This window comes from Acinetobacter sp. UBA801, from assembly GCA_002296655.1.
Classification (GTDB): domain Bacteria; phylum Pseudomonadota; class Gammaproteobacteria; order Pseudomonadales; family Moraxellaceae; genus Acinetobacter.
Genome location: DBIN01000016.1, coordinates 1 through 57,671, shown reverse-complemented (window position 1 = coordinate 57,671; position 57,671 = coordinate 1). Strand labels below are relative to the sequence as shown.

The 57,671-nt window shown below is 40.0% G+C and carries 58 protein-coding genes, 1 other RNA gene and 3 pseudogenes (1 of these 62 running past the window's edge); 31 read left to right on the top strand and 31 right to left on the bottom strand.

The genetic code is table 11. The features are described from left to right. Positions 1-1,418, bottom strand: the 5' portion of a protein-coding gene (locus B2W49_RS02320) for a CTP synthase (RefSeq protein ID WP_291334182.1). It extends 223 nt beyond the left edge of the window; only the first 1,418 of its 1,641 coding nucleotides appear in the window; it begins with the start codon at positions 1,416-1,418; the stop codon falls past the left edge of the window. A gap of 226 nt (positions 1,419-1,644) precedes the next feature. On the opposite strand from B2W49_RS02320, the gene B2W49_RS02315 reads away from it, so the two are divergent. Continuing rightward, entirely contained in the window at positions 1,645-2,058 is a 414-nt protein-coding gene (locus B2W49_RS02315) for an internalin (protein ID WP_291334181.1), read from the top strand. Positions 2,059-2,260: 202 nt separating this feature from the next. On the opposite strand, the gene B2W49_RS02310 is transcribed toward B2W49_RS02315, so the two are convergent. The 3 genes from B2W49_RS02310 to B2W49_RS02300 all read right to left on the bottom strand — a co-directional run bounded on the left by B2W49_RS02310 (position 2,261) and on the right by B2W49_RS02300 (position 5,992). Beyond that, positions 2,261-3,367, bottom strand: a complete 1,107-nt coding sequence (locus tag B2W49_RS02310) for a YheT family hydrolase (RefSeq protein WP_291334180.1) — start codon at positions 3,365-3,367, stop codon at positions 2,261-2,263. 90 nt (positions 3,368-3,457) lie between these two features. Then, positions 3,458-3,871: a nuclear transport factor 2 family protein gene (locus B2W49_RS02305; RefSeq protein ID WP_291334179.1), complete on the bottom strand. Its 414-nt coding sequence runs from the start codon at positions 3,869-3,871 to the stop codon at positions 3,458-3,460. 96 nt (positions 3,872-3,967) lie between these two features. Continuing rightward, positions 3,968-5,992 (bottom strand): NADPH-dependent 2,4-dienoyl-CoA reductase, encoded by a 2,025-nt coding sequence (locus B2W49_RS02300; protein WP_291334178.1) that lies wholly within the window; start codon positions 5,990-5,992, stop codon positions 3,968-3,970. Between the two features lie 132 nt (positions 5,993-6,124). Between B2W49_RS02300 and B2W49_RS02295 the strand changes: the two genes are divergently transcribed. Further along, positions 6,125-6,676 (top strand): PadR family transcriptional regulator, encoded by a 552-nt coding sequence (locus B2W49_RS02295; protein ID WP_291334177.1) that lies wholly within the window; start codon positions 6,125-6,127, stop codon positions 6,674-6,676. A gap of 125 nt (positions 6,677-6,801) precedes the next feature. Beyond that, complete coding sequence (locus B2W49_RS02290) at positions 6,802-7,728, top strand: alpha/beta fold hydrolase (RefSeq protein ID WP_291334176.1); 927 nt, start codon at positions 6,802-6,804, stop codon at positions 7,726-7,728. 64 nt (positions 7,729-7,792) lie between these two features. On the opposite strand, the pseudogene B2W49_RS02285 reads toward B2W49_RS02290, so the two are convergent. Next, positions 7,793-9,032: pseudogene (locus B2W49_RS02285) on the bottom strand (acyl-CoA dehydrogenase). A 266-nt stretch (positions 9,033-9,298) separates the two neighbouring features. On the opposite strand from B2W49_RS02285, the gene B2W49_RS02280 reads away from it, so the two are divergent. From B2W49_RS02280 to B2W49_RS02265, 4 genes are all read left to right on the top strand, one after another. Then, positions 9,299-10,000, top strand: coding sequence for an SIR2 family NAD-dependent protein deacylase (locus B2W49_RS02280; RefSeq protein ID WP_291334175.1), 702 nt, complete (start codon positions 9,299-9,301; stop codon positions 9,998-10,000). Between the two features lie 162 nt (positions 10,001-10,162). Beyond that, the gene (gene trmA / locus B2W49_RS02275) at positions 10,163-11,245 is read left to right on the top strand and encodes a tRNA (uridine(54)-C5)-methyltransferase TrmA (RefSeq protein WP_291334174.1); all 1,083 of its coding nucleotides are present in this window, start codon (positions 10,163-10,165) and stop codon (positions 11,243-11,245) included. Between the two features lie 241 nt (positions 11,246-11,486). Continuing rightward, positions 11,487-11,711 carry a hypothetical protein gene (locus tag B2W49_RS02270; RefSeq protein WP_004973321.1) on the top strand — a complete coding sequence of 75 codons (225 nt, stop codon included), beginning with the start codon at positions 11,487-11,489 and terminating at the stop codon, positions 11,709-11,711. A 231-nt stretch (positions 11,712-11,942) separates the two neighbouring features. Next, entirely contained in the window at positions 11,943-12,191 is a 249-nt protein-coding gene (locus tag B2W49_RS02265; protein WP_291334173.1) for a hypothetical protein, read from the top strand. 30 nt (positions 12,192-12,221) lie between these two features. Here the strand turns inward: B2W49_RS02265 and B2W49_RS02260 are convergent, their stop codons facing one another. Continuing rightward, the gene (locus B2W49_RS02260; RefSeq protein ID WP_291334172.1) at positions 12,222-12,740 is read right to left on the bottom strand and encodes a phosphodiester glycosidase family protein; all 519 of its coding nucleotides are present in this window, start codon (positions 12,738-12,740) and stop codon (positions 12,222-12,224) included. Positions 12,741-12,875: 135 nt separating this feature from the next. On the opposite strand from B2W49_RS02260, the gene B2W49_RS02255 reads away from it, so the two are divergent. Next, positions 12,876-13,409, top strand: coding sequence for a lecithin retinol acyltransferase family protein (locus B2W49_RS02255; RefSeq protein WP_291334171.1), 534 nt, complete (start codon positions 12,876-12,878; stop codon positions 13,407-13,409). A 130-nt stretch (positions 13,410-13,539) separates the two neighbouring features. On the opposite strand, the gene B2W49_RS02250 is transcribed toward B2W49_RS02255, so the two are convergent. Next, positions 13,540-15,264, bottom strand: coding sequence for a glutamine--tRNA ligase/YqeY domain fusion protein (locus B2W49_RS02250; RefSeq protein WP_291334170.1), 1,725 nt, complete (start codon positions 15,262-15,264; stop codon positions 13,540-13,542). Between the two features lie 206 nt (positions 15,265-15,470). On the opposite strand from B2W49_RS02250, the gene B2W49_RS02245 reads away from it, so the two are divergent. The 3 genes from B2W49_RS02245 to B2W49_RS02235 all read left to right on the top strand — a co-directional run bounded on the left by B2W49_RS02245 (position 15,471) and on the right by B2W49_RS02235 (position 17,369). Next, entirely contained in the window at positions 15,471-15,980 is a 510-nt protein-coding gene (locus B2W49_RS02245; RefSeq protein WP_291334169.1) for a peptidylprolyl isomerase, read from the top strand. Between the two features lie 114 nt (positions 15,981-16,094). After that, entirely contained in the window at positions 16,095-16,817 is a 723-nt protein-coding gene (locus tag B2W49_RS02240) for a UDP-2,3-diacylglucosamine diphosphatase (protein ID WP_291334168.1), read from the top strand. A 90-nt stretch (positions 16,818-16,907) separates the two neighbouring features. After that, positions 16,908-17,369 (top strand): super-infection exclusion protein B, encoded by a 462-nt coding sequence (locus B2W49_RS02235; protein ID WP_291334167.1) that lies wholly within the window; start codon positions 16,908-16,910, stop codon positions 17,367-17,369. A 35-nt stretch (positions 17,370-17,404) separates the two neighbouring features. Here B2W49_RS02235 and B2W49_RS02230 read toward each other — a convergent pair. After that, positions 17,405-17,580: pseudogene (locus tag B2W49_RS02230) on the bottom strand (2-dehydro-3-deoxyglucarate aldolase); the annotation flags it as partial. A 121-nt stretch (positions 17,581-17,701) separates the two neighbouring features. Between B2W49_RS02230 and nfsB the strand changes: the two are divergent. Continuing rightward, a complete protein-coding gene (nfsB, locus tag B2W49_RS02225; RefSeq protein ID WP_291334166.1) occupies positions 17,702-18,355 on the top strand; it encodes an oxygen-insensitive NAD(P)H nitroreductase in 654 nt (217 codons plus the stop codon). Positions 18,356-18,473: 118 nt separating this feature from the next. Beyond that, the gene (locus tag B2W49_RS02220) at positions 18,474-18,698 is read left to right on the top strand and encodes a hypothetical protein (RefSeq protein ID WP_291334165.1); all 225 of its coding nucleotides are present in this window, start codon (positions 18,474-18,476) and stop codon (positions 18,696-18,698) included. On the opposite strand, the gene B2W49_RS02215 is transcribed toward B2W49_RS02220, so the two are convergent. The 4 genes from B2W49_RS02215 to B2W49_RS02200 form a co-directional block, all read right to left on the bottom strand. Continuing rightward, positions 18,661-19,521 (bottom strand): DMT family transporter, encoded by an 861-nt coding sequence (locus tag B2W49_RS02215; protein WP_291334164.1) that lies wholly within the window; start codon positions 19,519-19,521, stop codon positions 18,661-18,663. The genes B2W49_RS02220 and B2W49_RS02215 overlap by 38 nt on opposite strands. A gap of 115 nt (positions 19,522-19,636) precedes the next feature. Further along, positions 19,637-20,674: a class II fructose-bisphosphate aldolase gene (gene fba, locus B2W49_RS02210; RefSeq protein WP_291334163.1), complete on the bottom strand. Its 1,038-nt coding sequence runs from the start codon at positions 20,672-20,674 to the stop codon at positions 19,637-19,639. 138 nt (positions 20,675-20,812) lie between these two features. Continuing rightward, positions 20,813-21,085: a hypothetical protein gene (locus B2W49_RS02205; protein ID WP_291334162.1), complete on the bottom strand. Its 273-nt coding sequence runs from the start codon at positions 21,083-21,085 to the stop codon at positions 20,813-20,815. A gap of 138 nt (positions 21,086-21,223) precedes the next feature. Continuing rightward, the gene (locus tag B2W49_RS02200; protein WP_291334161.1) at positions 21,224-22,411 is read right to left on the bottom strand and encodes a phosphoglycerate kinase; all 1,188 of its coding nucleotides are present in this window, start codon (positions 22,409-22,411) and stop codon (positions 21,224-21,226) included. 139 nt (positions 22,412-22,550) lie between these two features. Between B2W49_RS02200 and B2W49_RS02195 the strand changes: the two genes are divergently transcribed. The 3 genes from B2W49_RS02195 to B2W49_RS02185 all read left to right on the top strand — a co-directional run bounded on the left by B2W49_RS02195 (position 22,551) and on the right by B2W49_RS02185 (position 24,808). After that, complete coding sequence (locus tag B2W49_RS02195; protein ID WP_096900874.1) at positions 22,551-22,934, top strand: DUF2237 family protein; 384 nt, start codon at positions 22,551-22,553, stop codon at positions 22,932-22,934. Positions 22,935-22,941: 7 nt separating this feature from the next. Beyond that, positions 22,942-23,535: a Maf family protein gene (locus B2W49_RS02190; RefSeq protein WP_291334200.1), complete on the top strand. Its 594-nt coding sequence runs from the start codon at positions 22,942-22,944 to the stop codon at positions 23,533-23,535. A 106-nt stretch (positions 23,536-23,641) separates the two neighbouring features. Then, entirely contained in the window at positions 23,642-24,808 is a 1,167-nt protein-coding gene (locus B2W49_RS02185) for a cupin domain-containing protein (RefSeq protein WP_291334160.1), read from the top strand. A 32-nt stretch (positions 24,809-24,840) separates the two neighbouring features. Here B2W49_RS02185 and B2W49_RS02180 read toward each other — a convergent pair whose 3' ends face one another. Then, positions 24,841-25,719: a sensor histidine kinase gene (locus B2W49_RS02180; RefSeq protein WP_414630570.1), complete on the bottom strand. Its 879-nt coding sequence runs from the start codon at positions 25,717-25,719 to the stop codon at positions 24,841-24,843. Between the two features lie 111 nt (positions 25,720-25,830). Between B2W49_RS02180 and B2W49_RS02175 the strand changes: the two genes are divergently transcribed. Further along, positions 25,831-26,763 (top strand): IS5 family transposase, encoded by a 933-nt coding sequence (locus B2W49_RS02175; protein WP_005103080.1) that lies wholly within the window; start codon positions 25,831-25,833, stop codon positions 26,761-26,763. 72 nt (positions 26,764-26,835) lie between these two features. Here the strand turns inward: B2W49_RS02175 and B2W49_RS02170 are convergent, their stop codons facing one another. Continuing rightward, on the bottom strand, positions 26,836-27,081 hold the full coding sequence (locus tag B2W49_RS02170; RefSeq protein WP_004976684.1) for a hypothetical protein: 246 nt from the start codon (positions 27,079-27,081) through the stop codon (positions 26,836-26,838). 285 nt (positions 27,082-27,366) lie between these two features. Between B2W49_RS02170 and B2W49_RS02165 the strand changes: the two genes are divergently transcribed. The 4 genes from B2W49_RS02165 (at position 27,367) to B2W49_RS02150 (ending at position 30,429) form a co-directional block, all read left to right on the top strand. Beyond that, a complete protein-coding gene (locus B2W49_RS02165) occupies positions 27,367-28,041 on the top strand; it encodes an HAD-IA family hydrolase (protein WP_291334151.1) in 675 nt (224 codons plus the stop codon). Then, positions 28,034-28,474, top strand: coding sequence for an RNA-binding S4 domain-containing protein (locus tag B2W49_RS02160; RefSeq protein ID WP_291334149.1), 441 nt, complete (start codon positions 28,034-28,036; stop codon positions 28,472-28,474). Before B2W49_RS02165 ends, B2W49_RS02160 begins: the two co-directional genes overlap by 8 nt. 144 nt (positions 28,475-28,618) lie before the next feature. After that, on the top strand, positions 28,619-29,665 hold the full coding sequence (recA, locus tag B2W49_RS02155) for a recombinase RecA (protein WP_291334148.1): 1,047 nt from the start codon (positions 28,619-28,621) through the stop codon (positions 29,663-29,665). A gap of 80 nt (positions 29,666-29,745) precedes the next feature. Next, complete coding sequence (locus B2W49_RS02150; RefSeq protein ID WP_291334146.1) at positions 29,746-30,429, top strand: regulatory protein RecX; 684 nt, start codon at positions 29,746-29,748, stop codon at positions 30,427-30,429. Between the two features lie 54 nt (positions 30,430-30,483). Here the strand turns inward: B2W49_RS02150 and ffs are convergent. Then, positions 30,484-30,580, bottom strand: an RNA gene (ffs, locus tag B2W49_RS02145) — signal recognition particle sRNA small type. 341 nt (positions 30,581-30,921) lie between these two features. Here ffs and B2W49_RS02140 point away from each other — a divergent pair. Beyond that, entirely contained in the window at positions 30,922-31,767 is an 846-nt protein-coding gene (locus tag B2W49_RS02140; RefSeq protein WP_291334199.1) for a YbgF trimerization domain-containing protein, read from the top strand. Between the two features lie 59 nt (positions 31,768-31,826). On the opposite strand, the gene lpxA is transcribed toward B2W49_RS02140, so the two are convergent. The 12 genes from lpxA to rimO form a co-directional block, all read right to left on the bottom strand. Beyond that, positions 31,827-32,615 carry an acyl-ACP--UDP-N-acetylglucosamine O-acyltransferase gene (gene lpxA, locus B2W49_RS02135; protein ID WP_291334144.1) on the bottom strand — a complete coding sequence of 263 codons (789 nt, stop codon included), beginning with the start codon at positions 32,613-32,615 and terminating at the stop codon, positions 31,827-31,829. A 2-nt stretch (positions 32,616-32,617) separates the two neighbouring features. Further along, entirely contained in the window at positions 32,618-33,100 is a 483-nt protein-coding gene (fabZ, locus tag B2W49_RS02130) for a 3-hydroxyacyl-ACP dehydratase FabZ (protein WP_414630569.1), read from the bottom strand. A 2-nt stretch (positions 33,101-33,102) separates the two neighbouring features. Next, complete coding sequence (gene lpxD, locus B2W49_RS02125; RefSeq protein WP_291334140.1) at positions 33,103-34,176, bottom strand: UDP-3-O-(3-hydroxymyristoyl)glucosamine N-acyltransferase; 1,074 nt, start codon at positions 34,174-34,176, stop codon at positions 33,103-33,105. Positions 34,177-34,179: 3 nt separating this feature from the next. Beyond that, the gene (locus B2W49_RS02120) at positions 34,180-34,680 is read right to left on the bottom strand and encodes an OmpH family outer membrane protein (RefSeq protein ID WP_291334138.1); all 501 of its coding nucleotides are present in this window, start codon (positions 34,678-34,680) and stop codon (positions 34,180-34,182) included. Between the two features lie 41 nt (positions 34,681-34,721). After that, positions 34,722-37,118 carry an outer membrane protein assembly factor BamA gene (gene bamA / locus B2W49_RS02115; protein ID WP_414630571.1) on the bottom strand — a complete coding sequence of 799 codons (2,397 nt, stop codon included), beginning with the start codon at positions 37,116-37,118 and terminating at the stop codon, positions 34,722-34,724. A 186-nt stretch (positions 37,119-37,304) separates the two neighbouring features. After that, complete coding sequence (rseP, locus tag B2W49_RS02110) at positions 37,305-38,660, bottom strand: RIP metalloprotease RseP (protein WP_291334133.1); 1,356 nt, start codon at positions 38,658-38,660, stop codon at positions 37,305-37,307. 3 nt (positions 38,661-38,663) lie between these two features. Continuing rightward, complete coding sequence (gene ispC / locus B2W49_RS02105; protein ID WP_291334132.1) at positions 38,664-39,860, bottom strand: 1-deoxy-D-xylulose-5-phosphate reductoisomerase; 1,197 nt, start codon at positions 39,858-39,860, stop codon at positions 38,664-38,666. Then, a complete protein-coding gene (locus B2W49_RS02100; RefSeq protein WP_291334130.1) occupies positions 39,861-40,685 on the bottom strand; it encodes a phosphatidate cytidylyltransferase in 825 nt (274 codons plus the stop codon). It abuts the gene before it with no gap. Positions 40,686-40,688: 3 nt separating this feature from the next. Beyond that, complete coding sequence (gene uppS, locus B2W49_RS02095; RefSeq protein ID WP_291334128.1) at positions 40,689-41,441, bottom strand: polyprenyl diphosphate synthase; 753 nt, start codon at positions 41,439-41,441, stop codon at positions 40,689-40,691. 3 nt (positions 41,442-41,444) lie between these two features. Further along, entirely contained in the window at positions 41,445-41,999 is a 555-nt protein-coding gene (frr, locus tag B2W49_RS02090; RefSeq protein ID WP_004976711.1) for a ribosome recycling factor, read from the bottom strand. A gap of 88 nt (positions 42,000-42,087) precedes the next feature. Beyond that, on the bottom strand, positions 42,088-42,816 hold the full coding sequence (gene pyrH, locus B2W49_RS02085) for a UMP kinase (RefSeq protein WP_019836498.1): 729 nt from the start codon (positions 42,814-42,816) through the stop codon (positions 42,088-42,090). Positions 42,817-42,900: 84 nt separating this feature from the next. After that, positions 42,901-44,244, bottom strand: coding sequence for a 30S ribosomal protein S12 methylthiotransferase RimO (rimO, locus tag B2W49_RS02080; RefSeq protein ID WP_291334122.1), 1,344 nt, complete (start codon positions 44,242-44,244; stop codon positions 42,901-42,903). Positions 44,245-44,595: 351 nt separating this feature from the next. Between rimO and glnL the strand changes: the two genes are divergently transcribed. Both glnL and glnG read left to right on the top strand, forming a co-directional pair. Next, complete coding sequence (gene glnL, locus B2W49_RS02075) at positions 44,596-45,705, top strand: nitrogen regulation protein NR(II) (protein ID WP_291334120.1); 1,110 nt, start codon at positions 44,596-44,598, stop codon at positions 45,703-45,705. Further along, positions 45,692-47,170, top strand: coding sequence for a nitrogen regulation protein NR(I) (gene glnG, locus B2W49_RS02070; protein ID WP_291334118.1), 1,479 nt, complete (start codon positions 45,692-45,694; stop codon positions 47,168-47,170). The genes glnL and glnG overlap by 14 nt, the downstream gene beginning before the upstream one ends. Positions 47,171-47,280: 110 nt before the next feature. Here glnG and B2W49_RS02065 read toward each other — a convergent pair whose 3' ends face one another. Beyond that, positions 47,281-47,610: a hypothetical protein gene (locus tag B2W49_RS02065; RefSeq protein WP_291334116.1), complete on the bottom strand. Its 330-nt coding sequence runs from the start codon at positions 47,608-47,610 to the stop codon at positions 47,281-47,283. A 120-nt stretch (positions 47,611-47,730) separates the two neighbouring features. Between B2W49_RS02065 and B2W49_RS02060 the strand changes: the two genes are divergently transcribed. Both B2W49_RS02060 and B2W49_RS02055 read left to right on the top strand, forming a co-directional pair. Further along, positions 47,731-48,177 carry an HD domain-containing protein gene (locus B2W49_RS02060; protein WP_291334114.1) on the top strand — a complete coding sequence of 149 codons (447 nt, stop codon included), beginning with the start codon at positions 47,731-47,733 and terminating at the stop codon, positions 48,175-48,177. A gap of 56 nt (positions 48,178-48,233) precedes the next feature. Continuing rightward, complete coding sequence (locus tag B2W49_RS02055) at positions 48,234-49,133, top strand: LysR substrate-binding domain-containing protein (RefSeq protein ID WP_291334112.1); 900 nt, start codon at positions 48,234-48,236, stop codon at positions 49,131-49,133. A 226-nt stretch (positions 49,134-49,359) separates the two neighbouring features. Here the strand turns inward: B2W49_RS02055 and map are convergent, their stop codons facing one another. Further along, complete coding sequence (map, locus tag B2W49_RS02050) at positions 49,360-50,154, bottom strand: type I methionyl aminopeptidase (protein ID WP_291334110.1); 795 nt, start codon at positions 50,152-50,154, stop codon at positions 49,360-49,362. Between the two features lie 353 nt (positions 50,155-50,507). On the opposite strand from map, the pseudogene brnQ reads away from it, so the two are divergent. Together brnQ and B2W49_RS02040 are read left to right on the top strand one after the other, a co-directional pair. Further along, positions 50,508-51,801, top strand: a pseudogene (brnQ, locus tag B2W49_RS02045) (branched-chain amino acid transport system II carrier protein). Between the two features lie 572 nt (positions 51,802-52,373). Beyond that, entirely contained in the window at positions 52,374-52,610 is a 237-nt protein-coding gene (locus B2W49_RS02040) for a hypothetical protein (protein ID WP_291334108.1), read from the top strand. 173 nt (positions 52,611-52,783) lie between these two features. Here B2W49_RS02040 and B2W49_RS02035 read toward each other — a convergent pair whose 3' ends face one another. Further along, a complete protein-coding gene (locus B2W49_RS02035) occupies positions 52,784-53,236 on the bottom strand; it encodes a hypothetical protein (protein ID WP_291334107.1) in 453 nt (150 codons plus the stop codon). 141 nt (positions 53,237-53,377) lie between these two features. Between B2W49_RS02035 and B2W49_RS02030 the strand changes: the two genes are divergently transcribed. Continuing rightward, positions 53,378-54,238, top strand: a complete 861-nt coding sequence (locus tag B2W49_RS02030) for an alpha/beta fold hydrolase (protein WP_291334105.1) — start codon at positions 53,378-53,380, stop codon at positions 54,236-54,238. A 276-nt stretch (positions 54,239-54,514) separates the two neighbouring features. On the opposite strand, the gene B2W49_RS02025 is transcribed toward B2W49_RS02030, so the two are convergent. Then, positions 54,515-56,038 carry a TerC family protein gene (locus B2W49_RS02025; RefSeq protein ID WP_291334103.1) on the bottom strand — a complete coding sequence of 508 codons (1,524 nt, stop codon included), beginning with the start codon at positions 56,036-56,038 and terminating at the stop codon, positions 54,515-54,517. A 779-nt stretch (positions 56,039-56,817) separates the two neighbouring features. Between B2W49_RS02025 and B2W49_RS02020 the strand changes: the two genes are divergently transcribed. Both B2W49_RS02020 and B2W49_RS02015 read left to right on the top strand, forming a co-directional pair. Then, positions 56,818-57,282 carry a MarR family winged helix-turn-helix transcriptional regulator gene (locus B2W49_RS02020; protein WP_291334101.1) on the top strand — a complete coding sequence of 155 codons (465 nt, stop codon included), beginning with the start codon at positions 56,818-56,820 and terminating at the stop codon, positions 57,280-57,282. A gap of 219 nt (positions 57,283-57,501) precedes the next feature. Beyond that, positions 57,502-57,671 (top strand): transposase (locus B2W49_RS02015; RefSeq protein WP_291334198.1); only part of this gene is annotated, 170 nt, incomplete at its 3' end.

Genomic DNA, 57,671 nt, shown 5'->3' with positions numbered 1-57,671 from the left:
TAGCGATGGCGATGGCGCTCTACAATTTCTGCAGAACCATACACTTCACGAGTTTTCGTACCTTCAACCAATTCAGATTTTTGTGCACCTAAACGCATAGTGCCGCCCAAGTCAGAATCGACTGAACGCTGTTGAACTTCGCCTCGCTCATCTAACCACTCAGTAATCAAACCAATAAGGGGTGATTTAGTCGAACGGTTAAACTCTGTTGAACTTGCATCAGCAATACCTGCCACATTACGTGCATATTCAATCACAGCCAACTGCATACCCAAACAGATTCCTAAGAATGGTACACCGTTTTCACGCGCATATTTAATCGCTTGCATTTTGCCTTCAGTACCGCGCTCACCAAAGCCGCCCGGTACTAAAATTGCATCGGCATCTTTAAGTACGGTATTAACGTCTTGGCTTTCAAGCTCTTCTGCATTGACATAGTCAATTTCAACTTTGACACGGTTTTGAATGCCCGCATGCAACAATGCTTCGTTTACAGATTTATAGGCATCTGGTAGTTCAACATATTTACCCACCATCGCCACACGAACGCTGTATTCTGGGTTCAATAATGCATCGACTACGTTATCCCAATCAGATAAATCTGCTTCTGGAAGATCATTGAAGCCAAAACGTTCACAAATTAAATCATCAACATCTTGCTCATAAAATGTACGTGGAATTTGGTAGATAGTTTTTGCATCTTTACATACCACAACCGCGCGTGCTTCTACGTTGGTAAATAACGCAATTTTACGGGTTGTGTCTGCATCAACATCGTGTTCGGTACGGCAGATGAGAATATCTGGCTGAATACCGATAGATAACAATTCTTTAACTGAGTGTTGAGTTGGCTTGGTTTTTAACTCTGCCGCAGATTTGATATATGGCAATAAAGTTAAGTGCATGAGCATGGTGCGCTTATGCCCTAATTCCACCATTAATTGGCGTACAGATTCCATGAATGGGAGAGATTCAATGTCACCTACTGTACCGCCAATTTCTACGATTGCGACATCATAGCCTTCGCCAGCGCGAAGTACACGTTCTTTAATATTATCGGTAATGTGTGGAATCACCTGAACAGTACCGCCCAAGTAATCACCACGGCGCTCTTTATTTAGAACGTCTTGATACACGCGACCAGATGTAAAGTTATTTAACTTGGTCATTTTCGCACGACGCAAGAAACGTTCGTAATAACCCAAATCTAAGTCAGTTTCGGCACCATCCTCTGTGACAAAAACTTCACCATGTTGGAAAGGACTCATTGTCCCTGGATCGACATTAATGTATGGATCCATTTTGACCATGGTTACTTTCAAACCACGGGCTTCTAAAAGTGCAGCAACTGAAGCAGCTGAAATACCTTTACCTAGTGATGAAACTACACCACCAGTCACGAAAATAAAATGGGTCATTGGGTTTCTCGTACAATCGAGCCTAAACAGGCCTGCAATGTTGCGCAATTTTACTTTACTCTGCACCAATAAAGCAAAGTCATTCCGCATCAATTCATAGAACAATAAACAATTGGCTATTCTATCAGCATTTCCTATAAAAAATTAGAACTTCTTGAGAGGATTTTCATCTGTCATTTTATTGCTATAATACGTCCGTCTATCCAATCTTTTATTTTGTGCAATTATGAATAAGAAACTTTTAATTTGTGGTGCAATTGCAACGGCGTTGTTAGTGACTGCATGTGTAAAAAAAGAACAGCCAAAGCAAGATGAGCAAGAACAAGTAGAAGTTCAAACTGAACAAACTACTGAAACTGCTCAATTTGAACCACTAGAACCTGTGGAAAATATTGAAGATACTGAACCAGAAATGCCTGCACATGTAGAAGTAGAACGTACTGAAACAGCGAACACCACGACTGACATCCGTCGTGAAACACCTACACAACCTACTGCTGTGACTGCACCGAAAGCGGCAGCTCCTATTGCAGAAGATAAACCGACTCAAGCACGTCCAAGCAACAACACAGGCGCTCAATCTGAAGATGATGCTGTTGCGGCTGCAATTGCTGCTGCAACCCCAGCACTTGAGAACTAAGTGCTGACATAAAACTTAGCTTTAAGTTAAAGTCAGTTTTAACCGGTCAGTTCTGATCTTGGATTTGAATTGACGTTAAAAAACCCAGTCATTGAGTACTGGGTTTTTTAATTTGGATAAATCGTCAGTGGGATAATTCGTAAATACATTTGCAATACAGCTACCTATTTCTATATTTCTATATAGGTTTGTGGGATTCACTTTAATTTGCCTGCTGCAACTGCGATTGCACTTTAAAATAATTAGAAATCAAACGTGATGCCCAAGATTTAGTAAAACCGACACCTTCATAAAAACCACAATGGCTGCCTTTACGGGTCGTCACCACCATAATATTTGGCATTTTTCGTATTGTTTCTTTATAAGGATCAAGGTTTTTGATATGACATACAGGATCATCTTCTGCATTTAAAACCATAAGTGGAATTTTGACATTCTCAAACACATAAATTGGGTTAATAGCTTTTGTGTAGCTGTCATAATCTTCAAAACCCGCCAATTCAAAATATGCCTTTTCAAACTCTGCTAGAGTGGCCGCACTTAACACTTGGGATAAAGATCTTACATTTTGCCAAATGTCCTGATGGGGCTGAATAAAAAACTGGAATAATTTTTTGGTCATCACTTTACTATAAAAAGGATGCACATGCTGAAAGCCTAATTCAGTGTTATAGCCTGGGCACAGTGCAAATGCGGCTTTAATTGGGGTTTGCTCACCCTCTTCTCCCAAATAGCGCACTAATAATCCTGTCCCTGCTGAAGAACCAACAGCATATAATTCAGATTGAGGGAATTGCTGCTGAATAAACTTAATTTGTTCACGTAAATCATGCGTTGAACCAAACAGATTCATTTGTGGTACAGGCATAGGTAAATTGCCATGTCCACGACGTAAACATAAGGCAATACGCCACTGTGTCTGTTGATGTAAATCACGCACCAACTCACGCATACTTTCCAAAGAACCTGTAATGGTGTGCATTAAAACAATTGTAGGGGTATCTGCAGGCAAGTCATAACCCACCCAAGCCACTGCGGTAATACCGCCATCTTGCATGGTGAGTTGATCAACCTGATCATACTGCTGACGAATGGTTTTCTTTTTAATTAAATCAAAATATAAAAGATGCGCATGCGTATTAGACAACCACGGCGTTGGGCGGTATTTTTCTTTGAGCTGTGGCAAATAATCCAATACCCGACGGATTTCCCCATGCGGGTGATAATACAGCGTCGGTAAATCTGCGCCTGTGACCTGATCTAAAACCGCTTGTGTAATTTGCGCTATTTTTTGTAATGTAGACATCATTTTACTCCCAAGCAATCCATGAACTTTAAAGCATGCCTACCCAAAACTGATTTCTATAAAACAACCACATCACCATACACACGCTTTATTTTATTTTTCAGTTGGCATAAAGGCAGCCATACGTTGTCCCATTTGTACAGCCAATGCCTCTAAACTACTCTTCGGGCGAATCATCACTTCAAAGTCCACAATTTGTCCTTGTGTATTGAATTGAATCATATCAATTCCTTTAAGTTTTTTATCTCCCACATTGGCGGAAAACTCAAGTACAACATTGCAACCCTCTTCCGTATAAAACTCACGGTGATAAGTAAAGTTTTCAAAGACCTGAATTACATTGGTCAAAATAAAAAATACCACCTGCTTGCCCACATAAGGTTGATATGCCACAGGTGAGCGAAACACCACATCATTTGCCAATAATTCACTTAGCATAGACATATCGCTGTTTTGCAGCATTGTATGCCAACGCTGAACTGCTGATTTTGTTGTTTCTAAGGTCATGTTCAGTTCCTTTTTTTATTTTTTTCAAGAAGCAGGCAAAGCGCTTCTAAAACACTTAGCCTATGTCTAAAAACTATAATTTTAATGTCTGAAGATTTAGATTGTTGCTGCCAATTCAGCACCCTGACGGATTGCACGTTTGGCATCTAACTCGCCTGCTTCTTTCGCCCCACCAATTAAATGCACATTCTTACCTGCTGTCTGTAATTGCTCATACATGGCTGTGTAAGATTCCTGCCCAGCACAAATCACCACATGATCAACCTCTAGCACTGTGCTTTGACCGTTGACGGTAATGTGCAAGCCTTGATCATCAATCAGGTCATAACTTGCCCCTGCAATCATTTTAACGTCACGGTTTTTTAAACCTGTGCGATGAATCCAGCCTGTTGTTTTACCCAAGCCTGCTCCCACGGACGATGCTTTACGTTGCAATAAATAAATTTTACGTGGCGATTTTTCAACTTTTGCAGCTTTTAAACCACCTACATTCGTATAATTGGTATCGATACCCCATTCATCATAGAATTTTTCAGGATTTAGGCTGCCACTTTCTCCTTCATGGCTTAAATATTCTGCAGTATCAAACCCAATACCGCCTGCCCCAATAATCGCAACACGTTGTCCCACAGGCTTGCGCTCTTTTAATACTTCAATATAACTCAGCACTTTAGGTTGATCGATACCTGCGATGTCCAGTTTACGCGGGGTTACACCTGTTGCCACAACCACATCATCAAAGTCAGCGTTGAGCAATTGTTCAAAACTAGCCGTATGATTCAGCACCAACTTAATATTCGGTTGCAGCTCAATTTGGCGCTTAAAATAGCGCAAAGTTTCGTAAAACTCTTCTTTACCAGGAATAGTTTTGGCGATATTAAACTGCCCACCAATTTGATTCGAGGCTTCAAAAATCGTCACCTGATGCCCACGTTCTGCAGCATAGGTTGCAAAGCTTAAACCTGCAGGCCCTGCACCAATCACCGCAATATTTTTAGCCTGTGCTGCTTCTTTAAAAATGAGTTCTGTTTCATGACAAGCACGTGGATTAACCAAACATGAAGCAATTTTCATTGAGAAAATATGGTCTAAACAAGCTTGGTTACAACCAATACAGGTATTGATTTCATCACTGCGACCTTGCTCGGCTTTTTGCACAAAGAAAGCATCTGCCAACAATGGTCGTGCCATCGACACCATATCGGCATGGCCTGCAGCCAAAACATGCTCTGCCATTTCAGGGGTATTAATACGGTTTGAAGTAATTAGAGGTACTTTGACCAAACCTTTTAATTTTTCTGTCACCCATGTAAAAGCTGCGCGAGGGACTTTGGTAGCAATGGTTGGAATGCGTGCTTCATGCCATCCAATCCCTGTATTGATGATGGTTGCACCTGCTTTTTCAATCGCTTGTGCCAACTGCACAACTTCTTCAAAGCTTGAACCGCCTTCGACTAAATCGAGCATCGACAAGCGGTAAATAATAATAAAGTTTTCACCGACTTCTGCACGGGTGCGCTTCACAATTTCAATTGGGAAACGAATACGGTTTTCATAGCTGCCGCCCCATTCATCATCGCGATGGTTGGTACGTGCAGCAATAAATTCGTTAATTAAATAACCTTCCGAACCCATGATTTCGACACCATCATAGCCTGCGTATTGTGCCAATTTGGCACAATTCACAAAGTCGGCAATGGTTTGCTGTACTTCTGCCGATGTTAGTGCATGTGGTTTACTTGGGTTAATCGGTGCCTGAATTGCTGACGGTGCGACAATATCGGGCTGATAGGAATAACGTCCCGTATGTAAAATCTGTAAAGCAATTTTGCCGCCTGCATCATGCACAGCCTGAGTCACCACTTTATGTTTTTCTGCTTCTTGACGAGTATCAAGTTTATTGCCGCCCGCAAAGGTTAAGCCTGCATCATTCGGTGAAATACCACCTGTTACAATCAGCCCAACGCCACCTTTGGCACGCTCTGCATAAAAAGCCGCCATACGTTCGTATCCACCCGGTGCTTCTTCTAGTCCAACGTGCATTGAACCCATTAAGACCCGATTTTTTAAAGTGGTAAAGCCTAAATCTAAAGGCGCAAGTAAATGTGGATAGTCAGACATAGAATCTCCCTGCTGGCAAAAATGCTGGCTGTTTTATGCTTAATGCAACTTGTTGCATACTTTTATATTCTAGATTTGATTTTTATGCAACATGTTGCATAATGAAAGCTGAAAAATAATGTTGCTCTGTTTATGTCGCTCGCTCACGTTTTATTGACCAGTCTGATTGAAAAACCCAGTAACGGTATTGAATTGGCACGTCGTTTTGACCGCTCTATGGGGTTTTTCTGGAATGCGACCCATCAACAAATTTACCGTGAACTGAATAGCATGCTAAAAAAAGGCTGGATTTCAACCTTAGAAGATGAAGATTCCAGCAGTCGCAGCAAAACCTATCAGGTAGAAGCGTTGGGACGGCATGAACTGGCAAACTGGATGGTTGAGCAAAGCCCGCCTGCGCAATTACGCGAAGAACTTATGGTACGTTTACGTGCCGAAGCCCAACTTGGCGGCAACAGTGTCTTGCCAGAACTGGAACGACATTTGTTGCTCCATAAAACCAAGTTAGACACCTATCAACAGATTTTTGCCAAAGACTTTAGCCAAGCAACTGCGAACAACCGTACCCTGTATATTCATAAAATGATTTTGCAGCTAGGGATAGATCAGGAAATTGGCTGGATTGAATGGCTAGAAAATGTGATTCCTGAACTGAAAAAGTTTGATGCCGAAGCCTCATCTTAAAAGTATATTTTTAAGTAATAGCAACCACATCAATGTGAAATCAGGGTTGCTCACCATACAGAAATGATCAGGCTATGCTATAAAGAATAACGCATCTTTAATTACAACCATGCAAGGAAATGCTGATGCCTTTTTACCGCATGCCCGATGGCGAAGCTCTATTTGTACGTGAATTTGGTCAAGGTGAGCCTGTGGTTGTGCTTTCAGGTTTAGGCATGCACAGTTGGCAATGGTTGCCATTTCTGTATCAACATAAAAAGCAGTATCGTTTTATTATTCCAGACTGGCGTGGTTTTGGGGGTTCAAACCTGTGTGCCGTTCCAGAACTGGATGCTATTTCGAGCCATTGGCAAGATTTAAACAGTCTGCTTCAACAACAGAACCTGCAACAATTTAAACTGATTGGCTATTCCATGGGGGCAACCACTGCCATGCATGGCATGCAATATGGACAATTGGCTACGTATTTAAGTAGTTATTTACAAATTGACCAAGCACCAAAAATTGGAGTGGATCAAAACTGGCCTTATGGCTTATTTGGCAATCAACATCAACAATTTAAACAGTTATTGATTCATCTGTCCGAGTTTTTACATGATCACGCGCAATATACTGATATTCAACAAATGGATGTGTTGCAGCGTAAAAACTTAGTCGAACTTTGGCTAGAATTTATAGAATTACAAGCCAGCAATAAAATCAGTCCGTTTTTATTTAAACTGGCCGTCAAACGTCCTGCTTTGCAACGCTATATTTTACCTACGCAACGCCTAGATTATTTACGCTGGTATATCGACAATTATTTACACCATCAGGAAGATTATCGCGAGGCTCTGACTCAGCTGAATTGCCCGACAGTCTTTTTTACAGGTGCGCAATCGACCTTGTATGCGGCAGAAGGACAACGCCAAGTAGTAGAAGCCATGCCAAATGCGAAACAAGTGATATTTCACCAATCTGGACATACCCCGTTACTGACTGAACCCCTGAAGTTTAGTCAGGAAATTAGCCAATTTTTAAAACTAAACAGCTCTAAACAACTAAAGTGCTAAAACAAAACGGTGGAAAATGTAGTTTGCAGCCTCTTCCACCATAACATCATCATTAGACCCACGTTTAATTGCCAAAAGCTGCGATACCCGTTTGCGCACGACCTAAAATTAGCGCATGCACATCATGTGTCCCTTCATAGGTGTTCACGACTTCCAAATTGACCAAATGTCGTGCCACACTATATTCATCGCTAATGCCATTACCACCAAGCATATCGCGCGCCATACGGGCAACCTCTAAGGCCTTGCCACAGTTGTTGCGTTTAATCAAAGAAGTACCTTCGAGTGAAGCAATGCCCTCATCTTTCATACGACCAAAACGTAAAGCAATTTGTAAACCCAGCGCGATTTCGGTTTGCATATCGGCAAGTTTCTTTTGAATGAGCTGATTGGCCGCCAAAGGACGTCCGAACTGAATCCGATCCATCGTATATTGATGCGCAGTATGCCAACAAAATTCAGCCGCCCCCATAGCACCCCATGCAATGCCATAGCGCACTGTTTAAACAAGTGAATGGCCCTTTTAAACCATGCACGTCAGGTAACATATTTTCTTCAGGCACAAAAACATTGTCCATGACAATTTCACCTGTGATTGAAGCGCGTAAACCGACCTTACCCTGAATGATTGGTGCAGAAAGTCCATCCCAACCTTTTTCTAATATAAAACCCCGAATATCACCCACTCGCCCATCTGCCAAAACTTCTTTTGCCCACACCACAAATACATCGGCAATTGGACTATTGGTAATCCACATTTTGGCACCTTGTAGACGATAACCACCTGCAACTTTGTGCGCTCTACTATTCATAGTGCCAGGGTCGGAGCCAAAATCAGGTTCAGTCAGACCAAAACAACCTATCCATTCACCCGAAGCGAGTTTGGGTAAATATTTTTGTTTTTGCGCCTCACTGCCAAACTCATAGATCGGCACCATCACCAATGAGCCTTGCACACTCGCCATAGAACGATAGCCCGAATCGACCCGCTCAATTTCACGTGAAATTAGGCCATAACTCACATAATTTAAACCTGCACCACCATATTGTTCAGGTATCGTTGGACCTAATAAACCAAGCTCACCCATTTCACTGAAGATACTGCGATCTACCGTTTCATGTCTGAACTGATCACGTACACGTGGCTGTAATTTTTCCTAACAATAAGCATAGGCACTATCGCGAATCATACGTTCAGTTTCAGTCATTTGTTGTTCAAGCAAAAAAGGATCTTGCCAGTCAAATTTCACTTTTTTACTGTGCGTTGCAGGCGTGTGATTTGATGATGGATTGTGTTGTGACATGGCATCCTCTGCGCATTATTATATTAAAGTCAGGTTTATCTATATTTGAATTTGCAGCATCGTGTTACTTTACTTGATCTTCTATCATTAAAATGAAATAACCATCAACAAAAAGTGAACATTTTTCAATTATTAAGCAAAGTTATAGATAATTTTGAGTTTTCACATATTTAGATACTAAAAATTCTGAAAAAATGAGATGTAGATTTGTGTTTCTATTTTCGGCACTTATACTCAAATCTAACCATCCATCATGAGAATAAAACATGCGTAAATTAGTAGTTTTTTCGGGTGCAGGTATGAGTGCAGAAAGCGGAATCAACACCTTTAGAGATAGTGATGGCTTATGGGAAAAACATCGTGTAGAAGATGTCGCAAGTCCTGAAGCATGGGCAAGAAATCCTGAATTAGTGCAGTGCTTTTATAATGAACGCCGAAAAAACATTCTGAGTGCGCAACCTAACTTAGCGCATTGCTTAATTGCTGAACTTGAAGATGATTTTGATGTGCAAGTGATCACCCAAAATATTGATGATTTGCATGAACGTGCAGGCAGTTCTGAAGTTTTACATTTACACGGCAATATTCGTTTAGCTAAAAGCTCAGGGCCTAATGCACAATACACCACTGAATTTTTTCCAATTGAAGGTGACTCGCTGAACTTGCAACAGGATCTTTGCCCTCAAGGCTATCCTTTACGTCCGCATGTGGTTTGGTTTGGCGAAGCAGTTCCTGCCTACGAAGAAGCACTGGATTTGATTCAAGATGCCGATATTTTTATTGTGATTGGGACAAGTTTGGTGGTGTACCCTGTTGCTGGATTAGTACACGAAATTCCTGCAAATTGTCAGGCTTATTATATTGACCCAAAAGCCGCACAAGTCCAACTTCCTGCTCAATTTCAACGCATTTCTAAAACTGCCACTGAGGGCATGCAGCAATTGTTCGATCAATTACATAAAATTTAAAGTAATTTCAGCATCTTGATTTAGCCACTTTCAAGATGTCATGAATATGCTTAGGCTATTTTGACATCTTGCAGGATTGCATCATTTTCATAATAGTTTTAGGTATCTCTTTAAAACTTTGTTACCATCGCTCTTTCTCTGTGTTTGTGATGTTTACTGCATATGACCTCATCTTATCAGCAACAACTTGATGCGAAAGTTGCCCGTATTTCTGCCCAATTTGCCGAATATAATCCGCCTACCTTGCAAGTATTTGCCTCACCAGAACACAACTACCGTATGCGGGCAGAGTTCCGGATTTGGCATATTGAAGATGATCTTTTTTATGCCATGTTTGAACGCAGTGAAGATAAGCAGAAAAAAGTTATTCGTGTAGATGAGTTTCCCATTGCAGACCGCAGCATTAATTTATTAATGCCAAAGCTGTTAGCCGGCTTGAAAGCCAATCCCGTATTATCGGCTCGTTTATTTGAAGTACATTTTTTAGCGACTTTAAGTGGCGAAATGTTGGTTTCGCTACTTTATCATCGCAAACTTGAGCCTGATTGGGAGCCTGCAGCCCAAGCCTTGAGCAAAGCATTAAACATTAAACTGATTGGACGCAGCCGTGGGCAAAAATTTGTGCTTTGCGATGAGTATGTAGTTGAACAATTACAAGTTTTTGATCGTACTTATACCTATAAGCAAATTGAAAGCAGCTTTACTCAGCCAAATGCGCAAGTGTGCCAAAAAATGCTGGAATGGGCATGTTCTGTTGCCGAACATTCTGAGCAAGATTTATTAGAACTTTATTGTGGCAATGGTAACTTTACCCTGCCACTATCAACCCGTTTCCGTCGTGTACTTGCCACAGAACTGGCTAAATCTTCGGTCTATGCAGCGCAGTGGAATATTGAACAAAACCAGATTGAGAATATTCAAGTGGCACGCTTATCGGCTGAAGAATTTACACAGGCTTATAACGGTGAGCGTGAATTCCGCCGCTTGCAAGAAGCAAACATTGATCTCTCAAGTTATGATTTTGATACAGTCTTTGTCGATCCGCCACGTGCAGGAATTGACGATGACACCTTAAAACTCCTACAACGTTTCAAGCGTATTATTTATATTTCGTGCAACCCTGACACCTTGCATGACAATTTAAAAACTTTATGTCAAAGCCATAAACTGACGCAATTTGCACTGTTTGATCAATTCCCATACACCCATCATGTTGAGTCAGGTGTTTTACTGGAAAAGATTTAAACAATTTGTTGCATTAATCTTCAATATTTACAAGTACTCTTTTTAAGCACTTGTAAATATTGTTATATAAATGAATAATTTAAAGCATTACAAGCCCTTTAACTGTCATAATTTCGTTAAAAAAATGCAATATTATCGAAAATTCTGCAACTCGATTGCTGCTTTTATCACTTAGGTCGACTTGATTTATTTTTTATATTGGCTATATTTCGATCTATGTTAGGTTGTGAATGAAGGCTCTATGAGTTTTTGGCAAAAGTTGTTCTCTACAGAACAGCAAAACGAGCATAAAAATCAAATTGCTTGTGTTGAAAATGATTGCTCTTGCAAGACAAATGAACAACTTCTCGAGGCTTTAACCAAAGCCACAGATGAAGATGTTATTATCGGGATTAAGAAGGTTCTCGCTTCGCGAGGTTATAGCCGCAAAGAGTTAAATGAACTCCAGCATCTACCATTCCAGTAATGGAATATGATAAAAAAGGCATTTAGTTGAACTAAGTGCCTTTTTTAATTGTTACAAATATCTTGGCACTTAAAACAATAAATTTTATAAATCTTAATACGTGCTTGGGCTTGCACAAAAATTCTAATCTTTTCAAACGCAGTCAATCATATCTTCACAATCATGCGCTAGTATTTCTAAAAACAATCATCTCACTACCATATTTTAATTATTCAAACAGAGAAAATGACAATGAAAAAAACTAACATTAGCTGTCTTGCCCTACTCAGCCTGAGTTTAACAGCCTGTAGCCCAATGCCGAAAGAATGTGCCGAAACTTGGGAAAAAATGGAAAGTTTTGCTAAAAGCATGGGTATTTCAGACGAACAGCTCAAACAACAAAAAAAGCAATTTGAAAATGAAGTCAAACAAATGAAAAGCGAAGAAGCAGCCAAAATCTGCACGATGCAAGGAACAGCCCTAGGTTTTATTGGACAATAAATTCAGCCAAGCCATAACCAAGTTCCAATGTTAGAGTTTACAACCTTGATGATCTATATAAGCTAAAATTGGCCCTAAATTGCTGTGTGTACGAGTATGACGTTGTAATTGCGGAATATATGCCGTAGAAATCAAGCCATCTAAATATAAAGCATTTGATGTTTTCAGCTCATCTTTAAAAAAGGTGGCGAATTGATGAAAAGTTACAGGTGTGTTACTAATCACAAAGTACAAAACTTGGTCTTTTAACCCAATCCCATTTCTAATTTTATAAGAGGAACTGTCCGCTAAAAAGCGTGAATTGAACTGATGATTAATAACTACATTGGGGCTGACTGCGTGGCATACTGCGCTTTGAGCGACTGATTGACATATTGTTGGGTTGTACTTAAAAACACCCATTGATGATTCCACGCCAGTACACCATTGGGTTGAAAAAAAAATTCCCCCAGCCCTGTTATTAACCGTCCATACGCGAATTTCTGCCTGTGCAGCAGGCGTCCAGAATAAATCACTAAACAATAAATACTTTGACAGAGAACAAAACATTATCATCTCCACACGTGCTATGTTACAAATTGTGCATATAACTGAATGGGTTATCGCATATTTGCGTCAGACGCAGTACACTATAAAACCTGATTTCTTTTCTCTACTCATGTTACTTTATTGGTCAAGCGTACGATGCTCAAGCAGAAAACACGATTTCCTTTAGGGGCACATTTAATTGTCAAACACTTCGGCTATAGCCATCATGGTATTTATGCTGGGCGCGGTCGCGTGATTCACTATTCGGGTTTTGCACATCTTTTCAAAAAACACCCGATTGAAATGACCAGTATTGAAAAGTTTAGTCACGGCAAAAATATTATTGTGCAGTCTTATCATGCACCAAAATATAAAGGACGCAAAGTGGTGTGCCGTATGCGTTCTCGAATGCACGAAAACAATTATCATCTGATTATGAATAACTGTGAGCATTTATGCACTTGGGCAATTACAGGTGTTGAAAGCAGCCCGCAAGTATTTAAGATGGTGGATCGTTTAACCACCATTGGTTATGTCAGTTCATTGATGAGTTATATGAACAGTATGATGCTGACACTGACGACCACTTGCTTTGCTTTGGTGCTTTATATTAAGAAGAAATTACGTGATAAAGCCAAAATGCAATTACCGCAAATCCTAATGAAGCAGGAACAGCATAAAAACCGCTAATTGCTAAAATTTTAGCGACACTGTATATCTCACAAGACATTCAATAAATCTTCAATAGATAAACTAAAAAGCCCAACCTGAATTGATCGAGTTGGGCTTTTGATTTGTAAGTTAAAACTTAGATAAAATTTTACTTACCTGGCTTAAAGCTGTCTTTTAAGTCTAAAATGCGGTTAAACACCGGTGTTTCTGCACTATGATCGTACTGATCTGCAACAAAATAACCTTCACGCTCAAATTGGAAACGGTCTTCAGGTTGTGCTTGCGCCAATGCAGGCTCAATCACCGCTTGTACAATTTTCAATGAATCAGGGTTCAAGTTCGCTAAGAAATCATCACCCACTTCAGGGTCCGACTCTGTGAATAAGCGATCATATAAGCGAACTTCTGCCGCTACCCCTTTACTTGCAGAGACCCAGTGAATTACGCCTTTTACTTTACGACCTTCTGGGTTTTTTCCCAAAGTTTCAGGGTCAATTGAACATTTCAGCTCAATGACTTCGCCGTTGGCATCTTTAAGCACTTCATCACACTTGATTACATAAGCATGACGTAAACGCACTTCTCCTTCAGGCACTAAACGCTTAAAGCCTTTAGGCGGCACTTCTTCGAAGTCTTTACGGTCAATGTAAATTTCAGAAGTCAGCGGAATGATACGCTCGCCCATATCTACATTTGGATGACGTGCATGGACCAAATCTAATGCTTCTGGCAAGTTGGTCAAAGTCACTTTAAGCGGATTTAACACCGCCATACCACGTGCTGCAGTATTTTCCAATGACTGACGGATGCAATACTCAAGCATTGCCACATCCACAATACCGTCTGACTTAGACACACCTACACGCTTACAGAAATCACGTAAACCTTCTGGTGTAAAGCCACGACGACGCATACCCACCACTGTTGGCATACGTGGGTCATCCCAACCATTCACAAAACCGCCTTCAACCAATTTACGCAATTTACGCTTAGATGTGATGGTGTAATCAATATTCAAACGGCTAGATTCATATTGATGTGGTACAGCCTCAGATTTCACTTTTTCTACCACCCAATCATAGAATGGACGATGGTCTTGGAATTCTAATGTACATAGTGAATGGGTGATGCCTTCAATCGCATCGGACAATGGATGCGCATAGTCATACATTGGATACATTTTCCATTTATCGCCCGTTTGGTGATGCGATGAATGTAAAACGCGATACAAAATCGGGTCACGCATGTGTACGTTTGGCGATGCCATATCAATTTTAGCCCGTAAAACTGCCTGACCTTCGCCTAATTCGCCATTGCGCATTTTTTCAAATAAAGCCAAGTTTTCTGCCACTGGCGTATCACGATATGGCGAATTTTTGCCTGGCTCTACAAAAGAACCACGGTTGAGCTTAATTTCATCAGGGGTTTGCAAATCGACATAAGCATCGCCTTGTTCGATCAGCTGTACAGCCCAAGTATATAATTGATCAAAATAGCTTGAAGCATAGCGCGGTTCACCATTCCACTCAAAACCCAGCCATTTCACGTCATTGGCAATACCATCGACATATTCTTGTTCTTCTGCATCTGGGTTGGTGTCATCAAAACGTAAGTTACACACCCCTTGATATTCTTGTGCGATACCAAAGTTCAAGCAAATTGCTTTCACGTGACCAATATGCAAATAACCATTCGGCTCAGGTGGAAAACGTGTCACTACCTGCTTTATGCGGCCAGCCGCAATATCCTCGGTAATGACTTGACGTATAAAGTCCAAGCCTGGCTGTTGTTCTTGCTGCACAGCATCGACAGACGCATTTGAACTTGGTGTCGGGGTGTTTGGCAGAGATGCAACAACATCATTTGGCTTCATAGCAATACAATCACTTCTAAAATAAAATTGGATAAACGAGGTTACAGAAACTTCAAAAGAGAAGCATACATCACCCATTAGAACGCTTTTCCTTGTTTTTAACAAAGAAAATAACGTTTTTACTTGCCTTGTAGTTTACAGTTTGCTTATGCTTCTCTCAACCAAAAAACCCATGGCATTCGTGTCCATGTTTAGGAGATTACACAATGAGTTTTCCTCAAGTCGAATTAAACACCAATAAAGGTCGTATTGTTTTAGAATTGAACGCTGAAAAAGCACCAATTACAGTTGCTAACTTCTTAGAATACGTTCGTGATGGTTTTTATGACGGCGTAATTTTCCACCGTGTTATTGATGGTTTCATGATCCAAGGCGGTGGCATGGATGAAAACTTCAAAGAAAAAGCAACACGTGATGCGATTGAAAACGAAGCAGACAACGGCTTAAGCAACGATGTTGGTACGATTGCAATGGCGCGTACCCAAGCACCTCACTCAGCTTCTGCACAGTTCTTCATTAACGTAAAAAATAACTCTTTCTTGAACCACACTGGCAAAACAGCACAAGGTTGGGGATATGCCGTGTTTGGTAAAGTTGTTGAAGGTATGGACGTTGTAGAGGCTATTAAAGGCGTGCGTACTGGCAACCGTGGTTATCACGCAGATGTTCCACTAGAAAATGTGGTAATTGAATCTGCAAAAATCATTGCTGAATAAGAATCCCCCCAACCTCCCTTACACACATTTTAAAGCAGTGCTTTATAATTCATTCAGGGAGGAGAAATCCCTCTTTTTAAAAGAGGGATTTAGGGAAATTCCAGGGAATAATCCGTGACCTATCTGTTTATCGCAGATTTACACTTGTCACCAGATCACCCTCGACTTGTACGGGGGTTTTTAGATTTGCTAGATGCTTATCAAAATAAACACACCCAACTGTATATTTTAGGCGACTGGTTTAATGCGTGGATTGGCGATGATTACACAGCGCCATGGCTCGATGAAGTTGTTGTACATTTAAAGCAGTTTAGCAAAGCTGCCGGTAATCATATTTACTTTATTGTCGGCAATCGTGATTTCGCTTTAGGTCAGAAATTTCTAGATCAGTTTTCAGGGCAACTCCTACCCGATGTGTACACGCTGCATATTGGCTCGCAACGAGTACGTTTAGAACATGGCGATGCCCTGTGTACCGATGATGTGTCATATCAGAAATTCCGTAAAATCATTCGAAACCCCATCATTTTAGGCACTTTAAAGAAAACACCACTGGCTTTTCGACAAAAACTTGCACAAGGTTTCCGAAAAAAAAGCCAGCAAGCCAATCAAGTTAAAAGTTATGACGTCATGGACGTGAATGCCGACGCAATTGCACAAGCCTTGCAACATGCCGATGTGTTAATTCATGGGCATACGCATCGTCCAAATATTCACAATGAACACGGCAAGCCAAGAATTGTATTAGGCGATTGGCGTAAAGATACGGCACAGATTTTAGAAATTATCCCAGAACAAAACAATGTGGAATTAAAATTAAAGACATGGAGTTACTAGGATAAAAGTTGAGGACATTAACTTCTAAGACTTGATAAAAACGTTTTTAATATATTAATATTTCAACAACTTTATTTTAAAATTTATAATATGAAATTCAATGTTCAAAAAATAAATGCTGTTTTTTCCATTTTTATGCTTTTAATATTTTTTGTATCTGCTATTAATTTAGATGAACACTTATCGTCTTTTGTTCAAAAAAATTTCACTTATCTATTGATTATTTTCTTACTTAGTATCTCACTCATGCTATATGATTTATTATCCAATATCAAAGCGAAGAAGGATCAGGAGTTTTCTTTTTCAAACAAAAATAAAGAATTAATCAATAAACTATCAAAGCTTTCTTATGAAGAAAAAAACATCTTATCTTTATTTATGAATGACAAAGTTCAAGAAAAAGCATTAAATCCAAATGATCAAGCAGTAGTTTGGCTAGAAACAATTAAATTTATTTTTAATACAGGGAAAATCGAAGGGAATAAAAAGATTTTTAGGATAGAACCCACTTTATCAAAACATCTTCTACAAAATCCGAATAGCTTATATTGAAGAAAAGCCCAAGAAATATTGGGCTTTTCTTTATTTTAGTACCCGCCTTCAGACTGAATGACTTCCGCATCCCCTTTATATTTAGCCAGTAATTCACGCAATCAATTCATCAATACACTGGTGTCCACTCCAACTGCTACGAATTCTGTGCCTAAATCCAAATATTTTTGAGTCACTTCATGCTGGTCGATAACATTTCTGCTGCTTTGCCTGGTGCTCATTTCGTCTTAACCATATAAATAGCACATGGGTTCATTTAGCAAGCATAGCAAGGCATGTTAAGCTTTTGGCGCACACCTACCCCAAATATAGCCTTTAAATGGAGATGATTTATGGATTTGCTTAACGTTGCACAAACTCGTTATACGACAAAAGCCTATGATGGGAGTCGCACTATTCCTACCGCACAATTTGAGCGTTTATTAGAAATTCTGCGTTTAGCACCATCTTCCATAAATATTCAACCGTGGCATTTTTTTATTGCAGATCACCCTGAAGCCAAACAACGTATTGCTAAAGCCTTAGTCGGTAAATACGCCTATAACGCACCTAAAGTTTTAGATGCTTCGCATACCATTTTATTTTGCACCAAAGCTGACATTAGCGAATTACATTTAGAAAACCTACTTAATCAGGATGCTGCCAGTGGACGCTTTAAAGATGAAGCCGCTAAACAAGGTCAGAAAGACAGCCGCACAGGTTATGTCGATTACTACCGCAATGAAAAAGGCGATATTCAGCGTTGGGCTGAAAATCAAACTTTTATTGCACTTGGGCAAATGCTGTTGGCTGCAGGAATTGAAAGAATTGACACAACGCCAATTGGCGGTTTTGATGAAGCAATTTTAACCCAAGAACTGCAACTGACTGAGCAAGGACTGATTCCTTCGGTTTTATTATGTTTAGGCTATCGTAATGAACAAGATTTTAATTCCAAACTGCCAAAATCACGCCTTGATAAACGCGAGATTTTCACACATCTGTAAAACAAACATGCGATAACACTAGGGACAAAATTTGTCCCTTTTTTTTGGTCTAAATTTTGCTTAGTCTATATTTGCAATCTTTACTCAATCTCTAGCAAAAATAAAAATGAGGTGTATGATGCTCAATTTACTTACTATGCCACTAAAACTAGAATGCCGACGTTGTAAAAAACTGTATTTATATCAAGCTAAACCAACTTATCCGAACATGCGCTGCCCGATTTGCGATAGAACCACAATGCTGCATGGTCTTGCAGAAACTGCAGATGTATTGCGGCATCCTTTTCGCTTTGTATTGAGTTATCTTAAACCGTCATGGCATAAGCGAGGCAAAGCACACTAAGTAATGCCAAGCCTAACCCAATTGTGGTCGTGCTTTTCAGCTTTTCTTTAAAGAACAATACACCGCTGATCACGCCAAATAGCACCACTAAAATATTCATCCCTGCAAATACCACAGCAGGGCTGTCTTTGAGCAGCATGTGAGCTTTGACATACAAGGCAATATTGGCGAAATTCAGTGTACCCAAAATTAAACCTGCACTGATATTTTGCATACTGCCCATGCTTTTATCGCGAATTAAGATATATACCATTGCTAAAACAAAAGCACATACAAACATCAAATTCAGCGCAACCGCAAATTGCAGACCTAAACCTGTAGTGTATTTAAGTAAAACATCAATCAGCGCATAACCCAGCCAAACACAGCCCAAATATATGATGCCTTGTTGCGCTTTAGCAGACTGCCCTGCAGCACGATGCGAATACAAAATACATAAGACCGCGACAATGCCAAGTGCGATTCCCACAATTTTTAATTGGCTAAAATTTTCCTGAAAAATAAAATAAGCAGCAGCCAAAGACAAAACCACTGACAAACGCTGTGCAATTTCAGTTTTTAAAATACCTGCGCTGTCCAACGATTTTGCTAACGCTAAAAAGACACTGGGCAACAACACCCCTAAACTGAGAATAAGCCACCACGGCGTGCGTTGGAGAGAGATCGTGCTCAAGTTGGGTTTAAACCAATAAAAACACAATACACTGGCACTGACATAATTCCAGGTGATCATCTGCATAGGGTTAAAACCCTGCAATTTGCAGACTTTTAATAAAATAGAGACCAGCACACTACAAAAGGCTGCGGCTACAATCAGTTCCATGACATGCTCGAAGATTGCTATTCAATCATTATTTTTGTTGTTGATTGGGGGACGGATTCATCAATAAAAAGCCCACAAGGACTGTGGGCTTTCTAATTCTTCATTAAATTAACAATTATTTGTAACGTTCAACCATTTTCTCTAAAGAAATTGGGCGAATTTTGTCTGCATTGCCTGCAGTACCAAATGCTTCATAACGGTCGATACAAATTTGTTTCATTGCATCTACAGTTTTTGCGAAGAATTTACGAGGGTCAAACTCGCTTGGTTGTTCTGCCATCATACGGCGCATTGCACCTGTAGAAGCTAAACGTAAATCTGTGTCGATGTTAATTTTACGCACACCATGTTTGATGGCTTCAACCAATTGCTCAACAGGTACACCATAAGTTTCTTTGATGTCGCCGCCGTATTGGTTAATCACTGCCAACCATTCTTGTGGTACTGAGCTAGAGCCGTGCATCACAAGATGTGTATTTGGCAATGCTGCATGAATTTCTTTAATGCGGTCAATTGCCAGAATATCGCCTGTAGGTGGACGAGTAAACTTGTACGCACCGTGAGAAGTACCCACTGCAATTGCCAAAGCATCCACATTGGTATCTGCAACGAAGCTTCGTGCTTCTTCGACTGAAGTTAACAATTGAGAGTGGTCAAGCACACCTTCAGCGCCTACACCATCTTCTTCACCTGCCATGCCTGTTTCAAGACTACCTAAACAGCCAATCTCACCTTCAACCGATACACCGCACGCATGTGCCATTTGTACAGTACGACGCGTCACTTCTACGTTGTATTCATACGACGTTGGTGTTTTACCGTCTTCACCTAAAGAACCATCCATCATTACTGATGAAAAGCCTAGTTGGATAGAACGCTGACATACGTCAGGGCTTGTACCGTGGTCTTGGTGCATAACCACTGGAATATGTGGCCACTCTTCAATTGCAGCCAAAATCAGGTGACGCAAGAATGGCGCACCTGCGTATTTACGCGCACCTGCCGAAGCCTGAACAATTACAGGTGAATTGGTTGCATCTGCGGCTAACATAATTGCGCGCATTTGTTCTAAGTTGTTGACGTTAAACGCTGGTACGCCGTAAGAATGTTCACCGGCATGATCCAAGAGCTGGCGCAATGAAATAAGAGCCATAATTTCCTCCCAAATAATGTTGGCTATTCTACCCTGTGATTTGTTTCAATTCAGCAACAAATCGCCTTTTTCAAAAAAAAGTCCCTGCAAAAGCAGGGACTTTTAAACAAATTACAACAATTCTTTATTTTTCAGCACTTATTGCGCTTCAGAAGCAGCAACTTCTGTGTCTGCAGTCGCAACATCAGCAGGTGCATTTGCAACATCTTCAGGGATATCGGTGTTACCTTCATCCATGATTGGTTGGTCAATTGCGTCGATTGCAGCTTGTTGTTCTGGTGTAATTTGAGCGTTATCTACAACTGCAGAAGATGCATCAGTTTCAGTCGCAGGTGCGCTTTCTTTTTTTGCACAAGCAGTCAAGGCTAAAGATGCAGCGATTAAAGCAGCAAGTGTTAGTTTTTGAATCATCGTCATATCCTACAGTTAGGTCATTCATTTACTACACTTTATTGCATATTTATGACATTTTGATGACTACAGCATGACATAAATACAAAAAAGTTGACCGAATTCAACTTTTTTATATTATTGATAAATTATCAAGATTTAAGCGCGTTCTAATAAAACCGCAACTGCAGGTAAGGTTTTACCTTCGACAAATTCAAGGAATGCTCCACCACCTGTAGAGATATAACCAATTTTGTCTGCAACTTCATACTTGTCAATTGCAGCTAAAGTGTCACCACCACCTGCAATAGAGAAACCTGCAGATTCTGCAATTGCCAATGAAAGTGCTTTCGTACCTTCACCAAATTGATCAACTTCAAATACACCCACTGGGCCATTCCAAAGAATTGTTTTTGAAGTTTTTAAAATTTCAGCAAATGCTTTTGCAGTTTCTGGGCCTACATCTAAAATCATGTCGTTGTCTGCAACATCTTCAACTTTTTTCACAGTTGCTTTCGCTGCTGCCAATGAACCCAAGAAATCTTCAAAGTTAATTTCAGCGGCATCTGCAACCACAACATCGGTTGGTAGTGGTACAGACACTTTTGCAGCAATTGCTTTGGCAGTGTCAATCAAATCATTTTCACATAATGATTTGCCTACGTTATAGCCTGCTGCGGCAAGGAAAGTATTGGCAATACCACCGCCTACAATGAGTTGATCGCAAATATCAGACAATGAAGTCAATACATCTAATTTAGTTGATACTTTAGAACCTGCAACAATTGCTACCATTGGTTTTTCAGGTGTCTTTAAGGCACGACCCAAGGCATCTAATTCCGCTGCCAATAATGGGCCTGCTGCTGCAACTGGTGCTAAACGCGCAACGCCTTCGGTTGATGCTTCTGCACGGTGTGCCGTACCAAAAGCATCCATCACAAATACGTCGCACAACGCTGCATATTTCGCGGCAAGTTCTGGATTATTTTTCTTTTCGCCATAGTTAAAACGGCAGTTTTCCAATAAAACCACTTGACCAGGAGCAACGTCTACACCCTCTAAATAGTCAGTGATCAATTGGACATCTTGACCCAAAGCTTGGGTTAAATACGCAGCCACAGGTGCTAAAGATTGTTCAGCTTTTGGCTCACCTTCAACAGGACGACCTAAGTGAGAATACACCATCACTGCCGCACCTTTGGCAACAGCAGCTTGAATCGTTGGCAATGCCGCACGTAAACGTGCATCGCTGGTGATCACACCATTTTTAACAGGGACGTTTAAATCTTCACGAATAAGGACACGCTTACCTGCTAAATCGAGGTCAGTCATACGCTGAAAGTTCATGTATAGCTCACTTTATTGATATCAAAACGCCACGATTTTAAATGATTATGCAGAAAAAGGTTAGCAACTTTTGTAGAATTGCTGTTTAAAGCAAAAGTTTTGATTATGATAGAGAAAAGTCACCATCTTTATCGCACTTATGTCTATTCATCCCGATCCAAATATCAATCGTTTAAATGTTTTGGGCGAACCTCTCGCCAGTTGTTGCTTTGATCCTATTACGGGTTATTTTCGTAACGGTTTTTGTCATACCGCCCCAACCGATTTAGGTCAGCACACCGTTTGTGCGCAAATGACTTCGGAATTTCTAAACTTTTCGCAAAAAATTGGCAATGATTTAATTACGCCAGTGCCAGAAGTTGGGTTTAACGGTTTACAACCAGGTGATTTCTGGTGTATTTGCGTCACTCGTTGGGTTGAAGCCTATCAGGCAGGTCAAGCGCCACCGATTAAAATTCAAGCCTGTCATCAATCTGTATTGTCTTACGTACCCTTAGATATATTGATGGACTATGCGGTGTGATGATCTGATGCAACATCCTCAAATTATTTTAGCGTCTGGCAGTCAAACCCGTCAGCAATTGATGAATCGCCTGAATTTGGCTTATAAGTCAATCTCACCTGATATTGATGAATCTACTCAGGGTGAATTGCACGCAGATGATTTGGCGCGACGTTTAGCTTTTGAAAAGGCACACTGTATTGCGCTGCAATATCCTAATGCGATTGTGATTGGTTCAGATCAAGTCGCATGGCGTGAACTGCAGCCAGATATTTTTATAGGTAAACCGCTCACTTCAGAAAAAGCCATACAACAATTACAAGCCAATTCAGGTCGAACGGTTTATTTCAGCACTGCACTGAGTGTGCAGCAGCAATCTACAGGCTTTGAACAAACGGTTGTAGAACACTACACAGTTAAATTCCGCAGCTTAACCGACAATGAAATTGCACGCTATGTTGCAAAGGAACAACCGCTACATTGTGCAGGCAGTTTTATGTGCGAAGGTTTGGGCATTAGTCTGTTTGAAGCAATGCAGGGCAACGACCAAACTACTTTGATGGGACTACCCATGATTCAGCTGTGTCGTATTTTAAGAAGGCTGAATATTCAAGTCCCCTAATGTTAACTCATTTGAATCTGCATATCAGCTAGAAATCATCTTGCCCTTTGTAGCGACAAATTAGACAATATTGAGATTATTGATAAAACTTACTTAGGCTATTTTTATGTCGCAACCTTTAGATGTTTTAGGCGGAATTACCGCAGAACAATTCCTAAGTGAATATTGGCAAAAAAAACCATTATTGGTACGCAACGCACTCCCAGAAATTGCACACCTACTCGAACCTAGCGATGTCATGGAGCTGGCACTGGAAGAAGATGTCACTGCCCGTTTAATTAAACAAAAAGATCGTGATCCGAATCAATGGACTGTGAAATCATCACCGCTTATTAAGGCAGATTTTCAAAAAATGCCAAAGTTATGGACGCTGTTGGTACAAGCCGTGGATCATTACTCTTTTGATCTCGCTGAACTTTGGAAAAAATTTCCTTTTATTCCGCAATGGCGACGTGATGACATTATGGTGTCTTATGCGCCTAAAGGTGGTTCTGTAGGTCAGCATTTTGATTTTTATGATGTGTTTTTACTACAAGGCTATGGACATCGCCGTTGGCAGCTTGGGCAAATGTGTGATGCAGAAACTGAGTTTGTAGCAGGACAACCGCTCAAATTATTGCCTGAAATGCAGGTTAATTTTGATGAAGTACTTGCACCGGGTGATTTACTTTATGTTCCACCAGGATTGGCGCATTATGGTGTGGCAGAAGATGATTGTCTGACGTTCTCGTTCGGTTTCCGTATGCCAAATATTAGTGAAATGATGGATCGCGTGAGTGATAAATTCTCTGCTGATGAAATGTTACGCACGCCACTACAAGACATTGTTCGTGAAAAAAGTACACAAATTGGTGAAATGACTACGACAGAACTGAGTTATCTAAAAGCAGAATTGTGGGCGCGTTTGCAAAACTCATCGGTGTTGGATGATGCAATTTTAAGCTTAATGTCCGAACCGAAATATCCTGAAAATATTCCTGAAGTAGATGAAATAGGTGTAGGCGATTTAGAAAATGCGCTAGATCAGGGTTATCAAATCATGCTGGAACCTGCCTCACGCCTACTTTATGCAAATCAGGAAGGTGATGTTTTATTTTGGGCAAATGGTGAAGCGCTTTGTGTCGCAGAAGCATCTATCCCTACGTTGCAAAAAATCGCCAATGGCGAACGAGTGCTGCTCGATGAAAACCTTTACGATGCAGATATTCTGGAAGATTTGGCACAACTGCTCAATGAATCCATTTTAATGTTGTTGCCTGCTGAAAACGCCTAAAATATTCGTTTCAATCCCTCAAGATGATCAATTCATCTTGGGGAATTTAGATGAGCGGGATCTAGAGTTAAAACTGCCTGAATTAATGTATAGCCAGGTGTTGAGTTTAATTTTAATTGTCCACCAACCCGTTCTAAACGCATTTGCATACTGCGTATCCCAATACTCATGCCATGTTCAAGCACGCTATTGGCTTGAAAACCTATACCATCATCCTGAACTTTAAGTACTAATTGCTTCGGTGGTACAAATTGCATACTGACGGATACATGCTCGGCTTGGCTGTGTTTAATTACATTGGTTAAACTTTCTTCCAATACCCGCATCAAGGTTAAACACTGTAATGAATTCGGCTCAAACACCCATTCATTTGGAAAATCCCACTTAGAACGTATATCCATTTCATCCATCAGTTGGCTAAAACGATGACGAACTGGCGCGACCCAAATTTTAGGATTTTCAGGTACTTTAGAACCAATGCTAGATCCGCTATCAATAATTTGACGTAAATCATCACGCAGTAATTTCAGCATAGATAAAAACTGCTGATTACTCATGTTCTGTTCGCTTTGGTCGACCATAATCATAGAACGTACTAAAGATGCACCTAAACCATCATGTAAATCATGTGATAGATGAATCCGCTCTTGCAAACGCACATTTTCTAATTCTAAATAATGCTTTTCCGACATACTGCATTTTAACTCATCACTAACTTCAAAAACTTTAAGCTCTAAATCTTGATTAAATTTCTCAATTTTTTGTATGTTTCTTTCTAGACGCATGCCTAAAATAATCGCAATAAATAAAGTAATTACTGGCGAGGTATACGGTGATAATGGCTGATATAAACTTGCCGTTGCCGCATTACTTAAACGAAATACATCTACACCTGCAAAAAAACCAATCAAGGTTAAACAAAATAGCAGCAGATATACTTCTGTTTTTGGGGATTTATACGCTAAATAGGCTTTGTTGCACAAACCTAGCATCAAAAGCTTATTCAGCAATATAATTTCAAAATGAATAAGCCTGCCTCTAAAATCTACCGTACAACCAATTGGTCATCCTATAACCGAGCCTTAATTAACCGAGGTAATATTTCCATTTGGTTTGATCCAAAGACTCAGTGGTATGCACAATCACAAGGCAAGCAAGGTCGAAATCAAACCTACTCCGATACAGCGATTCAATGCTGCTTAATGATCAAATTACTATTCCGACTCTCTTTACGTATGGTCACAGGTTTTGTTCAAAGTCTGATTAAACTCTCTGGATTAGATTGGACAGCTCCGGATTATTCCACCCTTTGTCGTAGACAAAAGCATATTGATATTGCGATTAGCTATCAAAAAAGTAGTGATGGACTGCATCTACTCGTAGACTCTACTGGTTTGAAGTTTCTTGGTGAAGGTGAATGGAAACGCAAGAAACATGGGGCTGAATATCGTCGCCAATGGCGTAAGCTTCACATTGCTATAGATGCTAAAACCCTGCAAATACGTGCAGTACAACTCACCACAAATAATGTCAGTGATTCTCAAGTACTCGAAGATTTACTTGCTCAAATTCCCTTGGATGAACCAATTGATTCTGTTTATACAGATGGTGCTTATGACACAAAGCACTGCCGACAAGTCATTTTAGATCGAGATGCACATGCGATCATTCCACCTAGAAAGAATGCAAAGCCTTGGAAGGATCAGCAAGCGAGGTCTATAGAGCGGAACGAATTATTAAAGACAGTCAAACGGCTAGGCAGATCGCTTTGGAAAAAGTGGTCTGGTTATCACCGTCGAAGTTTGGTTGAAACCAAGATGCATTGCATCAAATTATTAGGCGATAAATTAACAGCGCGGAGTTTTCCAAGTCAGGTGAATGAGATCCATGCACGCATGGCAGTCTTGAATAAATTCACAGAATTAGGTCGCCCTCATACCCAAGTTGTCTCTTAAATTTGAGTAGATTAAGGGAACTCAGCCTTTCAAACCTTTATGCAACAAAGCCCATATAAAATCAAAATTAGATCAATCCTTTTCTAGAAAAGTTAACTCCCCCTCATCTGAGGTAATTTTAATTTTAACTTTACGATAACTGCGTTTATCTGGGTTTAATGCTGACTCTGAAACATGATGGGCGAATTTCTCATCTCCCATTAAATGCGCAAATAATTTATAACCAATCCGCATTTTCTTAATTTTCTTCTTCTTTTTCTCAAACTCATCGAGTTGTTTATCTAAGTGTTTTAAATCTAAATACTGTTGTTCAGCCATTACTAGCTCCCTGATTTAAAAAATTTACCATTCAATTTCTATGCTTATACAGACAAACAAATACAGAAATATGTCAAAATAATTGTTTTTGTGAACGCTACAGTTACTTTTTACAACTGCTCCATCTCACCTATTTATATGTAACACTTACACAGTGCTTATCTGTTTAGCCTAACATAATTTGGCGAATAATCAGACAGCATTTTGAGTTATGCCTCAAGCATGTTTAAATGAGCCTGTTTTTACTTGCCTTTTGGCAATTGATTTTTGATTTAAGGTGTCTAAATGCACAAAAATATCATCATGTTTGACATGGACGGAACGCTGTTAGATCTCGCTTATGATGATTTTATTTGGAATGAACAACTGCCTAGTCGCTATGCAGAATTACACGCCTGCTCTTTAGAACGCAGCAAAGAAATTTTATACGATTTTTATCAAGCGCATAGCCACACCTTAGATTGGTATTCCTCACGTTTTTGGACGGCCAAAGTGGGTGTGGATATGCTTGCTATGCAACTTGAATATAAAGATCATGTCACGTTGCGTCCACACGCTATCGAGTTACTGGAATATTTAAAAAATAATGGCTATCGCATTTGGCTCACCACCAATGCCGATTGTGCAGGCTTAGACTTTAAATTAGCACATACAGGTTTAGCAAAATATTTTGAAGTGATTGTTAGTTCTGAAAGCATTGGTTACGCCAAAGAGCGCGTTGAATTTTGGCAAACATTACAACAACAACATGCATTTAATCCTGCAGATTGCTATTTTATTGATGACACCGAAAAGGTGCTTAATGGTGCTAAAGCCTTTGGGATTGGACACTTATATAGTATTGCCCAGCCATCCTCAGCAAAACCTGCGCGTCAGACTTGTAATTACCCTATGTTGCACCAATTAACAGATTTAATTCCTGTCTTAGAACAATTTGAGGACACTCAAAAATATGCCTAAAACTTCGTCTCACGAAGCAATCGAAACGATCCGAATTGATAAATGGCTATGGGCTGCACGTTTTTTCAAGACCCGCTCTATTGCAAAAGCTGCCATTGAAGGCGGCAAAGTACATCACAATGGTGAGCGCGTTAAAGTTTCCAAAGAAATTCGTGTAGGAACTGAGCTGACTATTCAACAAGGTTTTGATAAGAAAACCGTATTGGTCAAGGCATTATCGGGTGTACGTGGCCCTGCGCTCATCGCTCAGCAACTTTATGAAGAAACTGAAGTGAGTATTGCACGCAGGGAATTGATTGCGACCCAAAGAAAGTTGCATAATCTAGCACGACCTGATCATCGACCAAGTAAAAAAGACCGTCGTGACATCAGCAAATTTAAACAAGAGAATGATCAGCAATTTGACCAATTTTGGTCATATAATGATGATTAAATAGAGCGTCACAGGCTGTCGCACAGCCCGTGATATAAATAGAACTACAGGACAAATTCTGTCACTATATTGCATGTGGAAAAGATTGAAGTAAATGCATCCACTTGAGTATATTGTTTCGTGACATCGTATTGAGGTTGTAAGATGGATGAGAATAAAAGCAAGGCGTTAAATGCGGCGCTTAGCCAAATTGAAAAACAATTTGGTAAGAACACAGTCATGCGTCTTGGTGACAACACTGTGCAAGCGGTAGAAGCCGTATCTACAGGCTCATTGACCCTAGATATTGCATTGGGTATTGGTGGCTTACCTAAAGGTCGTATCATTGAAATTTACGGCCCAGAATCATCAGGTAAAACGACCATGACCTTGCAAGCCATTGCAGAATGTCAAAAAGCTGGTGGAACTTGTGCCTTTATTGATGCCGAACACGCGCTTGATCCTCAATATGCACGTAAACTTGGTGTAGATATTGACAATCTTTTGGTATCGCAACCAGACAACGGTGAACAAGCCCTTGAAATTGCCGACATGTTAGTTCGCTCTGGTGCAATTGACATGATTGTGGTCGACTCCGTCGCTGCCTTAACCCCTCGTGCCGAAATTGAAGGCGAAATGGGCGACTCACACATGGGTTTACAAGCGCGCTTAATGAGTCAAGCATTGCGTAAAATCACGGGTAATGCCAAACGCTCAAACTGTATGGTGATCTTCATTAACCAAATTCGTATGAAAATTGGTGTAATGTTTGGTAGCCCAGAAACTACAACAGGTGGTAACGCATTGAAGTTCTATGCTTCTGTTCGTTTAGATATTCGCCGTGTTGGTCAGGTGAAAGAAGGCGACGAGATTATTGGTTCTGAAACCAAAGTCAAAGTTGTGAAAAACAAAATGGCACCTCCATTTAAAGAAGCATTGTTCCAGATTCTATACGGTAAAGGTGTTAACCATTTAGGTGAGCTGGTCGATTTAGCTGTTCAACAAAATATCGTGCAAAAAGCAGGTGCTTGGTATTCTTATCAAGGCGATAAAATTGGTCAAGGTAAAAACAACACCATTCGCCACCTTGAAGAACATCCAGAGCTTGCTAAAGGCATCGAAGCAATTATTCGTGAACAACTGCTCACGACAGGTCAAGCTGCGCCTGTAGAAGATAAAGACGAAGAAGAATTCGACTTACTTGATGCTTAAGCATACGCTAGGATGAACATAACAAACCGAATCAAATAAAACGCTCTACGGAGCGTTTTATTGTATATGGAAGCACCACTATGTCTGAAGACAAATTTCCCAAACTAATTAATTATATTAAGCTAAAACAACAATTTGGTGAAGATGAGCAATCATGCAACCAAACTGAGCAGGCATATTCAGAAACAACGTCTGCCCTGCATTTTTCCTCAAATTCTACGTCTAACGCCAATAAACAATATCCTTCCCATACAGAAACTATTGAAGATCAAGAACACAATGAAGACCCAGATGCACAGCAAAGCAAACGCCCAGGACTCACGGGTTCTCGTCTACGCAGCTACGCCTTTGCTGTCTTAACTCGTAAAGAATATTCTAAAAAAGATTTAATTGAAAAACTGGCTTTATATGCAGAAAACCGTGATGAAGTGATTGAGTTAGTCAATGAACTGGCACGTGAAAACTATCAGAGTGATCAACGTCTGGCAGAAATGTTACTGGCTAGCCAAAAGCGGCAAGGTAAAGGGCCAAATCGTATTAAAATGGCACTTAAAAACAAAAAAGTGGATAGCAGTTTAATTTCAGAAGAACTTAAAGAAACTGATTGGACAGAACAAGCCTATCAACTGAAAGTGAAAAAATTCGGTACAGAAGTCGCAAACGAGCCAAAAGTTAAAGCTAAACAAATTCGTTTTTTACAATACAGAGGCTTTGATATGGATGCAATTATGAAAGCAATTCGTGGAAAAGAGCAGGATTTTTAAAATGTGAATACAAAATCGAAATAGGTAGAATTATTATTTTAAAATTGGTGGCAACCCTACCAGCAAGCCTTCGGCACATCATAGTTCCACTACCGCTGCTACCTTCCGGTCCTGACGGGGTTCGTAGAGTACAATTGCGAAGTAACCAGCAGGGTTACCATTGCAAAAACAGAGTATAGAGATTTTTAAAAAACTTGCAAGCGTTGTGCTGTATTTCCTTTTATAAAGCTATCCAATTGATTATTTTAAAAACAATTGAAGACACTTATAGAATAAAGCCACTTAAAGCTTAGTGTAACTAAACCATCATAAAATTATTTTGAGATATAAATCCTAGATTTACCCACATTCCGCTAAGATTGATGATAAGTTTGTAAAAGCTTATTGCAATTCCACGCGCGGACGTTTTAAATGTGGAAATGACTAAATCAATAGGTTGAGTCCAACACCCTTTACAAAGTCTCAGCTACACAAGATTAAGATGGATATTCAATTATGCTAAAAAAGCATGCACTTTGTGCTCTTGCCCTACTGTGCTCAACGCCTATATTTGCCAATATTCCAATTGAAAACCACAACCTCAGTCAAAGCAGTGCTGGCTATGCCAATAGCCCTGCAATTGCAACGAGTAATATGGCAACAGCTAATGTACCGACCAATATCAATTGGCAATTGATGCAAAAAAACCAGCAACTCGAAAATGACATCCGTCAGTTACGTGGCAAAATTGAAGAACAAGACAATGAAATTGCGCAGCTCAAACATGAATTGCAAAATCGCTATACCGATTTAGATCAACGTTTAGAACTGCTCCAACAAAAAATAGACCCTGAATCTGCTCCTACCGCTGAGGAGGATAACCAAAAGGATACTGCACCCAGCGCCAGCAATAACCAATTAAATACTAATACCCCGAAATCTGCGCAAAATACAACATATGTTAGCCCAACAGCTCAAGGTTTAAATACTAATATTGAACTAGACAAAGCAGCCTATACTGTTGCATTGGATGCCTATAAACAAGGTGGTGCAAAAAAAGCCATTGCACCCATGCAAAATTTTATTAAAAACCATCCAAACAGTGTGTATATCAGCAATGCGTATTTTTGGTTAGCTGAGTTTAATTTAGCGATTGAACCAACCAATTACAGCGAGGCCAAAAAGAATTTTGAAATTGTTGCAATGAAGTATCCCCAATCTGCAAAAGCATCAAGCGCTTTGTATCGCTTATATAGCATTGCGCAAGATGTAGATCGCAAACCCACTTTGGCAACGCAATACAAAAGTAAAATTTTGAGCCAATACCCAAAATCTGAAGAAGCAAGATTCTTTAAATAAGCCAATAAAAAAGACATCCGAGGATGTCTTTTAATATTCTGATGCTAGAAACACAAACCTTAACGCACAATACCACGTTCAGATTGTTCTAAAGAATCAATTAAACGCTGCGCTTCTGCCACATTTGGCAAAATATCACTGCGAATTTGCTCAATGGCTTGCTCAGTGGTTAATCCAGATTTGTAAATAAGTTTAAAGGCTTCACGAAGACCTTGAATCACATCCTTCGACCAGCCTTTGCGACGCATTCCTTCCACATTCATTGCAAATGCATGAGCTGGATTGCCAGAAACCATAACATACGCAGGCACATCTTTAAGAATAAGCGATGCACCACCAATCATGCTATAAGAGTTAATTTTACAGAATTGGTGAATCCCTGAGTTTCCACCAACCACCACATAATCACCAACCTGTACGTGACCTGCCACACCCACATTATTGGCAAAAATATTGTGATCGCCCACCCTACAGTCATGCGCAATATGCGTATTGACCATAAGTAAGTTGTGACTACCAATTTTGGTCAGGCTATTGTCTTGCACCGTACCACGATGCAAACTACAGTGTTCACGAATTTTATTGTGATCACCAATTTCTAGCCAAGTTTCCTCACCTGCATATTTCAAGTCCTGACAGACCTCACCTACGCTAGCGAACTGGAAAATTTCATTGTGCTGACCAATACGGGTGTAACCACCAATCACAACATGCGAATGAAGTTTTGTACCCTCACCAATCGTTACATTTGGTCCAATAATACAATATGGACCAATCGTGACATCTGAAGCGATTACTGCAGATGAGTCAATAATAGCGGTTGGGTGAATGAGTGGGTTATTGCTCATGCTTACTCTGTTTTCTGATGCGAAACCATAATTTCCGCGGTTGCTGCGACGACGCCATCAACGGTGGCGATACAATTATATTTGTAAATGCCTCGTTTTTGCATAACTAATTCAGATTTTAATACAAGTTGATCGCCTGCAACGACTTGTTTTTTAAATCTAACTTTTTCTGCGCCTGCAAAAAGGAACAAAGACCCTGCGCAAGGTTTCTCATTATTCATGATAAAACCTAGAATGCCCGACACTTGTGCCATCGCTTCAACGATTAAAACACCCGGCATGATCGGATAATTCGGGAAGTGTCCTTGCAAGAATTCTTCATTGATTGATACGTTTTTATAGCCCACGATACCGTTATCAGTGACTTCTACAATGCGGTCAACCAATAAAAACGGATAACGATGGGGTAAATATTCACGAATGGTTTGAATGTGCATTGGCAATTCAGGTTTAGTGAAGGTGCTAGAATTCGACTCAGTCATCATAATTATTTACGCAATTTAAAAGTTGATTCAAGGGACTCAATTTGAGATTGCATATCATCAAGTCTTTTCACCAATTGGGTCAATGGCACATCTGCTAATTGTCTTAGCCGCACAACAGTACGTTTCCACTTTTGATTTTCAAACAAGCCAATACCAGACGAATATTTTCCTGATTCAGAAATATTATTTGTGACCATTGACATTCCTGTCAAAGTCACATTATCGGTAATATTTAAGTGCCCTGAAATTGCACTTCCACCACCAATGATACAGTTTTTGCCAATTGTCACACTTCCAGCCACGGCTGTTTTTGCGGCTATGGCCGTATGAGCCCCTAATTTGACGTTATGCGCGATTTGCACAAGGTTATCAATAATGACACCATCTTCCAAAATGGTATCATTTAGTGCACCACGATCTACGCTGCAATTCGAGCCAATACGAACATCATTACCAATAATCACCGAACCCAATTGCGCAATACGGTGCCATTTGCCTTGATAAGGTGCAAAGCCAAAGCCTTCACTACCAATTACAGTATTGGCATGTATACGCACGCGATCCCCAAGTTTGGCTTCCCCTGTTAATGTCACGTGTGAATCAATAAAACACTGTTGACCAATTTCGACAAAGTCATCAATTTTACAGTGCGATTGCACAATCGTATTGTCACCCACCACGCAATTTTCACCAATTACGACGTAATGACCAATATAAGCACTCTCGGCAATGATGGCTGAAGGATGGATTTGGGCTGTACTCTCTATACCACGTTGCGTATGTTTACGCTCAAATACATGAGTTAGAATTGCAAAAGCCAGATACGGATTATCAACCACAATAAAGTTGTGGTGATGATTGTCCAACTCGGCTTGTAGTGAAGCGGTGACAATTAAAGCCCCCGCTTGGGAGCTACGTGCTTGCGCTAAATATTTATCGCCATTCACGAATGCAAGTTGATGCGCTTGAGCAGACTCAAGGCTTGCCAAACCTTGCAAACGTAAATCGGCTTGTCCAATACATTGACCTTGAACGAAACCAGCAATTTCTTCTAAGCGATAATATTGAGAACTCATTGATTATTTAATTGCGTTGACCTTTTGGATCATTTTATCAGTTAAATCATACTTCGGGTCATAGGCAAGTGCTGAGTTTTTATTCAAAACCACATCTAAACCATTTTCTTTACGCAATTGTTCAGCAACTTGCTTTAAACGAGTTTCAAAACCATCATTAATTTTGTGCAATTCTGACTGAACACGGGTTTGTACCACTTGTTGCAAACCATTAAATTCTTTTAGCTTAGCTTGGAATTGGGTATTCATTTTTTGCTTTTCAGCGTCTGATAAATTCGAAGCTTGCTGCGCGCGTTGCTGCAAGGTTTCTAACTCTTTTGTCAGTTGCTCAAGCTTAGTGGTTTGTGGTTTGACCGACTGCTGCAAAGCCAGATTTTGCTGTTTGAGATAACTGCTACTTTCTACAACACGCTCTAAACTTACTACGCCATAGCCTGCAGCATGTGTCACTGTAGCCAGTGTAGATAAACCAAACAATGCCAAACTCAATATTGTTTTTTTCATATGCTACATCCTGTGTTTAAACGATCCAACACGGGTCGTACTTAGAAAGTACGACCAATTTCGAATTGGATATTTTTAGTTTCATCGCCTTGTTTATCATTCAACGGATATGCATAGCTAAGTGACAATGGACCAATCATGGTAATCCAAGTAAAGCCTACACCCACGCTATAGCGCATTTCACCGAAGTCAAAGCCGTAATTGTCTTTACAGTACTTTTTAGCATCGATATCCACACCATTAATAGTTAAATTACCATTTGGAACATCACACTGGGTATCAAAAACTTGTGCACCTTCTGCAAAAATTACAGGTCGTACTTGACGTGTCCAATCCCCTTTAAATGGCACAGGTAAAGCCAGCTCTGTACCAAACTGTACTAAACCATTGCCACCAACCTCCTCAAAAGAAGGGTCTTGCTTATTGCGTAAAGGATCAATGTTCATGCGCTCTTGGAACTCAACTCCAGGATATTTAGGTCCCAAAGTACTATTATCATAACCTCGTACCGAGCCATAACCACCTGCATAGAAGTTTTTATAGAACGGTAAATCATTACCAAAGCCTAGCTTACCATAACCACGCAAGACAAAATCTTTACCTAATGGAAAGTAGGCTTGGGCATCATAAGTGACTTTTTGGAATTCTACATCACTGCCTGGTAAGGCAATTTCAGCATTCACACGATGCGACATACCATTGGTTGGGAAAATCGGACGGTTTAAGGTGTTGTATGACCAGCCTAAATTTAGGTTATAAGTTAAAAAGTCCCCTTTAAACTTATCTTGGTACGAAGTAGTTGGTAAAACGTTACCTAGTTCATCCACACACTCATTTGATTTAGTAGCTTCATTGAATTTCCATGTACCATTAGTGCAGTATTGACTTATGCTGGTATGAGATCCTCCATTAGCCAACAAATAGTCCCGAACATAAGTCGAAACATAAGGACCTGTGGTTACTTCGGTCTGATCAATGTTTAAACCTGCACTAATGCTTTGGTTTTCATCAATTGGGTAACCGAAGTTAATGCCACCACCAAAACTATCTGTCACATAGTTGTTTACGTTATAGTCATCATCTAGTTTGGTTTTACGGTAGTACATATTATAGCCGCGACGTACACCATCAATCGTGAAGTATGGGTCGGTCACACTCAGGTTATAGTAATCCTGCGTTTCAGAACGTGATAAATCAATTGAAACTGCGTTACCTGTACCCAAGAAGTTGGTTTGGCTTAAACCAGCTTGGAACGTCACACCACCGCTTTGCGAGAAACCTACCGCTAAAGTACTGGTACCTGAGTGTTGTTCTTCCACATTTACATTTAAGTCAATTTGGTCTGGCACGTTTGGAATACGCACAGCCTTAACATCAACGGTTTTAAAGAAACCTGTACGCTCTAAACGAACTTTAGATAAGTCAATTTTTTCATTGCTTGCCAATGCGCCTTCCATTTGACGCATTTCACGACGGAGCACTTCATCGGCAGTTTTACTATTACCTGCGAAGTTAATACGACGTACCGTAACTTGCTGACCCGGGTTAATGTAGTAGTTTAAATCGACCAGTTTAGTTTCTTTGTCAATTTGCGGCACAATATTAACTTCGGCATAGTAATAGCCTGCATTGCCATATTTACGCAGCAACAATTGTTTCACCGCATTCACTTTTTCTTGTGAATAGGTTTCACCATCTTTATAAATTTGCAGTGCGCTCAGTTCTTCAGGTTTGTATAAAGCATCGCCCAAGAACTTGCTTTCGCCAAACTTGAATTGCTCGCCTTCATCTACAGAAACTTCAACAAAGATATGCTTTTTGTCTTCACTCAAATTCAAGCTAGAGTTGGTGATATTGAAGTTGATATAACCTTTGTTAAGGTATAACGCACGCAATGCTTCCAAGCTTGCTGCCATTTTTTCGCGTGCATAGCGGTCATTACGGGTAACAATCGAACTCCAGCTACTTTCTTTAACTGCAAACGCTTGCTTAATGTCGCTTTCTTTAAATACCGTATTGCCAATAATGTTGATATCCACCACTTTAGCGGCTTTGCCTTCAACAAATTCTACGGTTAAATCTACACGGTTATTTGGGCGAGCTGTGGTAATGACGCGTACATCTGCATCATAACGACCTTGCTGCATATACTGCTGTTCAAGCTCAGATTCTAAAGTTTGTAGTGCTGACTTTTTCAGTACTTCACCTTCAGCCACTCCCATTTTCTTTAAACCGTCTTCTAATGCTTCTTTTGGAATCAGTTTATTGCCTTTAAATTCGACCTTAGAAATGATTGGGCGTTCAACCACTTTAAAGACTAAAGTATCGGCTTCGCGACTGGCTTGAATGTCATCAAACAAACCTGTGGCATAGAGTGAGCGAATCGCATTGGCCAACACTGCTTCATTGACGCGATCACCACTATTGACTGGAATCATTCCATAGACATTGGCTGGCGTTAAACGAACAAGTCCATCTATTTTTATATCTCGCGCAATAAATTCATCTGCTGCATATACTTGTTGTGTTGCTGCCATTGCACTAACCAGTGCCAAGGGCATAAATAAATGTGTGTGCTGCATGCCAGTCTTTTCCAGTGTTAAATTTATTTCGTATCTACGTTGTTATAAACGCATAATGTCATTAAATAATGCAAGGAACATCATACTTCCAAGCAGTACCATACCAATTTTTAAACCAACTAATTGTATTTGTTCAGAAACAGGTTTTCCACGAATCAGCTCGATAAAATAATAAACTAAATGCCCGCCATCCAACATTGGAATTGGCAATAAATTTAGAATTCCTAAGCTTACGCTCATAAGTGCCATAAAGGAAATAAAAGTTTGCCACCCCATTTCTGCACTTTGTCCTGCAACTTTAGCAATCGTAATTGGGCCAGATAAGTTATCTAAACCAATTAAACCGCGTACCATTTTGACAATAGAGTTCAAAATCATGCTAGACAGCTGACCTGTTTTATCTACCGCCATAAATAAAGCTTCACTCGGGCTATATTGAATGGTTTGCTTATAATCTTCTGGAATGACAATTTTTCCAGGATCACTTTGCACACCCAATACACCCGAAACATTACCCATGTTATCGCGTTTACCTTGTGGCATTACTTGCAGTTGCACCACTTGATTATTACGCAGTACATCTACTTTCAGTAATTTTTCTGGCGATGCCTGAACCACTTGTACCACATCGTACCAGTCATTCATTTTTACGCCATCAATCGCGATAATTTGATCACCTATTTGCATGCCTTGACGAATGGCCGCACCATCTTCACTTAACTTGCTGACAATTGCAGGAATTTGTGGACGATACGGTGTAAAACCCAAGACATCTAAAGGCGATTGAGATTGATCATTTAAGAAATTTTGAATGGGTAAGCTAAATGTTTTGATTTCACCTGCACGTTCAGCCTGTACCTGAATTTTGTCTGTTTCACCTACACGATCCACCAAGGCAAAGTTCAGCTTTTCCCATGTTGTCACAGGGGTACCGTCAATGGCGGTAATCTTATCACCTACTTGCATTTGCGCTGCCGCCGCAGGTGTATCTGCCAGCACCTTACCCACTCGGGTATTCAACTGTTCTTGAGCGGGTAGAAATAATATCCAGAACAACAAAATGGCAAAAATCAGGTTAATTAACGGCCCTGCTGCCACAATCGCAATACGTTTCCACGGAGGCTGACGATTAAAGGCATAAGGTAAGTCTTCTTCTGCAACATTTCCTTCGCGTTCATCCAGCATTTTGACATAGCCACCCAAAGGCAGTGCCGAAAGCTGATATTGAATCCCCGATTTTTTTGACGTCCATTTTAAAATGGTTGGTCCAAAGCCTATGGAATACACCAAAACTTTGACACCTAATTTACGTGCAACAAAGTAGTGCCCAAACTCATGAATTGCAATTAAAGGTCCTAGCAAAAGAATCGCTGCAACCACAATAAATAAGGCACTCATGCTTTAGCTTCCTTTATTCAATACAAAATGCTGTGCAACAGTACGGGCATTTTGGTCTGCCTGCAAAATCAGTTCAATACTTTCTGCAGCGGAATTTTGTATTTGGTTCAAGGTGTGCTCAACCACTGTCGCAATATCGGTGAAACGAATTTTTTGCTGCAAGAATGCTGCAACTGCAATTTCGTTTGCTGCATTTAATATAGTAGCTGCCAAACCACCTTCTTGCATGGCTTGACGTGCCAAACTTAACGCAGGAAAAAGGGTGGTATCGGGTGCTTGAAAATCAAGCTGATGATTGACAAACAAATCTAAAGGCGGAACATGCGTTTGGATACGCTGCGGCCATGCCAAAGCATGCGCAATTGGCGTACACATATCAGGATTACCCATTTGCGCCAAAGTTGAACCATCCACATATTGAACCATGGAATGAATAATACTCTGTGGATGAACCACAACTGTAACAAAGTGTTCTGAAATTGCAAAAAGATGACACGCTTCGATTAATTCCAAACCTTTATTCATTAAGGTCGCAGAATCTACCGATATTTTTTGTCCCATAGACCAATTTGGATGTTTGCAGGCTTGTGCAGGAGTAACGTGTTGTAACTCTTCTAGGCTGTGGTTTAAAAATGGACCGCCAGAAGCAGTCAGTAAAATTTGTGATACGCCTAACCGAGGCTGTCCATTTCTTTCGGTTTGTAAATAATGTTCAGGCAAACATTGAAAAATCGCGTTATGTTCAGAATCTACAGGCAATATCAAAGCACCATGTTCACGTGCCGCCTGCATCATGATGTCACCCGACATCACCAAGGCTTCTTTATTGGCCAATAACACACGCTTACCCGCTTTAACCGCAGCCAGTGTAGGCAATAAGCCTGCAGCACCAACAATAGCTGCCATCACCACATCCACTTCAGGATGTTCAGCAACTGCGATTAGACCCGCTTCATCGCTTAAAATTTCAATCCCTGAAATGTGTTGCTGTGCAAGTAATAGCTGCAATTCATCAACTTTTGCCGCAGGTACAACCACAATTTTAGGATGATACTGTTTGCATATTTGAACCAGTTCTTGAATTCGGCTATGTGCCGTCACGGCAAAAACTGAATACTGCTCAGGATGTTGTTGCAGTACTTTTAGGGTGCTTTGTCCAATTGAACCTGTCACACCCAAGATACAAACAGCTTGTGACATTTATAAATCTACGCCAATAAGTTTTAAAACATACATACCCGCAGCAAAAATTGGAGCTGCTGCAAGCAAAGAATCAATCCGATCGAGCACACCACCATGACCCGGTAAGACTCGCCCAGAGTCTTTAATACCTGCACGGCGCTTGATCATGGATTCAAATAAATCACCCAATACTGAGCTAAATACCGTGATTACCGAAAGAATCAGGAATAAAATATGTTGTGCCAAAGTCAGGTCTAAATACGCCACTTCGACAACAATCACAATCAGCATGGCTGTAAACACACCGCCATATAAGCCTTCTACTGACTTGTTTGGACTGACATTTGGTGCTAGTTTTTTCTTGCCTAGTTTGCGTCCAACAAAATAAGCACCCGAGTCTGCCCCCCAAACCAACAAGAACAAGTACATTAACCACCATGGTGAACTGTTCCATACGGAAAAAATTGCAGTTACCGCAGCAGAAATTAAAATAAAACCAATAAAGCTTAAGCTTGGGTTATACCATGCATCGTATTCTGGGTAAGACTTGACCCAATAAATGCTGAGTAACCATGTCAAAATAGAGGCTGCCCAAAGTAATAAGGCAATATCACGAAAATAAAGCGCCGTTGCTGCCAAAGCGGCAGTCAATACACCAAAACCCCAAGCCACAGGCTTAAGGACGTATTTAGTTTTTCTTGGCATGAGTTTAAACCACTCATAGCCCGCAACCCCTGCTGCAACAATCATCAGCATAAACATTGGATAATGAGACTGAGTTGCAAACATGCAACTCAATACTACAGCAACCAATACTAATGCGGTAATAATCCGCTCTAACATGTATTAATTCTCAATTTTCTCTTGTTGAATTTGCTCAGAAGTTTTACCAAAACGGCGTTCACGACCACCAAATACTGCTAGTGCATCGTCAAATTCTTCTATACTAAATTCAGGCCACAAGGTTTGGGTAAAATACAATTCAGCATACGCAGCTTGCCAAAGTAAAAAGTTAGACAATCTAAAATCGCCGCCTGTACGAATCAGAAGATCTACAGGTGGTAAGTCTGCCAGACTGACATATTGACCAAACAAATGTGTATCTATCTGTTCAATTTCGATTTTATTTGCCACAACATCTGCTGCAATTTGTTTCGCAGCTTGTGCCATATCCCACATCCCACCATAACTAATGGCAATTGTGAGTGTCATGCAATTGAAATTAGCAGTCCTTTGTTCAGCATGCAACATTAACTCGCGCAAATGCGGTGACAAACGTGAACGGTCACCAATAAAACGTAAGGCAATATTGAATTTTTCCATGCGTGGAAGTTGCTCATGAATTGTGGTTTCCAGCAATTGCATGAGTAAATCCACTTCAAACTGTGGACGGTTCCAGTTTTCACTCGAAAAAGCAAAAACGGTTAAAGCTTGAATATGTTTTTTTCTACAGTGTTCAACAATCGGGTCAAGCACATCTTTGCCAGAGCGATGTCCTTCCCCTTTTTGCATTTGATTTTTTTTTGCAAAACGATTGTTGCCATCCATAATGATGGCAACATGTTTTGGCAAAGACAAACAGTCTTCAGATGTGGTCATTGATTAGACCTTCATCAACTCAGCTTCTTTTGCAGCAAGACGCTTATCTACTTCTGCAACGTATTTATCTGTGATTTTTTGGATGTCATCTGCTGCGCGACGTTCATCATCTTCAGAAATTTCTTTTTCTTTCAATAATGCTTTAATGTCGCCCAATACATCACGACGAATGTTACGAATCGCGACTTTGGCATTTTCAGCCTCAGAACGCGCCACTTTTTGCATGTCACGACGAGTTTCTTCCGTCAATGCAGCAAGCGGTACACGAATTGCATCTGCTGTAATTGGGTTTAAACCCAAATCTGACTCACGAATGGCTTTATCAATTGCAGACACCATTGAACGCTCAAATGGCTGAACCAATAAGGTACGTGAATCTTCTACACCAATGTTAGCAACTTGGTTTAATGGCACATCGGAACCGTAGTAAGAAACCATCACACCATTTAAAATAGATGGATGTGCACGACCTGTACGCACTTTGGCAAAACCATGTTCTAAAGACTCTAAAGTCTTGCTCATACGTTCTTCGCTGTCTTTTTTAAGATCGTTAATCATAAGATCTTCCTTACTGTATTCTAAAATTTGAGTCAAAATATAGGGTTAAATTAGTCTGTAGTATAAAGAGCTTTCAGGCTCACGTACATTAGTTCGTAACGTGAGTCCCTTCTTTTTCACCCATAACCACAGAAAGCAACGCACCTGCTTTATTCATATCAAATACTTGTAGCGGCACATTGTGGTCGCGGCATAAGCAGATTGCAGTTAAATCCATCACACCTAATTTCTCATCTAAAACTTGGTCAAATGTAAGCGTGTCATATTTCACCGCATCTTCGTATTTACTTGGATCTTTATTATATACGCCATCTACCTTAGTTGCTTTTAAGATTAAGTTGGCTTCAATTTCGATACCACGTAAACATGCTGCGGTATCTGTAGTAAAGAATGGATTACCCGTGCCTGCAACAAATACGCATACTTCACCTTGAGTCAGATGACGAATTGCATCTCGGCTTGAGTAAGACTCAACCACTGTACCAATCGGTAATGCAGACATTAAACGGGTTTTGATGTTACGGCGCACCAAAGCATCACGCATGGCCAAACCATTCATCACGGTTGCCAACATACCCATTTGGTCACCAGTTACACGACCAACTAAGCCATCTTTTTGTAATTGGCTGCCACGGTACAAGTTACCACCGCCCACAACAATACCAACTTCCACACCTAGACCAACCAAGTGTGCAATAGCCAAAGACATTTGATCGAGCACTTGCGCATCAATCCCCATGTCTTTATTGCCTGCAAGCGCTTCACCCGATAGTTTCAACAAGATACGTGCATAACGTGGCTTTTTTGAATCTAACATTGTCATTACTCCAATTCTAAATTCTAAACTTTAATTTTTTACAATTTGTATGGCTTACAGCTTGCAAACCAAATCTGCAAAGCATTATGCAGATTTGACCTGAATCAGCTTGGCAAATAAGTCGTATTCATCGGCATCGGTGATTTCAACCTCAAGTAAATCACCTGCTTTAATCACGCTCTTGTCAATATCTTCTACAAAGACGTTGCCATCAATTTCTGGCGCGTCTGCATAAGAGCGTGCCACTGCGACTGGAAATTCGTCTTCCAAATCATCCACCAACACGGTCATAGTTTGACCAATACGTTTTTGCAGTTTGGCTGCCGATATTTCTTGTTGAACCTGCATAAAACGCTCATAGCGTTCTTGCTTAATTTCTTCTGGCACATGATCAGGCAAGTCGTTTGCTGCCGCACCTTCAACAGGTGAATAAGTAAAGCAACCCACGCGGTCTAATTGCGCTTCTTTTAGCCAATCAAGCAAAATTTGGAAATCTTCTTCTGTTTCGCCAGGGAAGCCCACCACAAAGGTTGAACGAATCACCAACTCAGGGCATTTTTCACGCCAGAGTTTTAAACGCTCTAAGGTGTTTTCGCTGTGCGCAGGTCGCTTCATCAACTTTAATACTTTCGGGCTAGCGTGTTGGAATGGAATATCCAAATAAGGCAGAATTTTGCCTTGCGCCATTAAATCAATTACAGCATCCACATGTGGATATGGATAGACATAGTGCAAGCGCACCCAAATACCCAATTGACCTAAAGCTTCACACATATCGTAAAATTTGGTTTTAACAGGTTGACCGTTCCAAAAGTCCAATTTGTATTTGGTATCTACACCGTAAGCAGAAGTGTCTTGAGAAATTACCAGTACTTCTTTTACACCTGCACGTTTCAGTGCCGCTGCTTCTTCTAATACCGAACCCACGGGACGCGAAACCAAATCGCCACGCATACTTGGGATGATGCAGAAAGTACAGCGATGGTTACAGCCTTCTGAAATTTTAAGATAGGCATAATGTTTAGGCGTCAAACGAATACCTTGCTCAGGTACCAAATCAATAAATGGATTATGCTTTGGGGGCTCAGGAACATATTGATGCACTGCTTCCATCACGTCCTGATAAGCCGCTGCACCAGTAACTTTTAATACATTCGGATGCATTTGACGAATTTTATCTTCATCTTTACCCAAACAACCTGTCACAATGACTCGACCGTTGGCATTCATGGCTTCGCCAATTGCGTCTAAGGACTCTTGTACTGCAGATTCAATAAAACCACATGTATTGACAACAACTAAGTCTGCACCTTCATAATCAGACGCGACATCATAACCTTCAGTTTTTAACTGAGTTAAAATTCGTTCGGAATCTACCAATGCCTTAGGACAACCTAAAGAAACAAAACCGACTTTGGGGGATTTCATAGAATCTGCACTCCACTAGAATGCGCGTATTGTATGACTTTTCTTTGCATAAAAATAGAGAAATAGCCGACTCTTTGCATAATGCACCAAAATACAACCATTCAGGCTCAATGATTTAAATATTGCACTATTTTAATGCACTTTTTATTTACAGTGTTTCAATTATCCGTTATATCTTGAAAATTCAGTCCTGTTCCTGCGCATTTTGCCGATTCTTCGGTGATGAATGCACTAAAAACGAAAAGTTGGCGTGCATTTTGCTTAATTCGCCTCAATTCGATCCAAATTCGGAACATGGCTGAACACATGACAATGCCCTTGCACAATATTTCTTACAGGAAGCATTCAGGAATGGATCAGACCGAGCGCATTGACTACCGTCTTTTGGTAGATAACCTCAGCACTGCAATTTTACTGGTTGATCGTGACCTGAATATTTTTTATTTAAACTCATCTTGTGAAGCTTTATTTGATATCAGCTTAATTCGGGCTTCGGGGCAACCTGTTTTAAATTTGCTGCACACGCCTGATGATGAGTTCAATACTCAAGAGGCGTTTCTCAATACCATCAACACAGGTCAGCCTTATACCCGCCGTGAAGCAACCATTAATGTCAATTTTAAAGATATTCATGTCGATTACACTGCATCACAGTTAAACGCAGGCAAGCCTTATCATCCACTTTTGCTGATTGAATTAAATCCGATTGATCGGATGCTCAAAATTTCTAAAGAAGAAAACTTTATTCAACAGCATCAGGTTGCACGTCAGCTAGTTCGTGGTGTAGCACATGAAATTAAAAACCCGCTTGCAGGAATTCGTGGCGCGACACAACTGTTAGCGCGAAGTTTAAATGACCCAAAATATGATGAATTTACCGACATTATTATTAGCGAAGTAGATCGTCTAAGAAATTTGGCCGATACCATGCTCGGTTCACGCCAACTACCAAGCTATGAACTGGTCAATATTCACGAGCCTTTGGAACGGGTACGCAGCCTGATTGTCAATCAAACGAAAAGCAAAATAAATATTATCCGCGATTATGACCTTTCTTTACCCGAAGTTATGGCAGACCGCGATCAATTGATTCAAGTCATGCTGAATATTTGCGCCAATGCAGTACAAGCCATGACCGAACATCCCGATTTCTTTACCGAGCATCGACCTGAATTGATTTTAAGAACTCGTATTCAACGCTTGGTTACCATTAATGGTGTGCTGAATCGTTCTACCGTACGTGTTGATATTGAAGATAACGGCCCAGGCGTACCTGAAGACATTTTAGAGTCCGTGTTTTATCCATTGGTGACTGGACGCGCAAACGGTACAGGACTTGGTTTGAGCATCGCACAAAATATTATGCATCAACATAACGGAATGATTGAATGCCAATCCATTCCAGGAAAAACAATATTTAGCTTATATTTACCTTGGGAGGCGAGTCATGTCGCGAAATAAAATTTGGGTGATTGATGATGACCGTGCAATGCGCTGGGTACTGGAAAAAACTTTTAGAGAAGAAGGTTTTGAAGTCACCAGTTTTGAAGAAGCACAGTCTGCGCTAGATGAGTTAAACCAAGATGCACCTGATGTAATTTTGACCGACATTCGCATGCCTGGAATTGATGGTTTAACTTTTCTTGGCAAAGTCAAAACCAGTTATCCTGACTTACCTGTAATTATTATGACAGCACACTCCGATTTAGAATCGGCAGTATCTAGTTATCAAACAGGTGCATTTGAATACTTACCTAAGCCTTTTGATATTGATGAAGCACTCGCTTTAGTCAATCGTGCAATTTTGCATATCACCAAATTACAACAGCAAGAATCTGCAAAATCGACAGTACAGCACATTCAATCTACAGAAATTATTGGTGAATCACCTGCTATGCAGGAAGTGTTTCGTGCGATTGGTCGTTTATCTCAGTCACACATTACTGTGCTCATTAATGGCGAATCAGGGACTGGCAAAGAGTTGGTAGCGCATGCACTGCATCGCCACTCACCACGTAGCAGCAAACCCTTTATTGCACTAAATATGGCCGCCATTCCGAAAGATTTGATTGAAACCGAACTTTTTGGACATGAAAAAGGTGCATTTACAGGTGCCAATACACAACGTCAGGGGCGCTTTGAACAAGCCAACGGTGGCACCCTATTCTTAGATGAAATTGGCGATATGCCTTTTGAAACCCAAACCCGTTTATTGCGCGTATTGGCAGATGGTGAATTTTATCGGGTCGGTGGGCATATTCCTGTCAAAGTGGATGTACGAATTGTCGCAGCAACGCATCAGGATTTGGAAAAACTGGTTCAAGATGGGCGCTTTCGTGAAGACTTATATCATCGTCTAAACGTCATTCGGATTCATATCCCTAAACTGGCACATCGCAGTGAAGATATTCCAATGTTAGCACAACACTTTTTGGCACGTGCAGGCAAAGAGTTAGGTGTAAGTCCAAAAATATTACGTCCTGAAACAGTTGAATATATGCAGCAATTACCGTGGCAAGGTAACGTGCGCCAGCTGGAAAACACCTGTCGCTGGCTTACAGTGATGATTACAGGACGTGAAGTCTATCCTGAAGATTTACCAACAGAACTCAAGCAAATTCCAATTGAAAAGTTAGCTGAACATTCTGCGCTTCATGTGGCAGATCGGGTATCTATGCAGCATTGGGATGAATTACTTGGGCAATGGGCAGTACAAAAGCTGAAAAATGGCGAAATGAAACTTCTAGATATCGCCATTCCAATGTTTGAACGCACCTTGATTAATGCCGCACTACAACAAACCCGTGGACGTAAACGTCATGCCGCCGAGCTATTGGGTTGGGGACGTAATACTTTGACGCGAAAACTCAAAGAGTTAGGAATGGACAGTGCTGACGATGAAATAGAAGAAGATATTGAGAGCTAAGCGCGAATCAAATATCTAAAGTTTGTTAACAATTCATCATCACAATATAGGGAAATTCAACTGTGGAATTTCCCTATTCTTTATATCTTAAACTCTCAAATGAAGTTTAATTAGGCAACAGTAAATCCGACATAGCGTGATAAACCTTGCACACCTAAATCAGTTTTAAAAATCAAATATTGCGGATAGCGACTTGAAGTTAGTTCTTGCCACATATCTAATTGATCATCATGTGCATGAATTTCATCCACACTGCGTAGCATACTTTGCTCAAACACATCTGAGGCATATTCAAAACCCAAATCCATTGCCACAAACAAAGTATGCTCACAAGGCTGAATATATTGTTCTTCTGCCCAATCAATTACAGCATGTTGGCAATGCGGGCAAAGTAAATTTTCAGTCGCAGGCGTATTCAGTTCAATAAGTTGATATGGCATAGAGCAGCATCACCAATAGTAAATAGATAAACAAGAAATCTGTTTTGCATCATAACAAGCAATTTCTATATTTTGCGCTAAGCACGGCTTATAATCATAAAAATTTTTTTAATTATCCTTATGGCAACTCTAGAAAATGCAATTACACTTGCAGTACAGCAACATGCAGGACAAGTAGACAAAGGCGGTCAGCCTTATATTTTGCACCCCTTACGTGTAATGTTGCAATTACAACAGACCGATCAGCAAATTGTCGCCGTCCTGCACGACATTCTTGAAGATACCCACACCACAACACAAGACCTGCAAAACTTAGGGTTTCAAACACATATTATTCAAGCAATTCAGGCGCTCACCAAACTGCCACATGAAACTCGTGCCCAAGCGGCAATGCGTACTGCACAAAACCGGCTTGCCTGCGCCGTAAAAATTGCAGATGTGCAAGACAACATGAATTTAGCGCGGATTCCTAATCCTATAGCACGTGATTTAGCCCGTTTAGAAGAATACCGACAAGTTTTAGATATTCTGCAAAAAGCACAGCAAGAAAGGATGATTAAAGATTGACAACATGCAACGATAACACTTTAATTTAAGCATTGTTGCACAAATGGAATTTAGTCATGCTTACAGATTTGGATGATTTTTATTGTTTTGCCCAAGTGGTCGAACACGGTGGTTTTAGTGCAGCAGAACGTGCCACCGATATTCCAAAATCCAAACTTAGCCGACGCGTACACAACCTAGAAGAACGCTTAGGCGTACGCTTAATTCAACGCAGTTCACGTCATTTTGCAGTCACAGAAATTGGTATGAATGTGTATCGTCATGCGCAAGTGATGATGAATGCTGCCCAAGCCGCACACAATTTGGTCGACCACCTAAGCATTCAACCACGTGGTGTGATTAAAGTCAGCCTACCTGTTTCAATAGCGCAAAATGAAATTGCCAAAATTTTGCCTGAATTTTTGAAAGCCTACCCTGAAATTAAAGTACAGCTAATTGTCAGCAACCGTCGTGTCGACATCGTCAACGAAGGGATCGATATTGCCCTGCGTGTCCGCTCAAATTTAGATGACGATCCAAGTTTGGTAATTCGCAAATTCAGTAAAATCGAACAACATTTATTTGCCAGTCAGGCTTATTTAAACGAATTTGGCGATTTGAAAAAACCTGAAGATTTAAGTCAGCATAAAATTTTAAGCATGTCAGATGAGCATTTAGATCAATTCATGGTCGTACACAATCAACAACAGCAACCAAAAAAAATTAAGGTCAACCCTACCGTTATGGGTTCAGATTTAATGATGTTGGCACAATTGGCACGACAAAATTGTGGCATTGTGTTATTACCTGACACGATTGTTGAAGATTATGTTGCATCGGGTGAATTAGTTCGTGTTTTATCCGACTGGCATGCGCCACACGGCGTTTTCCACGTCGTCTATCCTTCACGCCGGGGTTTATTACCTGCTTTACGTGTATTTATCGACTATTTGGTCGAAAAACTGACCATTCGTTAGTACAAAGCATCTATTGGATTTCAGATACACAACAGCAAAAAAAAAAAGCTTATCTAAGACAGATAAGCTTTGAAAACTACAATCTAAAATAAGAAAGTTAAAACAAAGAAACTACAGCAAGTATCTTTGACTTCAATTATAGCAATTGTTTATTTTTTAACAAGGAGTTTAAAACTAAAGTCTAAGATGTCTTATCTATCACTCTTAACTTGAAAGCATTCGCGCATCAAATTTCAGGATAACTCCCCGTACCTTCTGGCCACGGTGATAACACTTCGAAACCTGTATCAGTCACGGCAACCATGTGTTCCCATTGTGCAGAAAGTGACTGATCAGTAGTTACCACCGTCCAGCCGTCTTTCAGTTCTTTCACTTGTGCTTTGCCCGCATTCACCATCGGCTCAATGGTAAATACCATACCTTTTTTAAGCACCAAACCTTGTCCAGGCTGACCATAATGCAGCACACTTGGTTGTTCGTGATAAATCCTTCCGATACCATGTCCGCAATATTCACGCACAATGCTATATCCTTCACGATGCGCCACACTTTGAATGGCATAGCCGATATCACCCAAAGTCGCACCTGGTTTAACCGCATGAATGCCTGCGCGCATCGCCTCATAAGTGGTATCCACCAGTTTTTTGGCTTCTGGTTTCACGTGACCAACAAAGTACATACGACTAGTATCGCCATAAAAACCATCTTTAATCACCGCCACATCAATATTAATGATGTCGCCATCTTTTAAGATAGTTTTGGATGATGGTATACCATGACAGACTACTTCATTCGGTGAAATACAGGTGGTTTTGGTATAACCGTGATAGCCTACATTGGCAGGAACTACTTTTAGAGTATTTACAATATAATCATGACACAAATCATCTAAATATTCTGTCGTAACACCAGGTTTGACATACTCGCCAATCATCTGTAACACCTGAGCCGCCAAACGCCCCGAAATGCGTAATTTCTCAATATCTTGCTCTGATTTAATGCTGACTCTGAGGGCGCGCATGATGAACTCCTAACCTGAAGTCTAGGATTATAGCCCTTTCAGCTTGTAAAATCAGCTCAAGCTGGCGAACAAGTATACATCGTCATGCAAACTTCAGTTTTGTTTAAGAACTAACCATTTAAAATACCAATTAAAAACTCACACGAGATCAGCGACCATATTATGTGCGATCAGCATTTTTTAAATATACATATGACAAACAGTAATTTATCTAATTTTTTATATTGAGGATTAAAACAGCATACAAACACATATCATAAAAAATATTAATACAACCCATAAAATAAATTAGAAAATTATAGCTCGATCTACTAAAATCGCTTTCTTTCGTTTACACCTTATTTTTTTCTCCCATGACGAATTTACGCACACGGGATATTATTGCCTTGGGTTTTATGACCTTCGCACTATTTATAGGTGCTGGTAATATTATCTTCCCGCCTATCGTGGCACAACAAGCGGGCGAACACGTCTGGCTTGCTGCGCTCGGTTTCCTCATTACCGCTGTTGGCTTACCCGTCATTACCATTATGGCTTTGTCACGTGTTGAAGGTTCTATACAAATTTTAAGTTCGCCTTTGGGCAAAATCGCGAGCTTAATTTTAACAGTCGTCTGTTATTTAGCAGTCGGCCCGCTTTTCGCCACGCCACGTACAGCAACAGTATCTTATGAAATTGGTTTTTCGGCCTATTTTGGCGATTCCGCGAGTACCTTATTCATTTATAGCGCCATCTATTTTACCTTGGTGATGTTGGTTTCACTGTATCCACACAAAATTTTAGACACAGTGGGCTATGTACTTTCCCCCGCTTAAAATTTTGTCATTACTAATTTTAGGGATCACTGCCTTTATTATTCCAACAGGTACAATTTCTCCCGCCATTCACAATTATGTAAACAGTCCTGTATCTGAAGGGTTTATTAATGGTTATCTCACCATGGATACTTTAGGTGCATTGGTATTTGGGATTGTTATCATTAATGCGATTCGTTCACGTGGGGTGACTGACAAAAAACTCATCACCCGCTATGCAGTATGGGCAAGTTTAATTTCAGGGATTGGTTTAACCTTAGTTTATCTGAGTCTGTTTAAACTGGGGATGGGCAGTCACGATGTTGCCGCCAATGCCAGTAATGGTGCGATAATTTTACACGCCTATGTACAACATGCCTTTGGCGGATTTGGCTCGGTATTTTTAGCTGCCATGATCTTTATTGCCTGCTTGGTTACTGCGATTGGACTAACATGCGCATGTGCAGGATATTTTGAACAAATAACTAAAATTCACTACCGCCGTTGGGTATTTATTTTAGTAGGCTTTGCATTTGGCATTTCAAATCTTGGACTTACCAAGCTGATTGCAGTCTCAGTGCCCATTTTAAGTGCGATTTATCCACCTGCAATTGTCGTCATTTTACTCAGCTTTTTCTGGGGATTGTTCCGTATTCCAACTCGTGTGATTGCACCTACTGCGGCAGTTGCATTGTTCTTTGGCATCATTGACGCAATGAAGGCTGCTGACTTAGCTAGATTCTTGCCGACCTCACTGACCAATTTACCTCTGAGCGAACAAAACCTCGCTTGGTTGATTCCTGCATTGCTGATTTTTGTATTCGCTGCAATACGTGATCGAATGAAAAAATAGCCAGTACGGACTTCGAGCTAGGCTATGGTTTCAAGTCACGCTCTATTTTCAAACTGCTTTGTATTAAAGTCGTGTTTTATCCAAATACGAGTTTAAGTTAGACAATAATTGTCAGGTTTTACCCAAACTCGAACTTATTGTTTCTTGTGCTAAAGCTACCTCTTTTTAAGGCAATTTTCCAGCCATGATGATAGCAACCCAAATATTTTTTTGGTATAAATAAACAAATGAAATTAAAATATTTTCAATAAAATACTAAAATAAAATAAACCATTCAACCATTTTAAACACATCTCAAATTAACGCTAAAGTCGTATAGTCGCCCTCAAAATTAGCTGGCATAAAATATGCAAGTACGATAGAAATCGTATTTAAATAACTAAAAAAACACGCTACTTTTTATTATTTTGTAAATAAATGATAAAAAATAGTGGTATTTCTTACAAAAATGATGTTTTTTATCAAAATATGACTATAAGGACTTGAAATAGTTTGAGAAACAAGGTAGAACATTAAAACTAATCTGAATAAAATGCTCAGATTTTAGTGATTTATAACAAGGAGGGATGGAGATGTTTACACATTTCAATACGCAAGTCTTCATTAACGCTCTGAAGGCTAACCAAAATCTAGTTACTTTTTTAAGCACCACTTTTGCACTGATGCTCACCCTATTGCTCCAAGGCTCAATTCAAGGCAACTTGAAACCAACCTATTTTTTATATGCCTTATTGGTATGTATAGCCTTTGCCATTTGGACATCGATTGACCAAAAGTTTCGTGGGCGTAAAAAGGTAGAAATTCATTAATTTTACCCTAATGCACACTCATTTTATTTTTTTCGCTTTCACTTTGCGGCAGATGGATCACTCCTCTGCCGCCAAACTCAGAAAACAGACTCTAATCATCACTCCTGATCTACAACAAACTTCTCAAAATCTTCTGCTGACTACCATGAAAAAATTAAACTAAGCAATTAGAATTACAACAACCCATAGATTGCACCGAGCAACAACACACTCGTCCCGCCCAATTCAGCCACAATCAATAACAGCATCGCCTGACTCATGCACCAACTTGGTAATGTCCTTGTTGCAATTTGATGCGGTTGTTTAAATTGATTGGTGGTGTCTTTAAGCAATCCATGCAAGATATAACTCAGAATAGAAAAGCTGAAAAATACTAAATTTAGAATCACACACATTAAAATTACAGTGGCATCCCAAATACAAAAATAAGCCAAGACCGCTAAAATTAAACTCGCAGGTGCATATAACAAGCTACTGCGATGTGCGATATCCACGTAATAGTGTGCACGCGCTTGGGCAGAAGCACGAATTTGCCAATATTTCCACACGCCTGTAAGCATCCCCACCCACAAAAATATTCCACTGAAGATAAGTGCAAGGCGCACTGCCAAAGATAAACTTTCCATGTTTAACACTCTTTTATTTTTCGTATGGCTATTTAACTATACTCGCAGACTACTCTGCTTGACTTTAGAGTCAGAATAAATACAAGTTTCTTTTTAGAACTCGTGTAAAGTAAATTTACTCTCTTCATTCTTAAAAACATTATGAGCACATTTGAAAGCTTAAATATTATTTGTGCAGATGGTTATGCTCTAGCTGCCCGTTATTATCCAAATCAATATACACAAGCACAACGTCTACCTGTCTTGATTTGTCCAGCGACAGGCATTACTAAAAGTTTTTATCACGCTTTTGCCACATGGCTAAATGAACAAGGCTATGCTGTTCTGTGTTTTGATTTTCGTGGTATTGGTGATTCATTGCATGAACCATTAAAACAATGTAATGCCAGTATTGTCGATTGGGGACAGTTAGATATTCCTGCAGCAGTAAATACTTTGCTGCAAAAAACACAAGCCGAACAGGTCGTTTTATTGGGACATAGTGCAGGCGGACAATTATTAGGGATTAATCCTGAATATCATAAAGTGGCAAAAGTCGTGGCTGTTTCTGGCTCTACAGGCCACACAAAAGGTTTAAAAGGTCGTACTCGCCTGCTTGCTCCAGTGATGTTTAATGTTATTTTTCCACTTGCCAGAATTACTCATGGATATGGTCCAACCAATGCAATTGGCATGGGTGAAAACTTACCTAAAAATGTGGCACAACAATGGGCACAGTTTTGTAGCAAACCTGGCTATGTGATCAATGCGGTTGGTAAAACAGTTACGCAGCATTATCACGATGATATTCGCTGCCCAATTACTGCAATTTGGAGTTCAGATGATGAAATTGCCACCGAAGCCAATGTACAAGATTTACTCCGTCTTTATCCTCAAGCCCCGACCATTATGATAGAACTCAAACCTGAGCATTATCAGCACAAAACCATTGGTCACATGGCAATGTTTAAAAAATCACATCAAAATTTATGGGATGTGATTGCAAATCAATTGGCAGTTTAATTTTCAGTGATGACATCACCTACAAATTAGACATTTTCTGGTTTTAGTTTCTCGCTTTTTCTTTTCACTGTTTAAGCAACCAAATTTGTAATCCTGTTTGGTTGCTTCTTTTTTCTATTCCATATTAACCGCTGCTCATGTTCAACATTTAAAACTCAGACTTTTTGTTAATACAAATTTTCATAATGGAATACCACAATCTTTTTATTGCATCATGAAAAAAGCTCCACCATTTCGGCAGAGCTTTTTTGAGTGAGTTAATTTAATGCTTGGCAATTAGCGTAAACGAATCATCACAGTTTTAATACGGTTGCCATCAAGTTCTATCACTTCAAAGTGCACACCTTGATAATCCAACTGCGTCCCCACCTGAACTTCGCCTTGGGTTTTATCTAAAATCAGACCCGCAACGCTAATGTAGCCTGCATCTTCTTCAATCAGATCCATCATGCCCAGTTCAAGTTCAAGCTGGTATAAATCTAGCATACCTGTTGCTTTCCATTCGTTTTCATTGATTTTAATCAAATCTAACTGTTCGTCAGCATCCGGGAATTCACCAGCAATCGCTTCAAACACATCAAGCGGTGAAATCAAACCTTGGACATTACCAAACTCATCACTAACCAACACCAAAGAACCTTTAGAAGTACGCAAGGTATTGATCGCATCAATCACTTTCATTTTTTCAAAAATGTAAATTGGGCGCTGACGTTTAATTAAAGCTTTAAGCTCTTCTTCTTCGTCCAATACATCCAATAACTCTTTGGCACGTACAATGCTAATGACTTTATCCAAACTACCACGACACACTGGGAATAAGCTGTGTGGTACAGATAAAATCTGTTCACGGATTTGTTCAGGTGAATCTTCAATATTGACCCATGAAATTTGGCTACGTGGTGTCATAATCGAAGCAACTGAACGCTCAGCCAATGTTAAGACACCACCAATCATGTAGCGCTCTTCATCTGCAAACGCTTCTTGCGCTTCATTGTGCAAATCAGGGCTACTGGTTTCAACTCGACCACCCATCAATTTTAAAATTGAATCTGCAGTACGATGACGTAACGGAATTTTTGCTTCATGTTTTGCAACATTGCGCTGACCAAATTGGTTAAATGCTTCAATAGCAATCGCAACACCAATACCTGAATAGATATAACCTTTAGGGATATGAAAGCCAAAACCTTCTGCAATTAAGCTGATACCAATTAAAAGTAAGAAGCTTAGACACAAAATCACCACTGTTGGATGACGGTTCACAAATGCAGTTAATGGCTTAGATGCAAGCAACATCACCAACATTGCAACCACCATTGCAATCATCATCACATAGATATTGTCGACCATACCAATTGCGGTAATGACTGAGTCTAAAGAGAAAACTGCATCTAGAACAACAATTTGTGCTACAACTGCGGCAAAACTTGCATAAACCACATTGGTCGTGACTTTGATTTCAGGTTTGCCTTCCATCTTCTCATGCAGTTCTCCTACCGCCTTGTAGACGAGGAATAAACCGCCGCCCAAGAGAATGAGGTCACGCCCTGAAAAGGTTTTTTCAAATAGGGTAATTAACGGTTCGGTTAAAGTAACCAACCAAGAGATTGCAAATAACAATCCTAAACGCATAAACAACGCTAAAGATAAGCCAATCACACGGGCTTTATCACGCTGTTCTGGAGGTAATTTTTCTGCAAGAATTGCAATAAAGACTAGGTTATCAATACCTAATACGATTTCTAGAATAATAAGTGTAATTAAACCAACCCATATTCCCGGATCTAATAAAAACTCCATTAGTTCATATCTCCGAGATAGTTAGCAGAAATCGAAATATAAAGTAGACCTGCGCACGGCGACGGATCCATAAAAGTAACCTTTTTAGCAATAGATTGCTTAATTATGCACAATCTTGAACATTTGTAATTAAATTTTTAATTTTTTTGAATAAAACTAAACAGTATGATCTATAAGATGGTTTTTACTTTATTTTCATATTCTTAATTTTTTTAAGATCGTCAACAACAGAACAAAAGCCGTGAGAATGGATTAAAATGTCAAATGAATTGTCATATATCTATCTTTAGACGCATTAGTCATAGATTAAAACTTCAAACCAATCCACACCTTAACACAATCTAACATATTGATAAACAATGATTATTCATCATAAATTAGACCAAGGTTTATAAGTTTTCCATACAATCCAGCCTAAAAGCCCGCACTTTCAGCTAAGAGCCAAGTGTACAAATATATTTTTTTAATTAAAATGCACCCTAAGTTGATGGTTAAATTGATAATTCAACTTATAAAACGAGATCACTCACTATTAATCCAAACTAAAACAATTCTAGAGGATTAATTAATATGACACATGAATTTGGATTGAACTGAAACAAATACCGACATGCTTGGAAAAATAGCAGTTGCAAAGTTAGCTTTTTAATCGAAATGGATAATATTGCGTTAAATTTCAATCAGATTTTAGCCACTGAAAGCATCTTGCTAAGCACATGAGTTTTCACATAAAATGTGAAATATGAAAAATACAATTAAAACAATGCAGGGAATATGCAATGTCTAAGAAATATTCAAAATTTCTACCATCCGCCGACCAATATGATATTGAACAGTTTCCATATTATTGGGTTACACAAGTACATGCACAATATGTACACAATGTCGATCAGGCACTTAAAAAGTATGGTTTAGATAATTCTCGTCGTCGTATTTTATTGGCATTAAGGTCAAAATCGCATGCGAGTGTATCCGATTTATCAGACATGGTAGTGTCAAAAATGTCAACCACAACTAAAATTGTATATCGTTTAAAAGATGAAGGTTTGGTTGAAACCTATTCTTGCGATGATGATGCGCGTATCACTCGCGTCGTGCTCACAGAAAAAGGCAATGAGATGACCAACAAAATTAATGATCTGACAAGCGTTGTTTTAGAGCAGTCATTTGATGGTCTGACTCCCCTACAAATTGAAAAAATGATGGAAAGTTTACGTCATATTTTTAATAATTTAGCACGCTAAATATCACGTTATTGTTCCACATCAGTTCTTATCCTAACTTTGAGTACAAAGTGCACTTAAAGATCGAAAAAGTTAAGCTGAGGGCTTACTTTTCGATCTTTGTTTTTTGAATATGCGAACACTCAAACTCATCGTAAGCATCCGGCTAACACAGCCTTACCAAGCGATCCTATAAGCCTTAATTTAGTTCCCACCTAAAAACAAGTGGGGACTTAATCCATGAACATGGATATATATTCAGCAACACCTCCTGTTGCTAAAAAACGCAGAACATACAGCAAAGAATTCAAACTCAGTATTGTCAATGCCTGTAAAAATCCTAATACCTCGATCGCTTCGGTCGCACTGCAACATAGTATTAATGCCAACCTTGTCAGTCCTTGGATCAG

What these genes read in the sequence shown, in the direction of transcription:
- glnG (WP_291334118.1), top strand. Translation starts at nt 45,692, where the DNA reads ATGTCGCGAAATAAAATTTGGGTGATTGATGATGACCGTGCAATGCGC.
- B2W49_RS02295 (WP_291334177.1), top strand. Translation starts at nt 6,125, where the DNA reads ATGTCGCTCGCTCACGTTTTATTGACCAGTCTGATTGAAAAACCCAGT.
- B2W49_RS02300 (WP_291334178.1), bottom strand. Translation starts at nt 5,992, where the DNA reads ATGTCTGACTATCCACATTTACTTGCGCCTTTAGATTTAGGCTTTACC.
- B2W49_RS02100 (WP_291334130.1), bottom strand. Translation starts at nt 40,685, where the DNA reads ATGTTAGAGCGGATTATTACCGCATTAGTATTGGTTGCTGTAGTATTG.
- B2W49_RS02245 (WP_291334169.1), top strand. Translation starts at nt 15,471, where the DNA reads ATGAGTTTTCCTCAAGTCGAATTAAACACCAATAAAGGTCGTATTGTT.
- B2W49_RS02150 (WP_291334146.1), top strand. Translation starts at nt 29,746, where the DNA reads ATGTCTGAAGACAAATTTCCCAAACTAATTAATTATATTAAGCTAAAA.
- bamA (WP_414630571.1), bottom strand. Translation starts at nt 37,118, where the DNA reads ATGATTCCAGTCAATAGTGGTGATCGCGTCAATGAAGCAGTGTTGGCC.
- B2W49_RS02160 (WP_291334149.1), top strand. Translation starts at nt 28,034, where the DNA reads ATGCCTAAAACTTCGTCTCACGAAGCAATCGAAACGATCCGAATTGAT.
- B2W49_RS02305 (WP_291334179.1), bottom strand. Translation starts at nt 3,871, where the DNA reads ATGACCTTAGAAACAACAAAATCAGCAGTTCAGCGTTGGCATACAATG.
- B2W49_RS02220 (WP_291334165.1), top strand. Translation starts at nt 18,474, where the DNA reads ATGCTCAATTTACTTACTATGCCACTAAAACTAGAATGCCGACGTTGT.
- B2W49_RS02040 (WP_291334108.1), top strand. Translation starts at nt 52,374, where the DNA reads ATGTTTACACATTTCAATACGCAAGTCTTCATTAACGCTCTGAAGGCT.
- B2W49_RS02265 (WP_291334173.1), top strand. Translation starts at nt 11,943, where the DNA reads ATGAAAAAAACTAACATTAGCTGTCTTGCCCTACTCAGCCTGAGTTTA.
- B2W49_RS02195 (WP_096900874.1), top strand. Translation starts at nt 22,551, where the DNA reads ATGTCTATTCATCCCGATCCAAATATCAATCGTTTAAATGTTTTGGGC.
- B2W49_RS02250 (WP_291334170.1), bottom strand. Translation starts at nt 15,264, where the DNA reads ATGAAGCCAAATGATGTTGTTGCATCTCTGCCAAACACCCCGACACCA.
- B2W49_RS02170 (WP_004976684.1), bottom strand. Translation starts at nt 27,081, where the DNA reads ATGGCTGAACAACAGTATTTAGATTTAAAACACTTAGATAAACAACTC.
- B2W49_RS02035 (WP_291334107.1), bottom strand. Translation starts at nt 53,236, where the DNA reads ATGGAAAGTTTATCTTTGGCAGTGCGCCTTGCACTTATCTTCAGTGGA.
- fba (WP_291334163.1), bottom strand. Translation starts at nt 20,674, where the DNA reads ATGGCTCTTATTTCATTGCGCCAGCTCTTGGATCATGCCGGTGAACAT.
- glnL (WP_291334120.1), top strand. Translation starts at nt 44,596, where the DNA reads ATGGATCAGACCGAGCGCATTGACTACCGTCTTTTGGTAGATAACCTC.
- frr (WP_004976711.1), bottom strand. Translation starts at nt 41,999, where the DNA reads ATGATTAACGATCTTAAAAAAGACAGCGAAGAACGTATGAGCAAGACT.
- B2W49_RS02165 (WP_291334151.1), top strand. Translation starts at nt 27,367, where the DNA reads ATGCACAAAAATATCATCATGTTTGACATGGACGGAACGCTGTTAGAT.
- B2W49_RS02175 (WP_005103080.1), top strand. Translation starts at nt 25,831, where the DNA reads ATGAATAAGCCTGCCTCTAAAATCTACCGTACAACCAATTGGTCATCC.
- B2W49_RS02290 (WP_291334176.1), top strand. Translation starts at nt 6,802, where the DNA reads ATGCCTTTTTACCGCATGCCCGATGGCGAAGCTCTATTTGTACGTGAA.
- B2W49_RS02065 (WP_291334116.1), bottom strand. Translation starts at nt 47,610, where the DNA reads ATGCCATATCAACTTATTGAACTGAATACGCCTGCGACTGAAAATTTA.
- B2W49_RS02310 (WP_291334180.1), bottom strand. Translation starts at nt 3,367, where the DNA reads ATGATGTCTACATTACAAAAAATAGCGCAAATTACACAAGCGGTTTTA.
- rseP (WP_291334133.1), bottom strand. Translation starts at nt 38,660, where the DNA reads ATGAGTGCCTTATTTATTGTGGTTGCAGCGATTCTTTTGCTAGGACCT.
- B2W49_RS02200 (WP_291334161.1), bottom strand. Translation starts at nt 22,411, where the DNA reads ATGAACTTTCAGCGTATGACTGACCTCGATTTAGCAGGTAAGCGTGTC.
- B2W49_RS02270 (WP_004973321.1), top strand. Translation starts at nt 11,487, where the DNA reads ATGAGTTTTTGGCAAAAGTTGTTCTCTACAGAACAGCAAAACGAGCAT.
- B2W49_RS02185 (WP_291334160.1), top strand. Translation starts at nt 23,642, where the DNA reads ATGTCGCAACCTTTAGATGTTTTAGGCGGAATTACCGCAGAACAATTC.
- B2W49_RS02055 (WP_291334112.1), top strand. Translation starts at nt 48,234, where the DNA reads ATGCTTACAGATTTGGATGATTTTTATTGTTTTGCCCAAGTGGTCGAA.
- trmA (WP_291334174.1), top strand. Translation starts at nt 10,163, where the DNA reads ATGACCTCATCTTATCAGCAACAACTTGATGCGAAAGTTGCCCGTATT.
- B2W49_RS02025 (WP_291334103.1), bottom strand. Translation starts at nt 56,038, where the DNA reads ATGGAGTTTTTATTAGATCCGGGAATATGGGTTGGTTTAATTACACTT.
- B2W49_RS02020 (WP_291334101.1), top strand. Translation starts at nt 56,818, where the DNA reads ATGTCTAAGAAATATTCAAAATTTCTACCATCCGCCGACCAATATGAT.
- B2W49_RS02060 (WP_291334114.1), top strand. Translation starts at nt 47,731, where the DNA reads ATGGCAACTCTAGAAAATGCAATTACACTTGCAGTACAGCAACATGCA.
- rimO (WP_291334122.1), bottom strand. Translation starts at nt 44,244, where the DNA reads ATGAAATCCCCCAAAGTCGGTTTTGTTTCTTTAGGTTGTCCTAAGGCA.
- B2W49_RS02030 (WP_291334105.1), top strand. Translation starts at nt 53,378, where the DNA reads ATGAGCACATTTGAAAGCTTAAATATTATTTGTGCAGATGGTTATGCT.
- nfsB (WP_291334166.1), top strand. Translation starts at nt 17,702, where the DNA reads ATGGATTTGCTTAACGTTGCACAAACTCGTTATACGACAAAAGCCTAT.
- B2W49_RS02235 (WP_291334167.1), top strand. Translation starts at nt 16,908, where the DNA reads ATGAAATTCAATGTTCAAAAAATAAATGCTGTTTTTTCCATTTTTATG.
- B2W49_RS02315 (WP_291334181.1), top strand. Translation starts at nt 1,645, where the DNA reads ATGAATAAGAAACTTTTAATTTGTGGTGCAATTGCAACGGCGTTGTTA.
- B2W49_RS02120 (WP_291334138.1), bottom strand. Translation starts at nt 34,680, where the DNA reads ATGAAAAAAACAATATTGAGTTTGGCATTGTTTGGTTTATCTACACTG.
- fabZ (WP_414630569.1), bottom strand. Translation starts at nt 33,100, where the DNA reads ATGATGACTGAGTCGAATTCTAGCACCTTCACTAAACCTGAATTGCCA.
- lpxD (WP_291334140.1), bottom strand. Translation starts at nt 34,176, where the DNA reads ATGAGTTCTCAATATTATCGCTTAGAAGAAATTGCTGGTTTCGTTCAA.
- map (WP_291334110.1), bottom strand. Translation starts at nt 50,154, where the DNA reads ATGCGCGCCCTCAGAGTCAGCATTAAATCAGAGCAAGATATTGAGAAA.
- ispC (WP_291334132.1), bottom strand. Translation starts at nt 39,860, where the DNA reads ATGTCACAAGCTGTTTGTATCTTGGGTGTGACAGGTTCAATTGGACAA.
- uppS (WP_291334128.1), bottom strand. Translation starts at nt 41,441, where the DNA reads ATGACCACATCTGAAGACTGTTTGTCTTTGCCAAAACATGTTGCCATC.
- B2W49_RS02215 (WP_291334164.1), bottom strand. Translation starts at nt 19,521, where the DNA reads ATGGAACTGATTGTAGCCGCAGCCTTTTGTAGTGTGCTGGTCTCTATT.
- lpxA (WP_291334144.1), bottom strand. Translation starts at nt 32,615, where the DNA reads ATGAGCAATAACCCACTCATTCACCCAACCGCTATTATTGACTCATCT.
- pyrH (WP_019836498.1), bottom strand. Translation starts at nt 42,816, where the DNA reads ATGTTAGATTCAAAAAAGCCACGTTATGCACGTATCTTGTTGAAACTA.
- B2W49_RS02205 (WP_291334162.1), bottom strand. Translation starts at nt 21,085, where the DNA reads ATGATTCAAAAACTAACACTTGCTGCTTTAATCGCTGCATCTTTAGCC.
- B2W49_RS02190 (WP_291334200.1), top strand. Translation starts at nt 22,942, where the DNA reads ATGCAACATCCTCAAATTATTTTAGCGTCTGGCAGTCAAACCCGTCAG.
- B2W49_RS02280 (WP_291334175.1), top strand. Translation starts at nt 9,299, where the DNA reads ATGCGTAAATTAGTAGTTTTTTCGGGTGCAGGTATGAGTGCAGAAAGC.
- recA (WP_291334148.1), top strand. Translation starts at nt 28,619, where the DNA reads ATGGATGAGAATAAAAGCAAGGCGTTAAATGCGGCGCTTAGCCAAATT.
- B2W49_RS02260 (WP_291334172.1), bottom strand. Translation starts at nt 12,740, where the DNA reads ATGTTTTGTTCTCTGTCAAAGTATTTATTGTTTAGTGATTTATTCTGG.
- B2W49_RS02255 (WP_291334171.1), top strand. Translation starts at nt 12,876, where the DNA reads ATGCTCAAGCAGAAAACACGATTTCCTTTAGGGGCACATTTAATTGTC.